Below are 57,671 nucleotides of genomic sequence, written 5' to 3' on the forward strand. Positions count from 1 at the left end.
GACAACTCTATTCTTTCTATACAAGGACCTCCAGGTACAGGGAAAAGCTATACTGCCAGTAAAATGATTATTGGCTTAGTAAGAGCCAATAAGAAAGTGGGAATTACGGCGTTATCACACAAGGTAATCACAGGCTTATTAGAAAAAGTTCAAAAAGAAGCCAATGAACTTGGGATGCAAATTAATATGGTACAAAAAGTATCTAGTGATAATAATGAACAATATCAATGGACCACTACTTCTGATAATGCAGCAATGATTGCAAATATGCCTGATGCGAATGTAATAGCTGGAACAAGTTTTATGTGGAGTGCTCCTAATTATACAAATACAGTTGACTATTTGTTTGTTGATGAAGCAGGCCAATTGGCTTTAATAGACACTCTTGCTATTTCTCAATCAACTAAAAATATCATACTCTTAGGAGATCCTCAGCAATTGCAGCAACCTCAACAAGGTGTGCATCCTGAAGGTTCCGAAGTATCAGCTTTGGAACATATTATTAATGGTAATCAAACTATTTCGAATAGCCAAGGTGTATTTTTGAAAATGACTTATCGAATGCATCCCTCAATTTGTGCATTTGATTCTGAATTGTTTTATGAAAGTAAACTCAATGCTGTTCCTGAATTAGAAAATCAGTCAATTCTTGGAAACTCAAAATTTGCTGGTACGGGATTGTATTATTTAAATGTTTCTCATAATGGAAATACTAACTCGTCCGATGAAGAAGTAGAGGTAATTGCTAAAATAGTAGCTGATTTAACCAAAGGTGATGTTATTTGGAATAATGCTAAAAACAAGCAATCTATAATTACAAAAGACGATATCAAAATAATTACTCCTTATAATGCACAGGTTCAAAAATTAATGGAGAAAGTTAATGGAGTCTCTATTGGAACAGTGGATAAATTTCAGGGACAAGAAGCTCCTGTGATTATTTATTCGGTTGCAACATCAAGCCCCGAAGATGCCCCTAAGGGTATGGACTTTTTATATTCTCCTAATCGATTTAATGTAGCTGTATCAAGGGCAAGAGGTATATTTATTATGGTAGCTAATCCAGCTATTTTTGAGCCAGAGTGTAAAAGTCCTGCACAAATTAAATTGGCTAACCCGTTTTGTCGTTTTGTTGAATTAGCTCAACAAGTAAGCATATAATATTGGCAGAAAGTATATCTAGATATGAATAGTAAAGATCATTCCATATTAACTCTTGAAATGGCAGAGTTTTATACTAAGTATCGCGAGATAATTTCCATTTTCAATGATTTTTATGTAGTAACGGATATAGAATTTGATGCGCTGAAATATTTAGTTGAAAGCAAGAGTCATATTGCTTTGCCAAATGTTAAGACCTTGTCTAAGGAGAAATTGGAGTATTTGAAAAACCATGAATATTATTTTTTACATGGTATTGATGAACTCAAAAAGTGATCAAAATGACACAGTCATTTTGATACAATCGCAAACCCTTCTTTAAATGGCAGAGCATCTTTGAATATTGGCGGAATTACTACTTCGGCATTTTGATTAATATAACCAGCCCCTTCATTCGAAAAGACAGGGGCTAATCCTTCATTAAAATGCCATGCATGTTGATATTTAAATGGAACTCGTGTTTTTCCGTTGGTATCTATGAAGCCAATTGATGCAACGTTGATCTGCGTATTGCTTTTTCTTTCTATCAATAAGCCTTCATCATTTATCGTACCTATTTCAGTATTTAATGAAACATAAGCGAGTCCATCTTTAAAGAAATATTCAAAGCAATCTCCTAAGAGACCAGACCTAAATACAAAAGGTGTGCGTGTGTTACCATTTAGATCAATCACTCCTATACTATTATTTTTTCTTACAAAGCACAAGTCTTCTTTAAAACCAGTTCCAATATTATCAAAAGTTGGTGAAATAACCGCTTCTCCATTCGTATTGATAAATCCCCATTTTCTTTTTATCCGAACACCAGCCAAGCCATTTTGGAAAGATTCTACAGATTGATATTGAGGTTCAATTACCCATTCACCTTTTGTGTTAATGAAGCCAAACTTATTTTTCACTCGAACTTTTGCTAAATCATTTTCAAAATGGTCTATTTGATCATACTTATTACGTATACTTATAAATCCACTGGCATTTATCATTCCCCATTTACCCTGGTACTTTACTACTGCACAACCATCTTTAAAATCTGAGCAATATGAAAATCCAATATCACAAATATTTTCTCCTTGTTTATTGATGAAATACCATTTGTGGTTTTTCAAAACTGCTGCTATTTCTTGATTAAAAGGATGTGCATCATCGTATATAAATGATAAAACCACATCACCCTTTTGATTGATATAACCATATTTATTTGAGCCTAATTTTTTAACTGCTGCTAAGCCATTCGAAAATCCAGCTGCAAAACTATACATAGGTGAAATAGCATAAATACCCATTTGATTAATGAATCCATAATTTTCGGTATCACTTGTTCTTATAACAGCTAGACCTTCTTTAAAATCTTCAATATGTAATAATGGCACTTTGTTAATTATCTCTCCTTGTTGATTGATGAAAAAATAGGCCATGTTTTACTTATTCTTTTGATTATTTGGGCTTCCTAAATCAAGATTAAATTGTGTATGGTAGACTTTTATTTTGTTTGAAATATGCTTTTCGATTTCCTTCATAGCTTTTGCCCCCATATCTAACTTGATATGCTGGCTATTAGTGAAAATGAAATCTGTTAATTTTTCAAGCCTGATTACTTTAATCTTAAGTGTAAAAGGGAAGTCAATGTTACATGCTTCTTTATTGGCCTTAATGTAACTTGTAAATAAGGTTGATTGATTTAATAGTTTAGCCTTTGCTACATGATTTAAATGTATGATGATATCATAGTGTTTTGAATCACCAACAGTAATATCCCCAAATACATCTATGAAGTAATCAGTTTTATCAGAACCGTCATGTTTTATTCTTCGCATATCTATAATATTACATGGCTCTCGAAGCTCTTGACTATTCACTATTTTTGCATGATAGATACTATTGATATAAATAGGGCATATATCTAGCTTGTCTAAATCTCTAGGGTCAATTGTGGGGTCTACAATATATGCATACAGAATTCCTTTCTCTGAATCAAAATAAACAGGTGATAGCATTTTTCTATCTGATATAACTACTTCCTTTTTGGTATATATACCAGACTTTTCCATTTTAATTCTTTCATAACATGCACCTTTTGCCTGCATCATCTTCTTTTTGGTAAAACATCTATTTATTACAGAAACAGTATCATGATAGCTCCAATATTCGGTAGCAGTAATTGAATTCTTTCTTTTTTGGATAACCTCATGTAGAGGCTTATATAAATACTGCGCCAACAAACTGATTAACTTAGTTTTGAGCTTTTCTTTCTCTTCACTTGAAAGGTGATCTATATTCACTATGTTACAAAGCTCATCAAATGATAAAGAGGGAAAAGAAGGAATAGTTGTATTGACTACTCTACAAAACCCTGTTGTAGAATCGTGTTGAATTACCTTTTGATATTTATCTGAAAACAGATCCCACCAATCTATATTTTCCTCATTTAAAGGATTTGCTTTTGATATTTTATTTAAATCTTCTTTATAGTGATGTAAATATTCAAGACAGGCTTGCGGGTTTACACCTAATAAACTAGCAACATGCTTAATCTGTGTATCATTCAACTTATTGATGATTGCCACAAATATTTCTTTACGAATTTCAAACTTTTCTTTCTTTAGGTTTTCCATGTAATTGATTGTAGCTCGAATGTACTACAAGGACTTATTATTTGCCTTTTTACATCGTTTAGAAACTAAATCTGTATTTTAATATATTGATTATCAATTTTATGTAAAATAAAATAATATAACAAAAGTAAGTTGGATTTGCTTAACCCTATTATTGCATCAGAACGAAATCAAATACATATCCAATTGTTGAACTATAAAATATCATCAACATGTTTAATGAAAATGATGCAGTACTAGAATATGAAACTAGTGTATTTCATAAAGAAACTTTCGAAGAAGTATATGCAAATATTGAAACTGGCGAGTTTGATTATTTACAGACCTATGATCCTGAATGGGGCTTATTTGTAGTATATGAAAGCTTGATCTATTTCCTTGTTCATGAAGAGTATGCAAAATGTGCGTTGTTGAGAAAGCATCTAAATGCGTTTTTAAAAACTAGGCCAAATATCCCATTTGTTGTTAGATCTCATTTTTGATTTGAACAAAAAGATTATAAAGAGCTGTTTTATCATTCTCAGCACATTTATATTCTCTTTATGTAATGCCCAGTCCATTAATGTAAAAGGTAGAGTACCTACGTTTTTAGTTACTGCTACAGTTCAAGAATTAGAAGAGACTTTTTTGGCACCAATCTTTTTTAGATTTTCCTCTACTAGGCAGGAAGGTGTTATTGTAGCTTATGAAAACGTTAGTGGGATAAAAATTGGCACATTGAATCAAATTATTATTCAAGTCAATGACGCATAAACTAAAATTATTGAATACCATATACGAAAAGCCCGAAATTGAATTTTTTGAATGGGCTGATTATATGGAGTGTACTGAGATATATCCCTGTGGTTTAGTTGCTGTTTTTAATAATAACATGCTATGTGAAGTCTGGATTGATTTTAAAAATGTTTCTGATAAAACCGAATAATTAATATTTGATCTGAAAAAATTTAAAAATGAAAAAAGATAAATTTTCCGTGCATGACATTAATAACAGACCAATTAATACTGGTATTCCTTGGATAATTGGGGTGTTGCACAATGTTTTTTTGTTGTTAACCTTTCCTATGCGTGTATTCTTTTTCTTTTTAAATCCTTTTCCTACAAAAGAAGGAACCCCACGACAGATTAAAATCAGAAAGTAGCTTTTATCGTCAGATAATAAATACAATTAAAACGTACAAACATGAAGTTAAAAACAGCACTTAAAAAGAAAGGTCAATTAATCAAAGAGTCGAACCACTTTGATATGCAGTTGCAAAAGTACAATTGTGTGCCTGTTGAGAATGCTGAAAATCGCGCTTATGAGCCGAAAGAATCACTAGCAAAGTGGTTAGAAAAGGTAGACGAATTAGTTGACCTAAAGACTAAAATTTACAAAGCGAATATGCCTGTATTTGGTAAAATCTTGCGAATGGCTGAATTAAAAGGTGTAGTTAAAAGTCTTAGTCGCTTAGATTGCCATTCAGGTATTTTAACTGATGAATCTTACCTTAAGGCTAATACTTACGTTAGTGTAATTTCTGTAAAGGAAAGGGATGCTCTGATTCAGAAGTTTGAGGAGGAAATTGCTCAGTTGCAGGATGAGTTAGATGAATATAATTCAAAAGCAGAACTAGAATGATGAACTGAACTAGCGGAAGAAGAGGATCTGAAAAGACCCTAAATGATGCTGGACATTCTTTCCAGCATTAAGCAAACTATATAGGGATATTGATATCGGCATGTCAAAATTCAAAAGTCAACCAATCAAGCCTTATGTATCAAAACTTAACACTCAATACAGGTTTTTTCTCTTCTTCTGACTCCGCTTTAATTCTAATGATTATGTAAGATTAAATGATATTGAGAATAGTAACAATCTAAAAAAATAATAATTAAATTGTAATAACAATGGAATACTTGAGTTCAATAAAAGAAGTAGTACTAGTTGGATTAAATCCAACCGAACAGGCATTAAAGCATAATGCTGTTTTTTGTCAAACAAATGGCTTGTGGGAAATTATTAAGCATTCTAATTTAATGCCAAATGGGATTATTTATGATGAGATTCACTTATCAACTGAAGTGGATGGCAAATATAAATACTTTGCTAATAAAATTTTTGGCATCAACACTAATTTGGGTTTTCTGGATTTGGCGCCAGATGTCTATGAAAAGAAAAGCAAGGATGTCAAAGTTAGTCAACAACAAAGAGATGCTTTATGGCTCAAATTGTCAATGACCAATGTTAAGAAAATCGGGCTACTTGGAAAACGAGTAACGAGAGAGCTATATCCAAATCTTAAAAAATCGAAGTTTAGTTATGGTAAAATTGATGTGAAGAATCAAATAGGAAAAAATCAAGTTGAAGTATATTGTATACCCTTTCCAGAAACAGTTCCTATAAAAAAGGAAGATAAGATAACGCTTTATAATACAGTAAAATAAATCATAATTTATGAATGCTATTATACCGCACAAGTTTTTTCATGGAACTAATTCATTCTTTATCGATTATATTTCTAGATATGGCTTCGGGGGATATAATCTTGCTAAAGAATCAAAAGCTCTAGAACTACTCTCAGTTCTAAATGAAATTGCAATACTCGAAATTCCAGAAAAATATAAAACAGCAGGTGCTGGACTGTTTCAATCCGTGGTTAATCAAATGTTACTGCAAGGAGGTGGAGATTCAATGAATTGGCAGCATGGAGCAGTATACATTACACCTAGCCGGAATCGTGCTCTAAGATATGCAGTAAAAAACAAGTTAGGATCAGAAATATGTACTACTATATTTCAGGTGTATGATTTACTTATAAAAGAAGGTATTGACAAGGCTAAAGATGTTATAGCTCATTACTCAATCATAAATGAACTTTTTGAGAAGAATGGTGAGCCTATTGTAATTGAGATTTCTGATTTAACTCAAGATGACCTATTAAGTGAGGGTGGCGCTTCACCAAAAACAGCACTGTGCCTCCTGGATGAGATTTCCTTAAAAGATGAAATTGAATTTGGCGATCTTACTTTAGACGATATAGGTTTTAGACTAAATAAGGTAATACCTTTTGAAGACTTAAAAATTTATCAGGTAAGAAAATGAAATCCTCAGTTAAGCTTACATAAAACAATTTAGTGAAGAACCAATCTGGCCAATCATACTTATGAACAGCAGTCAATACCCTCTTTAAATACTATACCGCATTCGTCTAAGAAGGCAGGAAAAAAATTAATCCTTAGCATTGATAAACCCCTATTTAGTTTTTTGTTTAAATGCGGAAAGAGCGTTAATGAATAAATCAATAGAATTATATATTTGGTTTTTAGCCATTGTAATTGCCCCTAAAATTTAGACAGTTTCTTAGAATTTACATTTTAAACTTTTGTTACACCTTCTAGTGTTCTTTAAATACGCCCCATAGAATTAGTTTCTCCTTTAATTGAGTGCTATTCTTATATCCTAAAGCTTTTTTTGTTTCAGTTAAGTTGTAATTATATTTCTCGTAGACTTTAATGCAATGACTTTTCATTACATTCTCATATGATTCATTTAATACTATTTCTTCATCTGAAAATCTTTTTGGGAGTAAGCTTTTATCAATAATATTTTTGTCGTATACGAATAAACTGTTGAGCGTATTATATATTTCTCTAAAATTACCAGGGAATGAATATGAGTTCAAAGTCAGTATTGCATCAGAATCAAATTCAATTTTCTTACCCCATTTTTTCTCTAATATTTTTTGATAATAACTTATAATATCTTTTCTTTCTTTTGTATTTCGATCTCTATAGGGCATTAATTCAATCTCCATACTACAAAGACGATAATACAAATCGAATCTAAATTTCCCTTCTTTACATTTTTGATAAAGGTTATTATTTGTTGCTGAAATTATTCTTACTTGGATATCTTTTTTTATTTCATTAGAACCCATTTTCTTGATTTCCTTATTTTCTAAGGCACGCAATAAACTTTGTTGCATATATGGTGAAATATCTCCGATTTCGTCTAAAAAAAGCACACCTCTATTACACTCTTCAAATAATCCAATCCTATCCTTTTCAGCACCCGTAAAAGATCCTTTTAAATGTCCAAATAATTCAGAGTATAATAATTCATCTGGAAGTGAAGCACAATTTATAGCTCTATATTTTGTTTTATCTAATCCTGAATTATTTACTATGAATTCTGCCATTCTATCTTTACCGCAACCTGTTTCGCCTAGTATTAATACATTGATATCTAAAGCTTTTGCAACCACTTCTGCTTTTTTATATTCTTCAATTACTATTGAATCTTTATAAATATCATCAGGTAATTCTAATTTAAAATGATTTTCTCTTAATACATTATCAAGCCATTCATTCCTAACTGGTTTTAATTCTATTAATGAGGATATTTTTTTTGATTTAGTATACTCTGGTTTTTGGAGTAAATAGAGTGAAAATCTATTTTGCATTGATATACTCAAATTAGACCAAGCCATAGCAACTGCAGTTGGTCCAGTACCAGCAATTACAGAAAGCTGATTATCTGCATCAAAGCTATTAATTAGGCTTCTTAAGCTTGATTCTATTGCGGTATAGCTTTGTAAGTCAGATTTGTCAATATTACTATCTACTAGTTCAAATTTATGTTTCTTGAAAAAAGTGTTTAAATGATCTTTTAACTCATATTTTCTTCTTTCAAGTTGCTTCTTGATTTCGCCTTCTCTATCTGAAGTGTACAAAATGATGTGATTATCATACTTATATTCCTCGTAAATATCCTTATGAACCGAACAGGTAAAGCCTGAAGGGTTAATGCTGATATTATCTCCTTTTTCAACGAAGTCCTCATTGTAGCCTAGCCAGGTTATTAGTGTTTTCATGGATCTAAATTATATAATCTAACATAAAATTATATAATATAACAAATGCAATAAAAGTATAATTAATAAAACATTAATAATCAATATTGAACTTCAAATTATCCCGTTGGCACGTAAATGGAATATTTACTGGAAACAGATGATATGAAACAGTTCAATATAATTTCTGAAACAGTTGATTCTATAATTAATGAGTTATACAATGGCAGCAATCATTCTTTAGTTGCTAAAATTGATGAAGCATTATTTGATAATAATCCAGATATTCTATACGAAGTCAATCGAGTTTTATCGGTACCAGCTAATTTAAACTTTTTATGTAATAAGATTTTAAACGATCGTCAATTCTACAGCAATGTTTTAAAATCTTCTTACTATCACGAAAACGGCTTTGATAAAATTGTTTTATTGAGTGGTAAAAACTTCAAGCTAAGACTACATCATTTTGGTAATGGACTAAAGATCCCAATGGAAAATGTACATGACCATCGATGGATGTTTGCATCAACAATACTTTTTGGTGATTTGCAAATGGATATGTTTCACGCTAGTATTATTCAAGACTCTTTATGTGAAGCTGAAATATTAAACCACTTTGTTTATGATTCAAATAAAACTAGTGGTTCTTACGAAGTAACGTATAGAGGAAAAGCAGCTCTCAATTTACTAGAAACTAGAAAATATGAATTTGGTCAGTCATATATAATGTGGCCACATGAGTTACACCGGATCAAAAATTCAAATCAAGAGGAGTCAATTACGCTGATATTGACTGGTAATCCCATATCTGAAAAATGTAATCTTTATTCCACTAGGGAATTCCTAGAAGAAGAAAAGTCACCTAAATATTATAATGATAGCATTCTTCGAAAAAAGATTGTGAACATTTTAGAAAAAATATACCCACAAAAAAATTAATTATATGTACGTAGCAATTGAAGGAATAAAAGGTTCTGGTAAATCAACTATGATTGACAGTATATACAGTGAACTAAGAGCTCAATATGATTTAGATGTTTTCTCTATTACTGCTCCATGTATTGAGGAGTCTTCTAATAAATTATTGAAGGGAATAAAGGAACAAGCACTGACTGATGATGTATGTAAAGAATATTTATTCTTTAAGAGGGCATGTCTAAATCAAAAGAGATTAAATCCTAATACCAGATTTATTCTTGGTGATCGATCGGTTTTAACATCTTATGTAACTCGATGGGAAAGATGGGAAGATCCTTTTTTCACAATGAAGAGAGTAGATGAGCAGTATAAATGTATAATGAAGCCCGATGTATTTATTTGGCTAAGATCTAATCCAAATATTGCACGTAATCAAATAAATAATCGCCAGGCTAAAATATTGGGAAGTTCTGATGAAATAATTTCCGCATTAGAAAAGTCTGATGAAATTTATCGCGAACTATTTTCTAATAATTTTTATGCTTCTGATTTGTCTGGAAAGCAAATAGTAATGATTGATCATGTAGAAGATAAACAGCTATTAAAGGAAAATCTAAAATCAATTATAAACTTTTATATCAATAAAAACAATTAAGAATGAAACAGCTAATTACACCGAAAGGGTTAGAGTTAATGCAACTAAAGTTAAATGATAAGATTGAGCGACTCAAATCTATTAGAAAAGAGAAGGCACACGCGTATACTGCTAGTGGAGATGGTTGGCATGATAATCCAGGTTGGACGCAGTTGGGCCAGTTGGAAGAGCAGTTAGCAAAAGAGATTAATGATCTTCAACAGACTATTTCTAAATGCCAGATAGTAGAATTTCAGGAGCAGGATATGGAAAAGGTTCAAATAGGATCTAGGGTTGACTATGCCATAACCTCTCAACTTGGTAAATCAATAAATCAAACAGTCTATATAGTTGGAGCAGGCGAAACAGATGTGAAAAATAAAAAGATAAGCTATAATTCACCTATTGGCGAAGCTCTTTGCAGTATGCGCCTCGGTGAAATTAAACAAGTTCATTTACCAGCTGGACCTGTTAAAATTAACATTTTAAAAATTAGTTATGAATAGTCATACAGTACTAAATCAATTATGCCAATCTAAGTGCTTGTTTAAACTTAGTTCTTTTGAAAATAGATTAAGGCAAGAAAATTATAGCTTAGATAAATTGCAATACAAGTGTGATTATTTATCACTTTATAATATTGCAATTAGATACCTTTTTATGCATTTGCTCAAACAAGGTTATGATATTCATCCGTCACGAGTGCATTATGTTTTTAAAGAGTACTTGCATTTTAATTATTCTATTGAGAAAGAGTATTTAGAAGAAATCGTAAAAACAAGAAATAATTTAAAGTATAAAAATATAAAGCCGTCAGCTCGGGTGATTAATAATCTATATTTTATAATTGATCAATTGCGGCCTAGTGATTAATAGAAACTTAAGGCTGTTTTTAATCTGCCTTGAATCTTCTTTTCAAGTTTTTTTGGCTTAATGATTTTAATTACATCTGCATAAGACAAAAGAAGCCTTTCAAATTCATAATTAATAATTAATTCTAAACTCATTTCAAGTGTTTGATTGTCAATCCATTTTGTTTTTTGGGAACCATGTAGAGGTTTTGTTTCCATATATTTCCCAGTTATTCCAGTAAATTGTAAAACCACTTTTTCTGGTTCTGAATCAACTGGTTTAGTAACACCAATGATATCTTCAAAATATTCTTGCCAGTCTATTTTATTGTTCTTGTGGTATTTTTCATTTGACTCTTTTATTGATATAATACGGTCTAATGCTAAATTCCAATCATATTTTTCTTTATCTGGATTAAAGCCAAATAAGAACCAGCGGTTATTATATTGTTTTAAAAAATAGGGATGTAGTTCAAGATCAAATGGAGCATCATTTTCGTAAGGCTGATACTTTATTGAAAGCGCCTTTTTATAGTATATCGCATTGTGTAGTGGTCCTAAATGTTCAATTCCTTTTAAATATTCATTGCTGTCAAATTCAATGATCGTTTCAGTCACTCTAGGTTTACTAATTCCTTGTTGTAATTTTGGAACTAATTCATTCACCCACTTGAATTGTGGCATACCTGTAAACTGAGAAAGTATATCAACTGCGGACTTTAATTGATCAATTTCAATCTCATTTAACGGCATATTATTAATAGAAAAGTTTTTATTTGAATACTGATAATAAACTTTTCTGCCATCCCTTAATTTGTCAAGTTCAATACTCCAACCTTCCTTGCTTTCCATAAAAGCTATATCAACAAAAATCTGTCGGCGACTAATCCCATCCGAATTTGGATCTATTTCTAATAAGACATTTTCACATTCTTCAATTAAATCATCAATAAAATATTTCTTACTATGATTCCGAAAGCAGTTATCAAGTACTTTATATCGTATAAGGGCATTTTTATTAGTAGACATAGGTTACTATTTTTTGGTTAAGTCAAAAGAACTTTTATTATATTGAGATAGTTTAAAATCACTTTTTCTAATTATTAAAATTAAGAAAAAAAGTGCTTTTATGCAGTTACACTGCACAGTTACCCAATTACTTTGCATATTGTTCTTTGATAGCCTGCTGCATGATATTGATTTGTGCCAACTGGAAGCCTCCGCAAGGCGGTTTCAGATCGGTTGGTGTTCCAGAGTAATCTGGGATGAATGTCTCTCGGTCATTTTTGGCTATATAGTTCTACGAACTATATATGCTTGTAGTATAAAGAGATATTATTTATTTATTATTATGAATTTAGTTGATTCATATACAAAGAATAAAGCAGCAGGCATCATTGAGCCTTTTTAAAATGAAATTAGAACAAAAACATATCGATCATATCAAATCTGCATTTGCTAAAATGCAGACCAAGGAAGATTTACTTAATCTTTTGAATGAAGTTAAGCCGCTAATTTATGGTGATAAAACTGTTCCATTTCAGTTGAAGCAACTTACCTGGTATGCAAATCCAAAGGTTTCTGGGGAAAGGTATAAAGAATTTAAAATTAAAAAGAAGTCTGGATTAGAGCGGAGTATTCATGCACCGGTTAAGGGATTGAAAGCTTTGCAAAAAACATTAGCTCTTATTCTTCAAGCAGTATATGAACCGCATAATGCTGCTATGGGCTTTGTAAGAGGACGATCTGTAGTCGATAATGCAAGACTGCATGTTGGTGCCAGATATGTCTATAATATTGATTTAAAAGATTTTTTTCCTAGTATAGATCAGGCTAGAGTATGGAAATGTTTGCAATTGCGACCTTTTAATCTTGTAGAAACTGGAATTAAAATTGAAATCCAAACTTTTTTTGATAAAATTGTTGATTTTGAGTTGTTTTCAAAGTATTATGTAGCACTGGAAATTAAAAATCAGAAAATATTAGAAATTACTTATACAAATATTAACCTGATTAAAGGATGGCATAATTTATTATTAAAGTCTGGGGAGTCTGTAATTTATTATATAAAAAAAGATGTTTTAAAACATAATGAAACATTATCACTTTATTTAGATAGAAGCAGTTATAAATCAGTTGTAGAGTTCATTGAAAAAAACACTCCAGAGAAGAAAGATGACAAAGTTCATCTTTATATGGTTCTTCTGCAGTTGATTTTTAACGATCAAGTTCGGAAATTAAATAAAAATAATCGTGCAGGAATTGTAAATATCATTGCAGCCATATGTTGCACAGATATGGAGGTAGAACGAAAAACAGAAACAGGAGAATGGGAAAAAGTAAAACGTAGTGTATTACCTCAGGGCGCTCCCACTTCACCGGTAATAACTAATATTGTTTGCCAAAGACTTGATTATTTATTATCTGGTGTAGCAAAACGTTTTGGCTTAAAATACAGTCGATATGCCGATGACATCACTTTTAGTTCTTTGCATAATGTATATCAAGCCGAGAGTGATTTTTTAAAAGAATTACATAGGATAATTACTGAGCAAAACTTTCATATAAAAGAGAGCAAAACTCGTTTGCAAAAAGATGGCTACCGTAAGGAAGTAACTGGGTTGTTGGTTAATGAAAAAGCCAATGTGCAGCAGCGATACATTAAGCAATTACGCATGTGGCTGTATTACTGGGAAAGGTATGGTTATGAAAGAGCCTCCCATTTCTTTTTAAAGCAATATATTTCTGATAGAGGTCATTGCAAAGATGCAAAGCCTGAGATGATTAATGTTATTTCTGGTAAATTGGATTATCTAAAAATGGTTAAGGGAAATAGTAGTTATGTATATTTAGAATTAAAAGAAAGGTTTTACAAACTGACTCAACAAAAACCCGAAGTAAAACCACGAAAAAGTCACTTATTAGATGTAATTGATTTGTTATTTAAAAAAGGCCTAGACGTTGCTATGAGTACTTATAAACCCACAAGTTAATGGACTACAAAAAAGAAAGCCTTATTAAACTATTAAAGCTGGTAGAAGAAATATCTAAACAACCAGGGTATGAATGGTTTCGAAATGAATTAGAACTAATATTTGTAAATAAAAGTACTAATATTAATAATTCCGTAATCGATGATATTTATGAGTACTGTATCAAGCTAATTATTAAAGACCATGCAGAAAAGTTTTACTCAGACTTTAAAATCTCTGGTATTAAGGAGAAGTTAGTTAATGATTTTATTAGGATGGAAAAATTTAGAAGAGAAGATAATTTTGAGGATTTTTGCCTTGCGGCTTACCAACAATTAGAATCTATTGTTAATATTTTAATAACTGACCCGAATCTTGTTGAATATATTCAAAATAACAAAGACTTTTCTGCTTTATTAAAGTACGATAGTGCTACAAACTCTTTTATTAGAAAAAGTTCTATGACAATAAGCAAACTAATTTTTTCACAAATTGATGAAGCTAAGATTTTTGGATATTTAAATCAACCATTCAGTAATTGGTTTTTTACTAATAAGTTCAAGGCAGTATTATTTTATTATTATTTTAATAAAGAAATTAAAACCAATACAGATCAATTTAATAGAATTTACAAAATTGGTAATTTTCTTTATCAAGGTAGAAATTTAAATCATAGAGGAGCACCGCAAAGCCAATTTCAACAAGATGTTATTGATGACTTACTGCCAAATCAACATAAATACTATTTCAAATTTTTAGGGTTTTTAGAAGATTTTATTACAACTGTAAATAAGCATATATAATAATTTACACAAGATTGATAATCTTGAAATGTGATTGTCTTTAGATATTTTTAGTTTCTATAATTTTCTGTGCAGATACATTGCATTCCATCATATTAAGTTTGTTAAAATTTTAAATTATGATAATTGTCGATATCTTAAAAAAGCAAATTGCTATTTCATATCCTAAAGCAAATACTAAAACCGAGAATGAACTTATAGGAATTGACATTGAAAGTTGTGGTCGTTTATATGTAAAAAAGAATCTTGAAATACATATATTATTTAATGAGCAATTACACACGGATGAGAGTATCGTGAATCTTTTTTTTACACCTAGAATATATTCTGAGTATATGCGTATTTATTTTTCTAAATCAAAATTTCAAGCTTATCGAAAGTCAATGGGAATAAAGCCTAAAGGAAAGCTTGAGATGGCTATGGAATATTTCTTAGTTTTTAAAAATATGCATGACGCATTACTTGAGTTTAATTCATATAAATAAAAGGAGTGAGGATATTCAACTACTTTAAACATTTAAACCTAAGTCAGGGACAGGAAACTGCTCTAACTAAACTGGAGGCTTTTTTAAACAGCTCAACGCAGGTGTTTATGCTAAAAGGATATGCTGGAAGCGGTAAAACAACAATCCTAAAAGGGTTGGTGGAATACCTCAATTCGATTAAAAAGGATTTTGCCCTGATGGCACCAACAGGCAGAGCAGCTAAAGTAATTAGAGAAAAAACAGGCCAAGAAGCTTATACCATTCACAAGACAATCTATAGTTATGAGGAAATGGTTGAGTTACAAGACGGAGATTCGTTCTATTATTATTATAAAATCCGCAATAATGCTGATGTAGTTGGAAAGATTTTCATAGTGGATGAAGCCTCCATGTTATCTGATGCCAAAAGCGAAGGGGAGTTTTTCCGTTTTGGTTCAAGCCACTTATTGTCTGATTTAATTACCTACACAAGAGTTGCCCATCCTAATGTAAATTCTAAAATTATCTTTGTTGGAGACCCTTGTCAGTTACCTCCGGTTGGTGATAATAGTTCAAAAGCTTTTGACACAAACTACCTTAAAAGCAAGTTTAATCTTACTTCCGAAGAAACTGAAATGAAGGAAGTTCAAAGGCAAGGCGGTGATAGCTGTATTTTGAGAGCAGCAGCAAAAATTCGCAAGAGTATCTCAGCTGGTTTCTTTAACGACTTTAATTTGCGTCCTAATGATAAGGATATTTTAAATCCAACTTTTGAATCTTTTCTTGACACTTGGCAAAAAGCAGCAAGCCCCAAAATTATCATTGCTAGTAAAAATAAAACTTGCCTTGACCTTAATTTAGAAATAAGAAAACTAAGATTTGGTAATGCCGATTTACCTGTTCAGAAAAGTGATATTGTTATTATGGGTGGTAACAATTATAGAAAAGGGGTTTTTAATGGTGAGTTTGCGGTTATAAATGAAGTAAGTAATTTGGTTACAGAAAGAACAATTGCATTAAGTGGACAAACGCCGGTAACACTTTACTGGCGTGATGTGGAGTTGATTTTCCCTGATGCAGAAAGCTATAATAAGATTGTAAAAGGAAAGGTTCTGGAAAATTTCCTTTATGGAGATAACTATTTAAGGCCAGAAGAAACGCAAGCTTTGTATGTAGACTTTACTACACGACATAAGGGATTGAAACCCCAAACACCAGCTTTTCAAGAAGCTATTATGAATGATGAATATTTCAATTGCTTGTTAATGAAATATGGTTATGCAGTAACTTGCCACAAGGCTCAAGGTGGCGAATGGGAAAATGTATTTACCGTATGGGATAATGATAATAAGGAAGATTTCGACTGCTTTACAGATAAACAAAGAAGAGCGGGTAAAACCAATCAAGATTTTTATCGTTGGGCTTATACAGCAATCACTAGGGCATCAAAAACTTTATATGCATTAAATCCACCTTTTTTCAATTCCTATTCATCAATGATATTCCTTGATGTAACAGTCTTGAATGCATTAAATGAATTAACTGGCAAACAGGTTCAAACAGAAGAAATCAGTACTGATGAAGAAATGCTACAGCAGCTTTCCACATTTAAACTTTTAGAAGTGCCAATACAATTACAAGATCACTTTATTAAAGTACGACATGCAGTAAGAAAACAATACATTGAAATTGTTGGTTGGGAAAGATTAGGATATGAGATAAGATACTCCTTTAAACGAGAGCAAGACAATGCTGTTTTCAGAACCCATATCAATGGTCAAAATGAATTTAGAAATCAATTTGTACCAATGACAAATCTTTCTCCAAACAGTACCTTTAATAATAAACTTACCGAAATACTAAATCATTTGCCAAATGTTTCCATCAAACGAAATACAGCAGAAACTATTATTAGCCAAATTGAATTTGACTTCGAGTTAGAAGAAGAGTTTCCTTTTATAAAGAGTTTGTTTGATGATTTAATATTATTGTTTAAAGAAACAGGTATTGTTATTGATAGTGTTGAACATAAAGAATGGAAAGAACGCTATATATTTAAGCGAAATAATGAAAAAGCCGTTTTAGATTTTGAATATAAAAAGAATGGTTTCTTTGGTAGGGTTGTTCCAATTCCAAACATGACCAACAGTCAGTCCTTACTCTCCAACATTCAAACGGCATTGCAAACTTTTAAACAAAACGAATATGCCAGCTAAAGAAATAAAAGAACTTCGGCAAGCAGGTAAATTGGAGGAGGCATTAATCCTTGCAAAAGCTGAATTGCAATTAGAGCCGGATAATATTTGGCCGAAGAGAAATATTAGTTGGGTTTATTATGATTATTTAAAACAGCATACTTCATCTGAGCAGTTTGATTCTTTTATAATATGGCTGAATGAAATAAAAACTTTACAATTACCTTTAGATGAAAAGATGTTATTTGAGCAACTTGCTTGGCAGGTTGGCAAAATGGCATTTGGTTTAATAAAAGTTATTCCAATTGACCATGATAAAGGGATTCGTTTATTTGAAGCAATTAATACATTTCATTTCCCGAAACCATCAGAAGGATATAGTTTCTTATTTAAAGCTCTTCATAAATTATTAAAAGAAACAAACTACTATATCAAATTTGCCGATTGGTGGAATTTTGAAAATTTTATGCCTGAAGATTTTCAAAAAGAGCAAATGCCCAATGGTAGAGAGGTAATGGCGATTGCTGAGCAAGCATATATTGCTTATGCCAAACATTTGTTACCAATACAAAATCAATTTGCTGAATCTAATTTTGATAGAGAAAAAGCACAGGCATTTGTTCTTGTACTTGAAAATATTGTAGATCAATATCCGCAATTCCAATATCCTCCATACTTTCTTGCTAAATTATTATTAGCTCTAGGAGATAAGGAACATATGTTGTCTGCATTGTTGCCATTTGCCAAAAAGAAACAAAATGATTTTTGGGTTTGGATGATTTTAGCTGAAGCTTTGGCTTTTTCGCCAGAACCAGATCAGGTATTTGCATGCTATTGTAAGGCTTTATCCTGCAAAAGTCCAGAAGAAATGTTAGTTAGTCTTAGACAGAAAATGGCAAGGCTATTTATTGATAGAAAACTTTATAATGAGGCAAGGTTAGAAATAGATTTATTAGTTCATGCAAGAAGAGCACACGGTTTTAAAATACCTGCCGAGGTCACTAATTGGCAAGCTATGGATTGGTATAAAGCGGCGCTATCCCTTAAATCAAATTTTGATTTTTATAAAACTTATTTTCCAATTGCAGAAGCAATACTTTTCTGTGATGTATCTGAGGAAACTGCAATTGTAGAATTTGTAAATACTGACAGGAAAATACTTAATTTCATTGCATCAGAAAATAAGTATGGATTTTTCAAATACGATCGTTTTTTCAAAAACATTGCTATTGGAGACACTATAAAAATTCGAATTCAGGGTGGGAGTAATGGCGGTTGTTTCCAGATATACACAGCCATTAAAGTTAAAGATGAAGATTTTCGAAATAATTTTTTAATAGATGTTTCAGGCGTAGTAAAAATTCCAACAGGAAAGTCATTTGGATTTTTAGATGATGTATTTATTCATCCGGCTTTAGTTAAAAAAAATATGCTAGCAGATGGCATGAAATTTTCAGGAAAGGCTATTCGAATTTATAATACTGATAAGCGTCAATGGGGATGGAAATTAATATGACATTAGTAAAAAAAATAATATTATGATTAAAAAAACAAATACCTCAATATTTTTAGTTCCTACTTTGAAAATACCTAAAAATACTCTTAAGGAAAATGGATTTATAAATGCGTTTATAAAAGATGAAACTATAGATATAGCCTTTGAGGGATCTATCTTTCTTTTGTTTAGGCCAGAGTATCCATCTAGATTTCGCAATTTTCTAAATATGGAATATAATCGGACAACATCAATAATTGCTGAGTTTGATAAAAAATTAGGATTAGTTGTGCTAGTTTATAAACTCAACCCGTTATTTGAGTCAGATTATTCGTTAATTAAAAAGGGGGAATATTCAAAAACATCAAAGGATTTTCAAAAAATCTTTTCAAATAGTATCGAAATAAAAGTTGATGGCATAACAAGGAAAGAATTGTCTCTTCAATATAGAGTATTTAATAAGACTCCTGATTTAATTGAATATTGGAAAAAAAATAACATTGGTTATCATTCTGATATGGAAATTTGGCATCCATTTGATGAAAAAAAAGAAAGCTTGACAAATGCTACTCTAAACGAAGCAGCACTAACATATTACTCAGAAATTGATTAAAAGGTTGCTGTTGTATTGACCCCTTAAATTTTTCGACAAGCTATTTCAGGGCAAGACATCCTTTCGTACAAAAAATAGATTAACAAGAATATCTATTATAAAACATCAATATTTTAAGAAAAAAAAGAAAATCAAGCTGTTGTAAGTGTCCCTAAAGTTCAGTCAGTTTTATTTTCATAAATATTTTGTCTTTAAATTAATTGTACTCTTTTTTTTGGAGTTTACCTTTGTTATTTTTTCAGCATCATCATTTGATAAATTTCCATGATTTAGTTTCAATAGTGCAAATAGACTGCACACTTTTATTTCAATTTTGAATTGAAATAAAAACTTATGAAATATTATAGCCTAAACACTAGCTTTGATTTCGGTAAATACAACCAGAAAACCCTTGCAGAGGTATTAAGTATAGACAAGTCTTATGTTGAGTGGTGTTTAATCAATTTAGATCATTTTTGTTTTAATACTTTTTTGGTTAATGACTACTTTTCTAACAATGTAAGTTTTTCACTTTCTAGTGAAGCATTAACTGCATTGAATAAAAAACTAGTACCTCCGAATAATTCTTCTATACATACTTCGGATGAAGATGATTATGAGGATTATGAATCAGATGGATATGAGGAAGATTATGGAAGTAGTGGAGAAAAATATGGCTGGTATAATGGATTTAGTGATGATGTGATTGATGACGCTTTTGAAGGTGACCCGTCAAATACGTGGAATGTAGATTAATTCCTAAACGCCCCATATTTATAAAAATCGGTCATTACTATTTTGGCGCTCTGGTATTCTTTCAATTCGTATGGTGGTGCAATGCGTTTTTCTCTTTGTTCCGACATTTCTTGTAGGCGTTTATAGTAGGCTTTGTTTACATCAGTTAAAGTAAAGGTTGGTTCATCATCTAGTTTTAGTAAATGGTAGCACTTTGAGAGTGGGCGTTTATCTAAATTAGAAGTTGGTTGTGGAATGCTAGTTGTTTTTTCAGCTTTGACGGGCTCTGGCTCCTTTGATAAAATATAGTTTGCCAAACGTATCAAAGCAAATACCCAAATAAATATCCAAATACCAGACATAAACCAATTATTTAGTTATACACAACCTTTCTTTTCGCCAACCTTTTTAATAATTTATTACAATGATAATTAATTCCCTTTCAAACATAGAAGCCTTACCTGAAATAATTCAGGAAAATAAAACCATTGCTCTTGAACAAGTAGATACAACTGGCCAAGTGATTCTACATTGTAGACATTATGGCTGTAATGCAGAATGTGGTAAATCTATCCGTTGCGAAATTAAATTGAATCCAGGAATTGCGTTGGTACCGGTTGAGGGAGGTAATCATTCCACCATATTACATACTTATAAAATTAATTTGCCTCCGAAGAAGAATTATAAAATAAATTATTGTACAGAGTTTACGTTGGTTTTTAGTGCCCTCCCTAAAGATTGTTCAGCCTTTCATTTTATTGAAACCGATGCACCTGGTGGGGAGGGTTGGGTTATTCGTAATATCAAAAGATCTGCTACGGATGTTTATAGACTCACTTTTAGCAATCAATTGTCTTACGAAGGCGAATTTGACTTTTAAGAAATTGTCAACGTCTAAAGAGGCATATTAAAGCTATCCATGAAACTAATTACAAAACAATAAAATATCATATAAATATGAGCAGCATAAAAATATTTGAAGAAAAAAAAGTGCGTAGCCAATACGATGCAGAGAAGGAGGGAAACGAGACGGTTACAAACTGTAACCAACTGAAACTACAGTCTGAAGATGGTAAATTTTATAAAACCGATGTGGGGAGTGTAGAAGATATTTAATACTAAAAAAAGAAATCCAAAAATAGATCTATACCAATACATGGCAAACACCCCCTTTAGTTTTACCTCCCTCAAATACATACTATGCAAACACTCAAAAACATTCTCGACGCCGAGTTAGATCGGTTGATTAGTATTCAACATTTTCAAGAACCTGCGGTGGGCGTGTCTTCTGGTTTTAAGTATTTGGATAGGGCCATAAATGGATTTAGGCCGCAACACTTGTACCTCTTGAGCGCTGCTCCAGAGTCGGGTAAAACGGCGTTTTTGCTCAACCTATTATTAAGCATTACCGTTAAAAAGAAAAATCCTGCTAAAGCCCTGTTTTATAGTTTAGACATTAGTGCGGCTGAAGTGGCGCAGCGTTTGTTGAGTTGTAATTCTGGGGTTACCATGGAGCATGTTTTTTATGGAACCACCAAGTCTGAAGTAATTGAAAAACTCTACATTGATGTTGATCAAATAAAAGACCTCTCTACTAATTTATTCATTGAAGATTATCCTTCTTGCTCTATCGAAACCATTCGTGCGCAATTAACCGAATTGAAAGCGCAAAATCAATTGCCTTCTATTGTGGTGATAGATAATATCAATCGCATTGCGGTGGAGAGTGATCCTACTCCTGAATCGGATGACTATGGAGTTATTCCCGCTTCTTTAATTGAGCAGTTAAAAAAGATTGCTATCGATTTTAATATTCCGCTCTTGATTTCTCCTGAAACCAGTCCCCTTGATCCTGATGTTGAAACCGATCGCATGCCTCGCTTATACGTATTGCGTCAAAAAAATTTCAACCTTCACTTAATTGATGTGGTCATGTTTTTGTTGATGCCGAATTATTATGCAGTTCCAACCGGGGAAGATGATATCAACCCCGGTCATGTTTCTAGAGCGGGATATCCTTTGCCCAAAGGCTTTAGTGAAATGCATCTTCGTATTCCGCTCAATCGTTGTGGTCCTATTACCACCGTTTATTTTACCGCCAATATGGAATGTCAACTGGTGTATGAGGATGGGGTGTAATTGATTAGGTCATTTCCCCCCTTCGTTTACCCTTATCCATACACGTTCAATAGCTATATCTACATCATTATTATTTTTTTGGAGCTTAACACTACAACCACGTTATCAGTAATTTTTAGAAGACACAATGATAACTAGGGGCTATTATTTATCAATCTATTAACTCACTATTAAATTAAGATTTAGTACTATAATTAAAAATAGATGCAATTTTATTTTGTTATAACAAATCACTAAAAGTTTAAATGGTAGAAATACGCCTATTAGCATCATTGTTTAAATCAGGTATATGAAAATCGTATTATTCTTAATTTTAAATTTATTTTTAGTAAACTCTTTAAGAGCACAAACTTTTAACCTTGACTCAATTCAAAAAGTGACAACTAACGATACAATTACATTCGTTTACATGACCGCTCTTTGGTGTTCGCCATGTTTAGAAAAAATACCTTATTTGGACGGCTATTTCTCTGCAACAAAAAAGCCATATAAATTAATCTACTTATTTGATAGAGAAGGTTATAGCGGAGAAAAACTGCGTAAAATCTTTTCATTTATTGACTTCCGAAATAAAGCCGTTTTTATGCCTTTAAGTTATTATTCAAATGCGGCAATTCAATTGAACTCCCATAAAAAAATTCTCAAGAAGTTTATTAGTGACCATAAAGCTTCTTCACCAGCGATAAAAAATATCGAGGAATTTAATTTGGCATCTTTACTTGCAATAGATTCAAAAGGTGGGGGTATAGTATTTGACCCACCGAATACAAAAGATTTATCCCTTAAAGAGATTGACGATTTATTTTATTCAAAGATTAACTCTTTATTCCTTGATCGTAAATAATAACCATCATCAAACGATTATGGAGGATGTGGGGTATAATTGATTAGGTATTAATACCTGATTCTTTGGCAACTGTTCGGTATTTCCGAACAACTGCCAAAAATGGAAAAACTAGGGTTCTAACAACAGTTTAAATTGTTTAAACAAACAAAAAATGTTAGAATAGATAGATTTGAATCTGCTTAAAATTACCTTTTTGCCTGCCTCCGTTTATGCGTATAATATTGGTGATATTACCCTGAAAATGAAAAATTAGGAAACTTTCGATTTAGCGTTTTTTACAAGATCTAATTCATATAGAGTTTGTAGGTTTTGCCAAATGGTTGGTTCCATGTCTAAACCTTTGCCTATTAAATCAGCGTATTCAATAGTAATTCCTCTTTTTCCTTCAATGATCTCGTTTAGTTGGTCTGGTTGAATCCCTGATTTAATGGCAAATTCTTTCTCGCTAATTTCTCTGGCTTCCAGTTCATCTAATAAAATCTCTCCAGGATGGATTGCTTTGGCAGGAGTTATATGTTTCGTTTTCATTTTTATAAAATTAATTAAAAAGTCCACTATTTATTAGAAATAATTATATATTTTTATAAATATTCCACTATTTAGTGAAATTTCCTATGAATTACCCACTAAAAAACCAATGAACATGAAACAAAGAATCGAATGTCCATATTGCGACGGTAGTGCTAACCTTCACAAGGAAGCAAAGGAAATAATCTATCGTAAAGAATCTTTTAAGATAGTGGCCCATTTTTTCAAATGCGAAAAATGCAGTGAGGAATTTACCACCACAGAAGCAGATACTATCAGTTTGATGCAAGCCTATAACCAATACAGGGAAAAAAATAATATTCCTTTTCCAGAAGAAATTGCAGGCATAAGATCAAAATATGATTTACCTGCTTCAAAAATGAGTGAGGTTCTTGGGTTGGGTGCCAATGGATATAGCAACTATGAAAATGGAGAGATACCTACTCCTGCATATGGTAATTTAATAAGTGCGGCCTCAGAACCTCAAACTTTTATGAATTTTCTTGATAAAGCGAAGGATCAATTTTCAGTTAATGCATTTAAAAAAGCAAAAGAAAAAGTTAGTTATCTTATTAATACAGAAGATGAAACCAATATTTTGTGCGAGTCTTTAAATGTTTACAATAAACCCAATAACTATACAGGTTATAAAAAACCTGAACTTTATAAAATTGCTAATCTTTTCACCTATTTTATTCAGTATTCAAAACCAGATTTTAATGATAAACTGAAGCTTAATAAGCTGCTTTTCTTTACCGACTTTACTCATTATAAAAATCATGGTTCTTCCATAAGTGGGTTAAGTTATAGAGCTATTCAATACGGGCCAGTACCTGCTAACTATGATAATATTTATGCTTACTTAGAAAACGAACAACTAATCAGTTCACAATTTTTAAAGCTTTCTAATGGCGGAGCAAGAGAAGTGTTTCTTTCTAATGCTGAGTTTGACAAATCCCTTTTTAGCGATGAAGAATTAGAAACACTTGCAAATATCAAAGTAAAATTCGCCAATATGTCTACCTGGGACATAGTAGACTTGAGTCATCTAGAAAAGGCTTGGAAAGAATTAGAAGCAAACCGAGAATTGATAGGTTATCAAGACTATGCATTTGAATTACTTTTTTGATAAATCCTAGTAAACTAACTTTCCTGAATTATTGTATGTGAATTTTCTTGATATGAACAGCGAAATTATTATATACCAAAATAATGATGGCAACATCAAAATTGATGTTCGCCTAGAAGATGAAACCGTTTGGTTATCACAGGCGCAAATTTGCGAGCTATTTCAAAAATCTAAAGCAACAATTAGCGAACATATAAAAAATGTGTTTGAGGAAAGGGAACTTGATTCTTTGGCAACTGTTCGGAATTTCCGAACAGTTCAAACTGAAGGTAATCGAACCGTTGAAAGAGATATAGACTACTACAATCTCGATGTCATCATTTCTGTAGGCTATCGTGTAAAATCGCCCCAAGGCACACAGTTCCGTATTTGGGCTACTCAACGCCTAAGAGAATACATTATCAAGGGGTTTGCTTTAAACGACGATCGATTTAAGACGGGCACTTCCATGAATTATTTCAACGAATTGCAAGAACGCATTCGGGAAATACGTTTATCTGAGCGGTTCTTCTATCAAAAAATAAAAGATATCTATACCACTAGTATCGATTACAATCCTAAGGATGAAAAGACCATTGAATTTTTCAAAATAGTGCAAAATAAACTTCTATGGGCAATAAGCGAACAAACCGCCGCAGAATTGGTCTATAGAAGAGTAGACGCAAGTTTGCCTTTGATGGGTATGCAATCTTATGATAAAGAAAAAGCTATTTCCATAAAAAAATCCGATATCAGTATAGCTAAGAATTATTTAAAAGAAGATGAAGTAAAGCTACTTGGCTTATTGGTTGAACAATATTTAGCTTTTGCAGAAACCATGGCGCAACAGCGTACCCCTATGTATATGGCAGATTGGATTCAGCGCTTGGATAGCATTTTACAACTCAACGGTAGAGAACTGCTAACCCATGCTGGAACAATTAGCCATGAAAAAGCTTTACAAAAATCAGAAGCAGAATTTGAGAAATTTAAAATTGCTCAAAAGGCTATTGAGAAAGAGCAAAGCTTAAAAGAAATTGAAGAAGACATTAAGAAATTAAAGAGGACAAAAAATAATAAACAATAAATTAGTTTAATAAACTCTAAAGCAACCTATCGGCACAATTGAAATTATAAAAAGTCATAACCATGGAAAATCAATATTTCCCCCAATCAGTTCCTCATCCTGGCGAAACCCTAAAGGAAAAGCTTGATGAAATGGGGATAGGCCCGAAAGAGTTTGCTCATCTAACAGGAACTCCAGAAAATATAATAATCGCAATTATAAAAGAGGAAAGCCCCATAATACCTGATATAGCAGTGCAGTTTGAGAATGTGACTAAAATCCCGGCAACCTTTTGGATGAATCATCAAAAGGGCTACGATGAATACATTGCCTCTATACCTGGCAAAAGAAAAATCGGCATTTTAGATGGCAAAGGTAAAGTCAATTTTAAAGACAACTTTTCCATGAACGAAGAAGATTTTTCGTAAATTGAATGCTACCTAAAGCATTCTCATGAAAAAATTCCTCCTTGCCATTGGCCTGTTTGCATGCACAGCCGGCGCAACTAATTTAAAAGCACAAGACACGGCGGCTATTTATCGCAAGCTCGATTCTATTGCCGTGATTGATCAAAAAGTAATGATGCCTATGCGCGATGGTATTCGCCTGGCTACCGACATCTATCGCCCAAAGGGCAATGGAAAATATCCGATTGTATTTTCTCGTACCCCGTATAATTTCAATACTTGGGTGGATGGAAAAATGACTACTCGCACATTGGAAGATGCGTATCAAGCAGTGAGTCGCGGTTATGCCTATGTGGTGCAGAACGAAAGAGGTCGTTTTTTCTCTGAAGGTGAATGGGATATTTTAGGTACGCCCATCACCGATGGTTACGATGCCTTAGAGTGGATGAGTAAACAATCTTGGAGCAATGGTAAAGTGGGTTTGATTGGTTGTTCTTCTACTGCCGAATGGCAGATGGCGGTGGCTTCTCAGAACCATCCTGCTTTGGCTGCTATGGTAGCACAAGGCTTTGGTGCGGGTGTGGGTCGTGTGGGTCAATTCATGGAACAGGGTAACTGGTATCGTGGTGGTGCGCAACAAATGTTGTTCACGTCTTGGTTATATAGTACCCAACATGATAAGCTTGCACCGAAATTACCTATCGGTATTCAGCAAAAAGATTTACAGCGTTTGCAAAAGTTTTATGATATGGGTCCTGAATATCCAAGAGTAGATTGGGCGCAGGGATTAAAAACGCTACCTATTATAGACATCATCAAAAAAGCACAAGGTCCGGATGGTATTTATGAACAAATGGCGGCTCGCAAACCCAATGACCCAGCATGGTTCAAGGGTGGTCTCTATCACGATAATATGCCTATGGAAGTGCCTGCTTATTGGTTCGTAAGTTGGTATGATGTTTCTTCTGCGCCAAATATTGCTTTGTTCAATCATGTGCGCAATGCAGCCAAAAATAAATCTGTTGCAGATAATCAATACTTAGTAATTGCTCCTGTGTTGCATTGCTCTTATAAGCGTGCTACCGAAAATACCATCGTGGGTGAGCGCAGTGTAGGTGATGCTCGTTTGAATTATGATGAGCTTACTTGGGGTTGGTTTGATATGTTGTTGAAAGGCCAACAAAATGATTTTAAATCGGCTCAACCTCGTGTTCGTTATTATACCATGGGTTCAAACAAATGGCAACAGGCCGAAAGCTTCCCTTTACCCAATACCGAAATGAAGCCTTTCTATTTATCTAGTGCGGGCAAAGCCAATACCCGCAATGGGGATGGCGCTTTAACCATGATGCCTCCTGCAAAAGATATTCCTGATGCTTTCACTTACGATCCTATGAATCCTGTGACTTCTTACGGTGGTAATGTTTGCTGTACTGGAAACGCCGTGCAAGGCGGCAGCTTTGATCAATCCCAAATGGAATTGCGCAATGATATCTTAGTGTACACTTCAGATGAATTAAAAGATGGGGTGGAAGTGACCGGGTTCATTGAGTCTACCCTCTATGTTTCTTCTACTGGCCTTGATACCGATGTAACCATTAAATTGATTGATGTTCATCCTGATGGCAAAGCCTATAATTTAGATGAAACCATTCAACGCTTGCGTTACAGAGAAGGTTACGACAAAGAAGTATTCATGGAAAAAGGCAAAGTGTACAAAGTCAATTTAACGCCAATGGTGACCAGTAACTATTTTGCGCCTGGTCATAAAATTCGCATTGAAGTATCTAGTAGTAACTTCCCTCGTTTCGATCGTAACTTAAATACAGGTGGTAACAACTATGATGAAGCTACTGGTGTGGTGGTAGAAAATAAAATTCACCACTCTAAGCAGTATCCTTCTGTAATTAAATTACCCATCATTAAAAAGTAAATTATTTCAACGCGGAAGCAGGTAAGGTAAAGCCCATGCTCTCTGCGCACCAAAATATATTTACAATATAAAAACGGTCCTGGTCCTTAAACAGTTGAATACTATTAATTCCTCTGTTGGTACTAGGACCGTTTTCTGTTTCTCTGGCTTCATAAGTGCTGAATGCATGATACACTGTGCCAAATGAAACGGTCTCTCTTTTCAATTCTTTTTCGAAGAACCCTGTTTTAATACGTGTACTAAACATCGTTATATATTCTTCGGGGGTCATGGTTCTGTAAACAAATTTTGCTTCAGTATTCTTACTGGTAGGAATTAATTTTGCATCTTTTCCAAACAAGTACTTAAATCTTTCCCAATCGCGGGCTTCGCCTGGTGCACCACAGATAACATTGTACAAAGCAGCAATAATATTGTCTACACTGCTTACGTCTTTAGCGTATTTCTCATTCGATTGCGCTTGTACTAAACTTGTACCTAAACCCATTAGTAAAATCAATAAAATGCGTTTCATATGATTGTTTGTTGATGGTTTAATTAATCTAATAATGTTTTGATTTGCTTGGTCAACTCGCGGGTACTAAAGGGTTTGGTAATATATAAAGATGCTCCTAGTGCCAATCCTTTTTTAATATCTGCTTCGCTCGATTTTGCACTTAAGAAAACCACTTTAGTTTCGATCAGTGCAGGGGTTGATTTAATATGTTTACAGATTTCGTATCCATCTACATCGGGCATCATAATATCGAGTATTACCAATGCAGGTAATTCTTTCAAGAGTTCCATCGCTTCTTGCCCATTGCGTGCTACCATTACCCCATAGCCGCTTTTCTTCATCAGAAATTCCAATGACATTAAAATATATGGGTCATCATCTACCACTAATACTTTCTTGCTCATATGGCAAAGTAAATACAAATTGGGCACCTTTTGTAAACCCTTTGTTCACCCAAATTTTACCTCCGTGTAATTCGATGATTTTTTTAGAAATGGCTAATCCCAATCCAGTGCCTTCTGGTTTTTTAAGGGTCTGGTTCTTGGCCTGAAAAAATTTATCAAATATCAGCTCTTCCATGCCTGCATCTATGCCCTTGCCATCGTCGGTAATTTCAATCTTATATTCCTTTTCACCCTTCGAAATACTAATCTGAATTGCACTTGTGGCAAACTTGATGGCATTGCCTAATAAATTCATGAATACCTGTTGTATTAAGTCGGCATCGGCCTGTATCATGGTGGGCCGCTGTGCCAATTGAATGGTTAAGCTTAACTGTTTAGCTTGTATGATTCCACTTAATGTGGCTGCCATATCATCTAATAATTTTCCTGCATTAATATCGGTGATGGTTAATTTTCTTCGGCCTGCTTCAAAATTTTCGAGGTTCAATACCTGGGTAATTAAATTACTCAATCGTACGGTTTCTTTAATAATAGCTTCTAAATACTGTTGTTGTTGCTCGGCTTCTAAATCGGGGTTGTCGAATAATATTTCGCTCAATGCCCTGATGGATGTGAGCGGGGTGCGAAGTTCATGTGTTACCGTGTATAAGAATTCATTCTTCTGTTCGTCTATACTCAACAATTGCGTATTCATATTTTGCAATTGTTGCGTTGCTTTGGATAGCTCTAAAGATTTTTTTCTGAGCTCTTTATTCATCTCCACCATTTGCTGGTTCTCATTCAAAATGGTTAAGACTTCTTCTATGCTAATCTCTTCTTCTTTTGCTACCGTTTGCACCAATATTCTGGCAGATGCAACACCTACTACTCCTCCTAATATTCTTTCGGTGAAGCCTACTATTCTTGCATCGGCCACTAATTTTTCTTGCAAATTTATTTTATGCCTTTTGGCATATGCGGTCAATAAGGTTTCTGCTCTTTCCGCTCCCACAAAGCTTTTCAGCAAGTTGCGGATATCTTGCATTTGTGCGGTTCCCTTCCATACCAATCCGTTTTCTTGTAGGGCTCCGTGCTTATTGATATTGGTAAATATCTCTGCTTGGTATTGTTCCTGTGCTCCTTGTTGCGTGTATACCGATATAAAAATATAGGCGCTGATATTCAGCAATAAACTCCAAAATACGGAGTGACTGATAGAATCAAATTCTTTTAATCCAAATAAATGTTGCGGGTGTAACCATTCAATTCCAAACAATCCATTTGCTAAAATGGATGCGGGTAAAAATCCATTGTTCACCATGCCAGGTAATACCAAGGTAAAAAACCAGATGATGAATCCTAAGATGATGCCAATGATGGCGCCTTGTTTATTGCCTTCTTTCCAATAAATGCCTCCAAATAATGCGGGTGCAAATTGTGCTACTGCGCAAAAGGAAATCAATCCTATGGATACCAAACTTTCTCCTTGTCCTAGGTTTAAATAATACAGCAAGGCTAATAGCAATACCGCGCCAATACTGAATCTTCGTATGTTTAGGATATTACTTTGCAGCGATACTTGTTTCCAGTTTTGGTTTTGTTGTGTGCGCAATAACAAGGGTATTACCAAATGATTGCTGATCATAATGCTCAGTGCAATTGTTTCTATAATGATCATTCCTGTTGCTGCTGATAAGCCTCCAATCCAAGTGGTCATGGCCAACCAGCCTTGGTTTTGCATCATCGGTATAGAGAGTACATAATAATCTGCATTGACCGTATTGCCTTGCAGTAATAATCCGCCCATGGCGATGGGTAATACAAAAATATTAATGAGGATTAAGTATAAAGGGAATAACCAGGTCGCCATTTTTAAATGTTGCTCCTGTACATTTTCTACGATGCTTACCTGAAATTGCCTCGGCAAAAAAACAATCGCTAACATGCCTAAAACGGTCATGCTCATCCAGCCTGAATAACCACTGCTTTCTTTTAAAGTCAATAATTTATTGTTTGCTGTTGCTGCTGTTTGCGAAAAAATATCGCCCATTCCATCAAATAAAAAATACGTGATGTACACACCTACCATTAAAAAGGCCAAGAGTTTTACCAACGATTCAAATGCCATGACGGTCATGAGTCCTGGATGTTTTTCTGCGGCGTCTACACTTCTTGCTCCATACAATACCGTAAACACAAATAAGATGATGGTAGAAAAGATGGCTATATAAACAGTGGATAAACTGGTGGGGCTATCTTGTTGCAACACGGCAATACTACTGGTAATCGCTTTAATTTGTAATGCGATATAGGGTATTACACCAAACACACAAAACAGGGTTACCACCATTCCGATGGAGAAATTTTTTCCGTAGCGCGTACTGATGAAATCGGCTATGGACGTGATTCTTAAGCTTTTGCTGATGGTTAATATTTTTCGCAAGACCGGCCAAAATAATACCGCCATAATGGTGGGTCCTAAGTAGATCGTGATGAAATCGATTCCCGAACTGGCGGCTCTTCCTACACTTCCATAATAGGTCCATGCGGTGCAATAAACCCCCATGCTTAATGCATAGATAAACGGATGGTTGACTAAATTTCTGCTGGTATTAATGGTCTTTTGTGCATATGATGCTATTGCAAATAACAAGACCAAATAGCCTAACCCGCAAATAATAATTAGGGTAGTGCTCATGATTTGTATTTACGATGTACGGTTATTGCGGCTAATAATACGATGCTTCCCCACCATATAAATACATACCAATACAATAAAGGGATGCCTCCAATCAATATGGGTTTGTTGGCTATGGAGAGCAATGGAAAATTCAGCACCACCATCATCAAGATGGCAATCATTAATAATTTAATGGGCTGTTTTTTTTGTTGAACTGCTATCATGCTATGAATATAAAAAAATCCCCTCATAAAATATATGAAGGGATTTGAAGCGTATCGGGGGGGGAATACAATAAACTAACTTATTCTTTAAAGTGTGCGTGCTCTGGATTATCGTCTATTAGATCGTATTCTCCTTGCAACGCGTATTTTCCAAATACCAATAGTCCACCTACCACTATCGGTAATAAAATGAAACAGATAATAATACCAAATACCAAGTCGTCTTGTTTACCGCTGGTTAGTTTAGGAATTCCTAAAATGGTTAATCCATAATATCCTACGGCTATACCCATTGCTAACCAAACGATGCCGAGTACTTTCTTAATTATATTCATAACAGTATTTTTTAAAAATGGTTTAATCGTTTATTTCTTTGTCTTTTCCGTTAATGTAAATAACCCCAATCACCAAACAGACTGCTGCTACACCTATTGGATACCAAAGCCCTTCTAAGTACCAATCTGCTTTACCAGACGTTTTTGCATTCGTTGCGAGGTAAGTGGCTACCGCCGGTAACAATCCCCCAAATACCCCATTACCAATATGGTAAGGTAAGCTCATTGAAGTATACCTGATTTTTGTTGGGAACATTTCTACTAAGAATGCTGCTATTGGGCCATACACCATCGTTACAAATAGTACTTGAATAAATACTAGTATGATCAATTTTTGCTTGTCGCTGCTATTGATACTTAGTTTAATGGTAGTGGTAATTGCACCGCTTTCTGGATTGGTTTTTTGTATTTCTTTTCTTACGGTACTATCCGAATAAACAGTGGTAACTGTGTTTACATTATTCACCATATTGTTGCTGGTACTTACTTCTACCTTATTGGCTACATTGGTGGTTTGATACATTTTTTCGTAGATAGGTCTGTACGATACAATGGCAATTAACATACCTGCCATCATAATCCATTTACGACCTATTTTATCGCTGAGCCATCCGAATACCAAGAAGAATGGCGTGCCCAACATTAATGCAATAAACATTAAACTATCTACTTGTTCTTTGTCTACACTCATGGTTTTTTCTATAAAACTCATGGCATAGAATTGGCCGGTGTACCAGATAACGCCTTGTCCCATTACGGCTCCAAATAGTGCGAGCAATACAAATTTGAAATTCAGTTTTTTCCCAAAGCTTTCTTTTAATGGATTGGTAGATGTTTTTCCAGATGCTTTTGCTTTTGCAAACACTGGAGACTCTTCCATATTTTTTCTAATTAAATAAGAAACTAATACCATTAAAATAGACACCCAAAATGGTACTCTCCATCCCCATGCATCAAAATCTTCTGTAGATAATGCTGCCCTGGTTCCCATGATTACGAGTAAGGAAACAAATAATCCTACTGTTGCCGTGGTTTGAATCCATGCGGTCATGAATCCTCTTTGTCCATTGGGTGAATGTTCTGCTACATAAGTGGCCGCGCCTCCATACTCTCCGCCCAAAGCCAAGCCCTGTAAGAGTCTTAGCAAGAGTATGAGTACCGGTGCCATAAAGCCAATCGTTTCATAAGAAGGAATACAGCCAATTAAAAAAGTGGCTCCTCCCATTAATAAAAGGGTTACCATGAACGTGTATTTACGTCCAATTAAATCGCCTAGTCTTCCAAAAAATAATGCCCCAAATGGTCTTACCACAAAGCCTGCGGCAAATGTGGCCAATGTGCTTAAGAATGCCGCAGTGGGGTTGTCTTGCGGAAAAAATTTAGTTGATATAACGGTGGCCAAACTTCCGAAAATATAGAAGTCGTACCATTCTATCATGGTGCCTACAGAGGATGCGCCAATGACGCTGGTGAGTGAGGTTTTTTTAGTGGTGTTCATATTATTTGTTTAGCAGATGAGCGTTATAAATATACTTGTAATTGTAGCATGAATTCTCCTAAGGATCCATCCCTTACCCTTTGTCCATTTCTTAAATAATACATGGGTCTTGTACTATACTGTGGAGTAATTTTTGCATGGTGTCCGTCTAAGAAAAAATTAGCGCCTATATCAAAGTAATTTCCTGTTTGATCTAGGTAATCAAATTTCTTGTAAGTGTACGCTGCAAAGGGTTGTATGCGAACCTTGGTGGTCTGGCTTGTTTTAGGCAATAATAATCCCGCTTGCGTGTACCAAATATCTCCTGTACCTACAAAAAAACGATTGTTGCCAAATCCATTGATACTGCGTTGGCTAGCCGCTACTGCGGGATCAAAGCCGCTGGCTGGATTCATGATCCCAACTGTTCGGATATAGTTGGGTCCAAAATTGTATTTGTAAAAAACACTGTACGCAGTTAACGCCATGTTTTTCTTTTTATCTCCAATCGGCAAATCGGCAAAAGCATCTATTCCAAATAAATTGATATCGTGTTGTGCAATGCTGCCATTGCCATTCACGCTTCTGGTGCCTTTGGCTTGATGATAAAACCCTGCCCCTAAATTGAATACTTTTTTAGTGCCTACATAGGTACCTACTCTAAAGGGCAACACATTGGATTCTTGGTCTAAGAATTGGTAATCAAAATATCCCTGTACCGCTGCTCTTGCATCTCCATTATTATCTACTGCAACTCGGTCTTTAATGGCGTCTACCGTTGGGTTAACATTGGTGGCAAAGGGCTTGTTTACACTTACACTATAATTGAGTTTACCCAATTTTCCTTTTGCATAAAACCCAAACTGTCTTACAAATTGATCACTTAATTCTACCAATGGCCAGTTAATCACTGGTGCGTCAATCGCTAAGAAATTCAAGGTGCTGGCACTACTCATTCTACTAATGCCCCACCAATAATGTAAGCCACCACCAATGTATACATTGTATTTATTGGCTTTCTTAGTGGTTGGGTTAACCGAAGGAACCAATGCATATTCATTCCATACATCGTGAAAGAAAATGCCTGGTTTTTTACCTGCACCATAAGCGCCTGTGCCTGTTGCACCAGCTGCTCCGCCTGTTGCAAATGTTTGGTTATTGATACCAAAATGGGCCAACACTAAATAACGTGGGGTAATTTGTGCATAGGTCAAAATACGTAAGCGCCTTGCGCCTACATCCCAAGTGTTGTTGCGGGCTTCTCCATTTACTAGTGTACCTGGATTGTTGTTGATAGACCTTGCCCAAATTTGATTCCATACAATGAAGCGAATGTATTTACTGCCCTCGGGGTTAAGGTTCAGCTTTAATCCTGAACCATACGCTTCACTGCCCTGGCCTTGTGCTATTTGCTGTACTAAAAGCAATCCTAGCACTGGAAGAAGTTTTTTAAATGACATAGCAATCGTGGTTTGTTAAGCAATGCTGATAGGTTAAAATTGGGCATTGCCAAATGCGATTGCAAATGATATATATATATCTGGTAAGTATATAGCTATTGAAACTTAGTACACCGATGTTTTTCTAAATCTTTCCCATCGAATCACCATGAATTTGTCTCCTAGTTCGGTTACCATAAAACCTGCTGATTTTAGCGCTTCTCTATCTGCCATCAAATCCTTTAATTCTGCATGATTCAGCACTTTGTAAGTGGGGTGGTATTCTAAATTTTCTGGTCTCTGTATTCCATACTGTCTTACCCAGTTCATTACACTCACATGGCTTACCCCTAAAATCCGCTCGATTTCTCTAAAGCTGATTCCCTCAATATAGAGCTGTAAGCTCTTGACCACATAGTATGGATCAATGTTTTTACCTTCTTTAAACACCGTAAAGTGATATCCGCAGGAACTGCATTTAAATCGCTGCCTTCCTTTAATAACGCCGCTTTTGACGTATTCACCACTTTTGCATTTAGGGCAATGAATCAGTTTCATACCCTTAATTTACGACTTATCTATATTCATTTAGCATTTATATATCAATTTAGCAACAATTTGATATGCCGTGAAAATCCAATGAACTACTTTAGTGTTCTCAAATCATTGCTATGTCATATCCTTATCAAATTAATTCTTTTGAAGAGTACCAACAAGTGTACAAAGAGAGTGTAGAGAACCCCGAAGCTTTCTGGGCTTCTGTTGCAGACAATTTTGTTTGGAGAAAAAAATGGGACAAAGTACTCGATTGGAATTTTACCGAACCCAAGAACGAATGGTTTAAAGGAGGTAAACTCAATATCACCGAAAACTGTTTAGACCGTCATTTGGCCGAGCGCGGCAATGTACCTGCTATTATTTGGGAGTCTAACGATCCCAACGAAAAACAACGCATTCTTACTTATAGCATGTTGCACAAGCGTGTTTGCCAGTTTGCGCAAGTGCTTATCAATAATGGTGTTCAAAAGGGTGATCGGGTTTGTGTATACATGGGCATGATTCCTGAATTGGCCATTGCTATTTTAGCTTGTGCAAGAATTGGAGCGATTCACTCGGTTATTTTTGGTGGATTCAGCGCACAGAGTATTGCAGATCGTTTATACGATGCACAAAGCGAATTCATCATTACCTGTGATGGTGCTTTCCGCGGAGGAAAAGATATTCCGTTGAAATCGGTGATTGATGATGCATTAATTGGCAATAGAACTGTAAGAAAAGTAATTGTTTATACGCGTACGCGCACACCTATTTCGATGCTGAAAGGAAGAGATGTTTGGTGGGAAGATGAAATGCGTCATGTAGAAGAAATGGGTATCAAAGAAATTGATGCGGTGGAAATGGATGCAGAAGACCCACTGTTTATTTTATATACTTCGGGTAGTACTGGTAAACCTAAAGGGGTAGTGCATGCCTGCGCGGGTTATATGGTGTACACCAATTATACTTTTGTAAACATCTTTAATTATCAACCTGGTCAAATACATTTTTGTACGGCTGATATTGGGTGGATTACAGGGCACTCTTATATTGTATATGGTCCTTTAAGCGCGGGTGCTACTTCTTTAATGTTCGAAGGAGTTCCTACTTGGCCAGATGCAGGCAGGTTCTGGGAAATTGTAGACAAATACAAAGTCAATATTTTATATACTGCGCCTACTGCTATTCGCTCTTTAATGAGCTTTGGCCTAGGACCCTTGCAGGGAAAGGATTTGAGCTCTTTAAAAGTATTGGGCACTGTGGGTGAACCCATTAACGAAGAAGCTTGGCATTGGTACAACGAAAATGTAGGAAAGAAAAAATGTCCCATCATTGATACTTGGTGGCAAACCGAAACAGGTGGTTGTTTAATTACCAACTTAGCGGGCATTACTCCTTCTAAGCCGGGTTGGGCAACTTTACCGATGCCGGGTGTTCAACCGATTTTAGTTGATGATAAAGGGGTTGAAATTACGGAGGCGGAAGACGGCATTTTCAAAGGTAATTTATGTATTAAGTTTCCTTGGCCTTCATTATTGCGCACTACCTATGGTGATCATGAACGTTGCAGAACCAATTATTTTGCTACTTATGAAAATTTATATTTCACGGGTGATGGTGCGTTAAAAGATGAGAATGGTTTTTATAGAATCACTGGTAGAGTTGATGATGTATTGAATGTAAGTGGCCACCGTATTGGTACTGCCGAAGTAGAAAATGCGATTAATATGCATGCGGGTGTAATTGAAAGTGCTGTAGTGGGTTATCCGCACGATGTAAAAGGACAGGGCATTTATGCTTATGTAATTTATAGCAATACCCATGGTGATGAAGAACTCACCCGTAAAGATATTTTACAAACCGTAACACGTATGATTGGGGCTATTGCTAAGCCTGATAAAATTCAGTTTGTAAATGGATTGCCTAAAACGCGTAGCGGTAAAATCATGCGTAGGATTTTGCGCAAGATTGCCGAGGGCGAAGTAGAAAACTTGGGCGATACTTCTACCTTGTTAGATCCAGGTATAGTAGAAGAGATTAAGAATGGGCATATTTAAGGGCCGCCGTATATCATGAAATCTTTGTCCTAATTATCATCATTCGATTATCTTTAGGATAAAGATTGCTGTTATGAAAAAATTTTCTTTTTTAGTTGCGCTTTCATTTTTTGGGAGTGCCACCGCTATTGCCCTGCCTGCAACTGTTGCTAAACCCGCTAATGCTTCCGCCGCAGAAAAATTTGCTGCTGCCGATAACGATATAATCGGTCGTTGGGATTTAACCGTGAATATGGATGGTCGCATGGCGCCCTCTTGGTTAGAAGTAAAACTCTCTGGTGTTAAAACCTTAGTAGGTTATTTTGTTGCTGATGGTGGTAGTGCTAGACCAATTAGTCATGTGCAAGTAAAAGACGGTAAAATTCATTTCAGTATTCCTTCTCAGTGGGATCGTTTAGATAAATACATGGACTTTGATGCCGTTTTAGAAAACGGAAAACTTACTGGTACCATCACACAGTCTTATGGTAAAGTGCATTCATTCACAGGTGAGCGTGCTCCTTCATTAAAAAGAGATAAAGCTCCGGTATGGGGCACTCCTATTAATTTGTTAAGTGGTAAGGGTATTGAAGGTTGGCATGCAGATAGAAATAATAATCAGTGGGTGAATATCAATGGCGTTTTAACCAGTCCTAAAAGTGGTGCCAATATTATTACCGATCAAAGTTTTGAAGATTTCAAATTACATATTGAATTCCGTTATCCCGCAGGAAGCAATAGTGGCGTGTATTTGAGAGGTCGCTACGAAGTGCAGGTAGAAGATAATATGGGTAAAGAACCTAGTTCTACTTTGTTTGGTGGCATCTATGGATTTTTAACACCCAATGAAATGGTGGCTAAAGCGCCAGGCGAATGGCAAACTTATGATATCACGTTAATTGGTCGCAGGGTTACTGTAGTAGCAAATGGTAAAGCCATTATTGTTGATCAAATTATTCCAGGTATTACTGGTGGCGCACTCAATAGCAAAGAAGGGGAGCCTGGTCCTATTATGTTACAAGGCGATCATGGTCCGGTTGAATACAGAAATATCATCATCACGCCTGCGAAAAATTAATCAGTATGCAAGCTGCTGAAATTTTCTCCATTTGTAATAAAGTCATTTTATTGGGATGGGTACTGTTGATATTTCTACCAAATTGGAAGTATACGCAAACAATTATTTTAAATGGATTGCTTGTTTTGTTTGCATGCATTTATGCATTCATGATTATAAAAGATATTGGCAATTTTAATCCAGAAAGTTTTAGCACTTTAGCCAACGTTAAAGCATTGTTTCAAAACGACGATGCAATAACTGCTGGTTGGATTCATTATTTGGCTTTTGATTTATTTGTTGGTACTTATATAGTGAAAAAATCTAGGGAAATAGGGCTTTCTAGAGTGCTCTATACCATTACCCTACCTTTTACTTTTATGTTTGGCCCAATGGGTTATTTATTGTTTTTCCTATTTAAGACCATCAAAATAAAAACACTGAATGAAACTAATTAAAGAGATTTTTCACAGAAATAAGCTCTTAGCTTATGCTGGACTAATTTGTTTGTTAGTTGCTATTCTACTAGGCATTTACGCCCCTTTTAATAGTAAAGAAGTCCTTGGTTTGAATTCCATGATAAAACCAATTAAATTCTGTTTGAGTATTTGGATTTATCAATGGACGATGGCCTATTTACTGTTTTATGTAAACAATCAACAAAGGGTAAAATGGTATGCTTATTTGTCTGTTTTTGTGATGACTTTTGAACTGAGCGTCATTATCGGTCAGGCTTTTATAGGGGGCCTCTCGCATTTTAATCAAACTTCTTCTTTAGGAGGAATTTTGTATGCGCTGATGGGGGTATTGATTGTTTGGGTTACATCCGCCACATTGGTTTTAACCATCCGTTTTATTTTTCAAAAAACGTATAGTATCCCTGCATCATTTGCTTTATCTATTAAAATTGGTTTGTTATTATTTGTAGTCTTTAGTTTTTTTGGTGGGTATATGAGCGTCTTAAACACGCATAATATCGGTGGAAAAATGGGTGAATCGGGTTTGCCTCTTTTAAATTGGAGTACCTTATATGGTGATTTACGGGTGGCTCATTTTTTTGGTATTCATGCTTTACAAATCATTCCTTTAGCTGGATATTTTATTACAGAAAAAATACAAGATGAGCGTAAAGCAAAAACCTTTGTTTGGATGAGCGCTTTAATATATTTCGCTTTCGTAACTACTTTAGTTGTTCAGTCTTTAATGGGAATTCCTTTCATTTTAAATTGATTGAATGAGAACAATTTTCATCATGAGAAAAATTTTAATCCTTCTAATTGGTTCTTTCTTGTTGCAAAATAATGCAGCAATTATTGCGCAATCTCCCAACCAAAAATTTGCAACAGTATCTGCTATTGCAAAAGGCAAACTCATTATTGTAGGCGGTGGCTCCATGCCCGATACCATGTATCAGTTGTTTGCGAAATCTATTGGAGGGAAAGACCAATCGGTGGTCGTAATCCCTACGGCAACCAATGACTCTGCTATTAATGCGGGCGCCCATTTAACTCGTTTTAAAAAAGAAGGGTTTACTAATTTAACAACGGTTCACGCACGTAACAAAGCAGCTGCCGATGCGCCTGAGTTTATAAAAGCAATTCAAAATGCAAAGGGTATTTATTTTTCCGGGGGCGATCAAAGCCGCATTGCTGATGCATTCTTAGGTACACAGGTACACGCTGCCATGTTAGATTTATTTATTAGAGGGGGTGTATTCATGGGTACTTCTGCGGGTGCTACCATTATGGGTTCGCTTTTAGTGGGCGGTGATGCAAGAAAAGATTTGACCAAACCTTTTACTTTTCCTGATGCATTAAATTTATTTAAGAACACAGCTATTGATCAACATGTATTGGCTAGAAATCGCCAATTCGATTTAATTCCAGTGATTGAACAGCATCCTCATTTATTGGGTATTGCCATTGATGAGTCTACGGCTATTGTAGTAGAGGGAAATCAGTTTTCTGTATTGGGTAAATCTTATGCAATGGTGTATGATGCCCAAAATTGGGAGGAACAAAAAAAGCAATGGGGGCGTGTATTGAAACCATTTATGATGATGGCTCAACCGCAACGCTATGATTTTGTTACTAGAAAAATCATTCGTGATTAATCTGTAATTGCCGATAAGTCCACTGCAATTGTTGCGCCTAATGCTGCATTGTTTTTAATCAATGCGATGTTGGCTTCTAAGCTTTCACCATTGGTATGGCTGGCAATGTACTTAAGTAAAAATGGGGTAATATCTTTTCCGGTTACTCCTGCTCTTTTTGCTGCATCCAATGCCAAAACAATATGCTCTTCCATGATATCCGATGGAATTTCTTGGTTGGCTGGTACTGGGTTAGCAATTAATACAGACCCATTCAACCCCATATCCCACTTCACTTTCAGCATGGCAGCGATGGCTTCCGGGCTTTCTAATGTGAGCGGACTTTTATATCCACTTGTTTGCGAATAAAAGCTGGGAAATGCTTCTTGGCCCATAGTTACAACGGGTATTCCCTTTGTTTCTAGGTATTCCAATGTGAGGCCAATATCCAATATAGATTTTACGCCTGCTGAAATAACCGCCACATTGGTATGTTCCATTTCGGTTAAATCCGCTGAAATATCCATGCTATTTTCTGCTCCTCTATGTACACCTCCTATGCCTCCTGTTACAAATATTTGTATACCTGCCATGGCGGCTATTCGCATGGTGGCTGCTACAGTGGTTGCTCCATATAATCCATTACTAATTACATAAGGTATATCGCGCAAACTCACTTTTAGAATGTCTTTTGCTTGTCCAAAATATTCCAACTCCTCATCGGTTAATCCTACCGTACATTTTCCTTTGATGATGGCAATGGTAGCTGGTATGGCTCCGTTGCTTCTCACTATTTCTTCTACAGCCCTTGCTGTTGCTACGTTTTGTGGGTAAGGCATGCCGTGTGCTATAATGGTACTTTCTAAAGCTACTACGGGTTCTCCGTCTCTTAAAGCGGCTGCAACAGTTGGGTGTATATGTAAGTGAGGGTGCATGTTTACTTTTGTATATTAAGCTGGATAATATTTATCTACCTTTTCTAACAACTGCTCTTGCGATAAATGTGTTACGATGGCTCCATTTACTTGCAGTATTTCTGCAGATAAGGTATGTGCCAATTTGATACATTCATCATCTGATTTTCCTAAAGTTTTTCCTAATAAGAATCCTGATAAGGATCCATCTCCTGCGCCCGTGCAATCTACTACTTCTATATCGGGTGCATGTAAGGTAATGGCTTTGTCTTTATTATAAAATGCAGAACCCTGCTTTCCGTTGTGTAACCAAATATTTTGAACGCCTCTTTTTAATAATTCTTCTATCTGTAATTGGGTTAAGAATGATTTTTCGCTGCACATCACGGGCAACTCATCTTCATTGGGTGTTACCATGTACAATCCATCTAAATCCATATTTTTTAGCTTGGTTGCAGGTGGAACGGATACTGGCTCTATGATAAAGGGTATTCCTGATTTTTTGCTAAATGCTAATAACCAGTTCATACTTTCTATACTGGTATTAGCATCGGCCATAATATATTGGGCACTTAATAAAAGTTCCTCTTGTTTTTCTAAATGGGCAGGGGTGACCATTTCTACTGCTGCATTAGATAAAAAAGCTGCATATAATGATCCATCTACATTTAATACCCCTGTGTACCGTCCTGAAATTCCCTCTTTGGTGATGCTGGCATCTATTTTAACACCTGCCGCTGAGCAGGATTGTTTTAACCAGTCTCCGTCACTATCATTTCCAAATACACTGATTAACTGTACATGTGCGCCTAATATACTTAACTGCTTCGCAATATTATGGGCCACGCCGCCCGCGGTCTTCGTAATTTTGGCATCTACGGTTGTAGCAGGAAGTATGGCGTGTCCTGCATGTATGAGCTCATCCACTAAAATGGCCCCTATACATATAATTGGTTTTTGCATGCGGCAAATGTACAAAGTGGATTGACCTTTTTATGTTATTTTCATTATTCAATTTTGATTTATGAACAGAAGAAAATTTTTGCGCAATGGTTCTTTGGCAGCTGCGGCTGCTGTAACAGTAGCAGGCACTGCTGCAACTGTTTTAACCGGATGTAGCGGAGGCGGTGATCAATCTAAACAAAATAAAAAAGACAGCGCTGAATTAGCTGCTGCTGAAGCAACTGGTAGAGATGATTTTGAATTTTCTGAATTCACCATTGCCGAATTACAAGCTGGGTTAAAAGCGGGTACTTTTTCTTCGGTAAAATTGACTGAACTGTATTTGCGTCGCATTAGTAATATTGATCAAGGCTATCACGATCTTTTATCGGTGATAGAGGTAAACCCAGAAGCTATGCAATTGGCCGAGCAAATGGATAAAGAACGTAAAGCGGGCAAATTGCGTGGTCCTTTGCACGGTATTCCTATCATGATTAAAGACAATATTGATACAGCCGATCAAATGCACACTACGGCTGGTTCTTTAGCTTTGGAAAACCATATTGCTGCTAAAGATGCTTTTGTGGTTTCGCAGTTGCGAAAAGCAGGTGCGCTTATTTTAGCAAAAACCAATTTAAGTGAATGGGCCAATTTTAGATCAACTCGTTCTAGTAGTGGATGGAGCAGCAGAGGCGGACAAACCAGAAATCCTTATGTAATCAATCGCTCTCCTTGTGGTTCTAGCGCTGGATCGGCGGTGGCTGTTTCTGCAAATTTATGTGCAGTGGCAGTGGGTACTGAAACCGACGGTTCTGTGGTTGCACCTGCTTCATTTTGTGGAATTGTTGGGCTAAAACCAACCGTTGGTTTAGTAAGTAGATCAGGCATTATTCCTATTTCTGCTACGCAAGATACGGCTGGTCCTATGACCCGTACCGTGGCTGATGCGGCGGTATTGTTGAATGCGATGGTGGGCGTAGATCCTGCGGATGCAGTAACGTTAAATGCAAAAGATAAAATTGCGAAAGACTACACTACTTTTTTAAATAAGGATGCTTTAAAAGGCAAACGGATTGGGGTTGAGCAATCTTTTTTAAGAGGCCGTCAAGAGGATGTGGTAGCATTGTATCAAAAAGCGATTGACCAATTGAAAAAGATGGGAGCTACCATTGTTCCTATTGAATTAGTAAAAGAAACAGGTCCTTTGGGCGACTCGGAGTTTCAGGTATTGCTTTATGAATTTAAAGATGGGCTCAATAAATATTTATCTACAGTAAAAAATGGGGTGAAGAGCATGAGCGAATTAATTGAGTACAATAAAAAGCATGCTGATAAAGTAATGCCTTATTTTAAACAAGAATTGGTTGAAATGAGCAATGCTAAAGGAAATTTAAATAGCGAAGAGTATAAAACAGCTTTAGCTAAATCTACTTCAGCCCGTGGTATTATTGATCGTACAATGCAGGCCAATCAATTGGATGCTATTGTAGGCACTAGTTATGGACCGGCGCATTGCATTGATTGGGTAAATGGAGATCAAGATCCTGGATTTTATTTTTGTCCTCCTGCTGCTATGGCTGGCTATCCACATATTACCGTTCCAATGGGAGATATTCATGGCTTACCCGTAGGACTTTCGTTTGTTGCTTCTGCTTACCAAGAAGGTGCAATTATTGGAATGGCTTATGCATATGAACAATCAACTAAACACAGAAAGATTCCTTATTTTAAACGTTCCATATAAGCGATAAAATAGCGTATATTCATTTCATTTAATAAGCTCAATAGTTAATAGTGTCTGAAATTACTACCAATAAAATTGCTCCACTTAACTGGATTTCCAGCACTTGGATTGCTTCGGGTATCCCATTTATAGCGCTGTCTAGCACAGCTGCCATCATGTATGATTCTTTAGGTTTGCCTGATGATGAAATTGCATTTTGGACTTCTTTTATCATGCTTCCTTGGGCACTTAAGTTTTTATGGGCCCCCTTGTTAGAAATGTTCATGACCAAACGCTATTTCGTTTATGTGTCTCAGTTTTTTTTAGGTGCTTTATTTGCATTGGTTTCGGTGAGTTTAATTGCGGATAGTTTTTTTGGGCTTTCAATTGGCTTATTTACTGCTATCGCTTTTGCTGCTGCTACTCAAGATTTAGCTGCAGACGGTATCTATATTAACGAGTTGAATCAAACTGAACAGCAACAATATATGGGTTGGCAAGTGGTCTTTAAAAATATAGCTAAAGTATTATTCGGCCCTGCTTTAGTTGCACTGGCTTTTGTTATTGAAGAAAGCTATGGGTTAAAAGCTGCTTGGATGACAATTATGATGATTTATGCTTTAGCAATGATGTTATTGGGTGTTATTAGCGCGTATAATTTGCCCGTTGGGGGTAAAGCGGTACACACTGTTGAATCTGCACCAGAAGCGGTAGTGATTTATTGGGATGTGGTTGTTCAATTTTTTAAGAAACAAAACCTTGCAATTGGTTTATTTTTTATTTTCTTTTATCGTTTAGCCGAAGCGCAAGCTATTAAAATTGCCCCTTTGTTCTTTACTGCTACCAGAATTGAAGGGGGGCTTGCTTTTGATCAAGAAGAAACCAACTTTACTTTTAATGTACTAGGAGTGATTGCGTTTGTGTTGGGTAGTTTTGTTTCTGGCTATTTTGTTGCAGCCCGTACTTTTAATAGAAAGACCCTACTTTTTTTATGCACCGCAATGAATCTTTCTCTAATTATTTATGCCTATCTAGCTTTGTTCCAGCCTGTTGATGAAATGCCGATCATGTTGATGGTGGCTTTCCAGCATTTCTGTTATGGCTTTGGCTTACTCGCTTTGGTATTTTTTATTTTACAAGAAATAACACCAGGTAAATATCGATTAGCCTACTTTAGTTTTGCTAGCGCAGTGATGTACCTGGCTTATATTATTCCAGCGATGTTCAGTGGTTTACTCAGTGAGTATATGGGTTTCTATGATTTTTATATTTGGATATTAATATGCACGCTACCAGCTTACTTTATGAGCGCAGTAGTCCCTTTAAAAAATATCCATCATGCTACTGCCAGCTAGGATTCCCCACTAAATGTAGTTTAGTCTGTCTTCCACTGATGTACTTGAAACCAGTTTGGTCAAAAAATCCATCTTGCTCTAACATGATGCGAATTGATTTTTTCCATTCTTTAATTTCTACTGCAGCATTTAATTCTATTGAATAGGCCGTATTATAAAACATTGGATAGTCGCCACTTCCAGGCACTCCATTTTGCTGATCCCACATCCCAATTGTAGGGCCTGCTGCATGTCCATGTGATCCTATTGGATGAGTATAAATAGTTGCATTGATTCCTTGTTTTTTTGCTTCTGCTAATGCGTCTGATAAAATTTTATTTCCTGTTTTATTCAATGCAAATTGATTGGTCAAAATATCCTGTAATCGATTACCTACTGCTAAAGCATTTTTTAAATATTCAGGTGCATCTGTTTCTTCGGGTTTTAGTACATAAGCATGCTCTTGAATATCCGAGTTCAATCTTAAATAGGTGATTCCAAAATCTACATGTAATAAGTCGCCGGGTTGTATAATATTTTTTGGATCATACCCTTTATTGCTAAATGCTTTTAAATGGTCAAATTCAACTTGGTCGTTGCGTTGAATTTCTACTGAAGGATGAAACCAAGTAGCCAGTCCTAAGCTGTTAATTTTTTGTCTGTACCACCACACTAAGTCTTCTGATGTAGTAACGCCTGGTGTAATTACCTTGCTGCTAAATCCTTCTGCAATAATGGCTTTGCTAATTTGCACTACCTGGGGATAGTATTGCATTTCTCTTGCTGTTCTTGTTTCTAACCAAGCTACTGCCAATGGTTCTGATGAAACCACTTTTGATTTATAAGCGGCGGGTAATTTTTGCATGAATTGCTCATACTCTGTATGATCTAAACCGTCTGCATGTCCGTAGCTTTTAGAGATATTAAGACCAATTTTTTTAGGTTGGTGTTTATTCACTAATGCCATTAATGCATCCCATTGATCGGGATATTTGGTCATATCCCAAGCTGCTTTAATTGAACTTCCCACATTATACCTAGCTACGGCAGATTTGGTGTATTCCTTTGTTTGTGGATTGTAATAGAACACCAACATGGTGGTTCTTCTAGCACTGATCCAGGTTGCTGGCAATAGGGTTTTTACTATTGGATCTTCATTGTATTCTCTCGTTATCATTACCCACATATCTATACCTGTACGCTCCATTAATTGTGGCAATAAGTTGTTCAATCGATCATCTACTACTTCGTCTATCAATTTTGCCTGCTCTTTTAATGGGAGTATTTGCGCATTAATTGTAAATGGAATAAAACCCAAAAAAAGTAGGCTCAGCGCTAATAGTAGGGTATGCTTGTTCATATTCTTGTCTTTATTGTACCTTTGTAATATACACGATTTATTTTGCCAACAAACCAAGCTTTTTGAAACAATTTTCTCTCTTTTTGCTGACTATTTTAGTGCAGTGTATATTTAATTCATCTTATGCTCAGAATGTAAAAGTTCCTGAGAAAGATATTATTGAGGTGATTTTTGGCACAAATAAAAACAATAAAAAGCCAGAGAATGATTCGCTGATTCCTAGAAAATTTTATACGAGTATCTTGCCTATTCCTGGTTATAATCCTGCATTGGGTTTTGTGATTGGTGCTGGAATCAGTACTAACTTTTTATCGGGTAGTGCTAATAAAACGCATTTATCCAATATATTGGCAAATGCTACCATTACCACTCGTAATCAGTTTAATTTGTATGCCCGAAATATGATCTTTTTAAAAGATGATGAATGGGTTTTACAGGGGGATTGGCGCTGGCTTATTTTTTCGCAGCCCACTTATGGTTTAGGAATTAATTTCAATGATCTGCCTAATACTACTGCAAAGGAAGAGCCCATGAAGTTTAATTATTTGCGTTTCTATCAAACTTTGTATAAAAAATTATGGGGAACATGGTATGCAGGAATTGGTGTTAATATAGATCGACATTATAGTGTAGTAGACCAACTTTTAGATACAACTAGTGCTAACCAGTATTTGACTGCTCATTATGATTATTCCAAACTAAATAATATAAGACAAGATCAATACGCTTCGGTAGGTATAAGCCTCAATCTTTTGTATGACACCAGAGACAATTCGGTTAATCCTAAAAGAGGGCAGTACGCAAAAATGACTTTTAGAATCAATAATGAAATTTTTGGAAGTACTCGTTCTCATAATACATTATATTATGAATATAGAACTTATTGGAACCCCACTAAAATGAGGGTAAGGCCGCATATTATTGGTTTCTGGACGATGGGAAGTTTGTTAATGAGCGGTAAACAGCCTTATTTAGAAATGCCTGCTATTGGTTGGGACATGTACAATCGAACAGGCAGAGGCTATATTCAAGGTAGAATTCGTGGCGAAAATATGTGGTATGGAGAAACGGAATATCGTTTCCCTATTTCTAAAAATGGATTACTGGGGGGCGTTGGTTTTTTTAATTTAACGACCGCTACTGATGAAGCTAAAAAACAAAAGTTAGGCAATGAGTTTGCTGCTGGTTTTGGGTTTGGCTTACGTATTAAAATGAGTAAGAAAACCAATACCAATATTGCAATTGACTACGGAATGGGTAGAAATGGCAGTAGCGGTGTTTTTGTAAACTTATTAGAAACTTTTTAGTTGATTCCTTGCGTTAGCCTATGAATAAATAATGTTGCTCTTTTCATTAATACCGGAAAGAGTTTACTATCTAATGTTTCTCCTGGTGCATGTGCTCCTTTTCCTGCTGCACCTAAACCGTCTAAGCAATCTGCATAAGCTGCCACATAAGAAATATCGCCGGCTCCTCTGCTGCCTGGATTCCCTGGCACTACTTTCCCTAATCCCATGTCTTCACTGGTTTTACTTAATATATTGGCCAATGCTTCATTTCCCTTTGTTGGAGCCATAGAAGGAATTCCATCTTGAAAATGAATGGATGCTTTAGCCCCTGGCAAACTTGCTGAAACAATTTTACGCATGGCATTACGTGCGTTCAATTTTTGTTCTTCTTTTAAAAAACGTAGGTCTCCATTAACATAAGTTTTGGGCGAAATGATATTGGTTTTGCCTGAAGCTTCACCACGTTGTTGTTCAAAGTTGGCACTTACTTCAGATCCCCCAATAAATATTCCTGGATTGAAAGTCAGATAAGGTTCTTTGCTTAAGGTTTCTCTAAAACTATTTACTATTCTAGCTGCTTCATAAATAGCACCATAGCCCGCTGTTCCAAATACACCTGATGAATGACCTTGCTTTCCTTCTACTATTAATTCCCATGAACTTGAACCTCTTCTTGCAGTTGCAATCGTATTAAGACCTGCAGCGCCTTCAAATGCCAATACTACATCGTGCTGTTTGGCTCTTTCTATAAAATCTCCTCTTGAAATAGTTCTAGGCTCTCCTGCATTTTCTTCGTCTCCTGTCATATAAATGGTGATGGTAGCATTGTTCAATAAGTTCAACTCATACATTGCTTTCATTGCTGCAATAATGATTACATCGCCCCCTTTCATGTCATTTATACCCTGACCTGTAATAGTACTATCGTTTAAAATAGTAAATGGGTTAGCGGGCATATCTGGTTCAAAAACAGTGTCTAAATGTCCTAATAGCAACAGTTTTTTTCCTTTATTACCTTTTCTGGTGGCTACCAAGTGTCCAGCACGTTTCATTGAGTCGGGCATATTGATCCACTCAATGGTAAAGCCTAATTTTTCTAATTCTTTGGCGTATAATTGACCTACTGCTTTTACTCCTGCAACGTTGAAAGTTCCACTATTAATATTTACTGAATTTTTAAGGAGATCCATCATCGAAGGATAGTTCGCTTCTATTTTATTTATTAACTTTTGTTCAATGGGTTGAATATTTTGTGCACTACTGAAAATGCCAAAAAAGGTGAAAATGCAAGCAACAATATATTTTCTCATAGAAATCAAATTTGAATGCCAATTTAAGCATTCATCCATATTTAAAATTTGATACCTAAAGACGTTTATTTGATATTATTGAAATTAATTGTTGAACTCTTAATTAATATGGCTCCTAATTGATATTTTTAACTGAATCAATTCCTGAAAATGCCCACTAATTCCTATAGTTCAAAATATGAAACCCTTTTAGCTGTTGGCCAATTGGGTGGATGGGAATACAATGTGCTTACTCAAGAGCTTTGGTGTAATGGATATTATTTTGAAATGCTGGGCCGTCCTGAATATATTGTCTCCGACTGGGCAAAATATTCAATTAAAGAAGTTTGGGAAAGTTGGTTGCATCCTGCTGACTTGCAAAAAGCCAAAGAATATTTTTCTGACTATATATTAAATCCGGAGAAAGAATACAAGCAACAGTTTCGGATGTTGCATGCCAATGGTGAATATTTAACCATTTTAAGTAGAGCGATGGCTATGCGCAATGAGGCAGGTGATCTAACAGGTATGATTATTGGCACCCACTTCGACATCACTCAAACACAAGCACTTACCGAAAACTTTATTACAACACAAAAGGAATATGAGAAAACCAAAAAGCAGGTTATTAAAGACAATGCTTTTTTAAAAGCCATCATCAATAGCCCCAAAGATTTATTTGTAATTGCAATAGACAAAAACTATCGTTTTTTAGGATTCTCTGATGCGTATGTTGAATTTGCTAAAACTGCCCTTAAAAAAGAGGTAGCAGTGGGCATGAGTGCTTTTGATGTAATACCTGCAGATTTAGTGCCCTTTGCTAAGGCTAATTATGATAAAGCTATTGCTGGAGAAAGTTTTGTAATTACGAATAATTTTATATTTCCAGATGGGAAAAGAAGGTTTTATGAAAACAAGTACAGTCCAATTATTGATCAACATGGCAAAATATTAGGGCTTACTCTTTTTAGTAATGATATTACGATTCTTAAGGAACAACAGGAAGAAACTAGAATAGTAGACCTAAGGTATGCTGCTCTATTTGATGGTGCTGAAGATGCCATTTTAATTGCAGATGCGACCAGTGGTTTTTTGGTTGATGTAAATGATAGAGCCACTCAATTATTTGGCTATACAAAAGCTGAGTTAGTCGGAATGCATCAAACTAAATTACATCCACCTGAAGAATTGGAAACTGTTGCGTCGCTCTTTCAAAAATTCACTAAAAATAATGGGTATCAATTTGTTGATACCCATATAATTGACCAAAAAGGAAAAATTAAACCTGTTCGTATTACAGCTGGTGCACCTTTTAGAGCGGGTAAATACTTATTTCTAGCTGCATACTTTAGAGACTTAAGTTCAGAAAGAGCAGTTATTGAGAAGGCATTAACCATTCAAGAAATGCTCTCTAAAGCTGAAGGAATTGCACATGTAGGCAGTTTTGAAGTAGTGCTTCCAGATGGGCATGCCGTTTGGAGCGATGAAATGTTTAGAATTTTGGATTTCTCTCCTAATGAAGTGCTGGCGCATAAAGACCGTTTTACCCAATTGGTGATTGAAGAGGATCAAGATGCTTATAGTAAATGGATGGTAAAAGCATCTACCATCGAAGGGGAAGCAGAGGCAATTCAGGTTAAAATTCAGACCTCAAAAGGGAAGTTAAAGCATGTTATTGTTAATGGGGTGTCTTATAAAAATGCACAAGGCGAAATTTACAAGTTTATTGGAGTGGTAAAAGATATAACCACTAGGGTAGCTACACTTGAAAACCTACGTTTACAGAACCTACGGTTAAGAGAAATAGCCTGGGCTCAATCGCATTTAGTAAGGGGTCCGCTATCTGATATTTTAGGAATTACTAAAATAATCAAGGAAAAAATAGTAGACGACGAAGAAAAAGAGGCCCTGATTTCCCAATTACATATTGCTGCTGAAACCCTTGATAAGGCTGTAAAAGAAGTGGTAAATAACGCTGCCTCTTTTGACGAATCTATCCAATTCGTAAAAAATACCTAATACTAGGTATTAAAAAACCACAAATTTTCAACATATTGCAACAGGAATTCGTCCTAAAATCGGGGTACATTCATATCGGGGGGTGTGATTGTCCCCGATTTATTTTACACTACGATATACTATTTCCCCCGCCCCGTTTTAAAATTCATTAATCAAAGTGGCTGTTTTTGCTGGATCTTCTTCCATAGGAACATGCCCTATATTAGGTAAAATAGCCAGTTTGCTCCCTTTGATATCCTTATTAAATAAATAAGCATTTTGAACAGGTATTAAACCATCCTTGTCTCCCCATATAATTAGGGTGGGTTTTTGAATGGTCTTAATCTTGTTTGGCTCCTGCTCTAATCCCTTTTTAAATATGGCCAATAAGGCTTTTCTATTTCCTTTTGCAATGGCCATATCATGAAACCGATCAATCTGTTCTTGATTAATAATAGTCGGATCTTGATAAATGCCCTTTAAACTTGCACTTACTAAAGCTTTTGGGGTAATGAATAACATCACATTGTTGATTACTGGGGTTGAAGCTATTTTAAAGCCAATAGATCCTTTTACATTCATCACAGGATAACCTGTTGCATCAATTAAAATCAACTTTCTTACTTTCTCTGGAAAATAAGTGGTGAATTGCCATGCTATACCACCACCTAATGAGTTTCCTCCTATATCGCAGAGGGGTATATTTAATTTCATTAAAAAAGAATCTAAGAATTGACTGTAATACTTAAAACTATATTCATTGTTGGCATTGGGTCCTGTTAATCCAAATGCGGGCATATCTAAAGTAATTACCCTTCTGTTTTTATCAATACGCTTTACTACTTCTTCAAAAGTGTGCAAAGAAGAGCTGGTACCATGAATTAAAATTAGCGGTACTGAATCACTAGGGTTGCCTTGGTCTCTATAATGCACATTCATACCCATTAATGGCATAAACTCCGACTCGTTGTTTACATACAATGGTTTTAATTCATCTAAACTTCTGTCTGGTTGAAAATAAATGATGAACAAGAGAACCAATAATGCAAGGATAGCACCAAAAAAATAACCAATATACCGTAAGAACTTTTTCATTTAGCATGATTTAGTCTTACAAATATATTGGTCAGTTGTATAGGGCTATATTAATTTGTTCGAATGGCGCCTATTCCTTCACTAAATAACTGCTTATTCAGTGCTGGAATTTCAACTTTATTTAAGTTTTCTCCTCTTTCTTTTAAGGTTTTCCACTGCGCATTATATTGTTTTAGTAAATCTATATTTGGTTGATTTAGTCTTGGAATATCACTCTCTGTTTGATTCATCAAGAACATATAGTTCGCAGTAAATTTATTTAAGAAATTTTCTGCGTCATCGTAAGCGGTAGACTTACGCTGTATCATGTCTTCGTCCCATGCTTGTATTTTTTTAGCCAAAGCCTCTGTGTTGGTTTTGGTGGCACCATTGGGTAGTGTTTTAATCAGTTGATCCAATTGTTGCTTCTTCACAAATAATTCGTTCACCATCGTATGCATTTCTTTTACAGTAGTTTCCATACCTGTCATAAACTCATCAAATGCTGCATACTCAGCTGCTGTAGTAGGATAAGTTGGATTAGCTAAAATGGTTGCGGGGGTACTAACCGTTTTTCCCTCAGCTTCTATGCTAATGGTATAAGTTCCTGGTATTGCTTTATGTCCGCGGAAGCTACTTTCAATATATGTATTGGGTATACCTGGCATAGTAGCATGTCGCAGATTCCAAACAAATCTATTCAACCCTTTATTGGTAGATAATTGTGGATCTCTTGGTGGCGCACCGTCATATCTTTTATAAGTCGGGTCTGCTTTTGAACTAAAGGTTCTGATGATTTTACCTGTAGCATCTTTAATGGTCATCGTTACTACTGCTTTTTCTTTTAATTCAGGTAAATCATAATAGACTACTATTCCTGTAGCTGGATTAACACCTCTGTATGGATTAGTACCATCAAAGTCTGCGCTATTGCCGTCAAGTTCAGAACTTCCTGTAGCTAAAATTGCAGGGGATGGTTGATACACCGTTAAAGAATTAGGAGCCGACTTGAACTGACGCACTGTTGTTAAATCATCTAAAATCCAAAATGATCTACCTGATGTTGCCGCTATTAAATTGTTTTGGTGTACGCGTAAATCGGTGATGGGTGTATTAGGTAGATTCAGTTGAAATGAAGTCCAATTCTTTCCGCCATTGTAAGAAATATACACTCCGTTTTCTGTTCCTGCGTAAAGCAAATCTTTTCTTTTGTCGTCTTCCCTTACTACGCGTGTGAAAGATCCTACTGGTATACCATTACTGATATTCATCCATGTTTTTCCATAGTCTGTACTCTTGTATAAGCCAGGAGTATGGTCATTAAATTTATAACGCGTGGTTGCAATATAAACAGTTGCTTTATCAAAAGGAGATACTTCTATTGCATTGATTAAACACTCTGCCAATCCTGCTGGCGTAATATTTTTCCAATTCGCTCCTCCATCTTTTGTAACGTATACCAAACCGTCATCACTACCTGTATAAATCACCCCTTTTTCTAAAGGTGATTCAATCACATAACTTAATGTGCCATAGTTTTCTGCACCTACTGATTCATTGGTGAATGGAACCCCTGGTTTTACTTGTTTTTCTTTTTCATTTCTAGTTAAATCGGGTGATACTTCGTCCCATGTTTTTCCCATATCCCTCGTTCTTAATAATACATGTGCTCCATGATAGTAAGTTCCTGGCTCATGTTGACTGTGAATGATTGGGGCATTCCAATTGTAACGATATTTCATGTCTTTTGCATCCATTGCTAAGTACTGTATGGGTGCTGCCATGATATTGGTACTGGCATTGGTTTTGGTATCTAATACTTCAATGGTTCCCTGATATGAACCTCCCAAAACATACCTTGGATTGTTCGGATCAAATGCTAAGAATGCACTTTCTCCTCCTGCTGATGCAGACCAATCGGCGGCTGTAATCCCACCGGAAAAAGATCGACTTGCAATTTTTACTGATGAATTATCTTGCTGCCCTCCATAAATATTATACGGAAATAAATTGTCTACATTAATGCGATACATCTGAGCAGTTGGCATATTGCTCTGGCTACTCCAAGTTTGTCCTCCATTAAAACTGATGGTTACGCCACCATCATCGGCCATCACTAAATTTTTTGAATCACTTGGGTTAATCCAAAGATTATGGTAGTCTCCATGAACACCTTGAATATTTTCCCAGGTTTTTCCTCCATCTATTGATTTTAATGCGGGTGCACTTAATACATACACAGTATTTTCATTATTCGGATCGGGAAATACTTCTATATAATACCATGCACGCTGAATTAATTTATGTTCTGCTGACACTTGACTAAAACTTTTTCCTGCATTGTTTGAAACATATAATCCTCCTGCATTTTTATCAAAATCGCTTTCAATTAATGCATACACTTTATCTGAATTTGCTCCGCTTACTGCAATAGCCATCTTACCCATTTCTTTTGGCAAGCCTGTGCTTAGTTTTTCCCAATTAGCTCCACCATCAGTAGACTTATATAAGCCACTTCCTGCACCACCGCTGATTACTTTCCATGGTAATCTACCATGTTCCCACATGGCTGCATACAATATGCTTGGGTTTTTTGCATCCATTGATAATTCAGCGCAGCCTGTTTTATCGTTGATGTATAATATCTTTTTCCATGTTGTTCCTCCGTCGGTGCTCTTGTAAATGCCTCTTTCAGTTGAGTTGCTATATAGTGCGCCTTGTGCTGCAACATATACGATGTCTGGATTGCTTGGGTCTATGATCACACGGGCTATATGCTGCGTTGCATCTAGTCCAATTTTTTTCCAGGTGTTTCCTGCATCTGTACTTTTATACATGCCATCTCCATGATGCGTCATTACTCCGCGCATCGCATGTTCTCCCATTCCTACATAAACTATATTAGGATTGCTCTCTGATACAGCTATTGCTCCTACTGATCCTGTTTTAAATTGCCCATCTGAAATATTTTTCCAGGTAATGCCTCTGTCATTGGTTTTCCATAATCCTCCTCCAGTGGTCCCCATATAATAGGTATGGATATCCCCTTTAACTCCCGTGCCCGTATTAGACCTGCCTCCTCTGAAAGGCCCAATACTGCGCCATTTCATGGGTTTGAAATAATCATTTACATTTTCTGTATTGGGTTCTTTGCTGGCTTGAGCATTTGAATAGTTTGCACCAGTGATGAGGAGCAAACCTAAAAGCAGTTTATGCATATTGGCTGAATTTAATTCAGAAATATACGCCATAAAAAATTATGTTGCTTCATTTGGAAGCAGAACAGTGAATTGACTTCCTTTTTCATTTCGTTGGCTGATTAATAATTCTCCTCCGTGTTTGGCTATAAATTCTTTGCAAATTAATAGCCCTAAGCCTGTTCCTCTTTCTTTTGCAGTTCCTCTCCTTGAATTGCTTAAACTGGCTTTTTGCAATTGCTCAATAGTTTGATCACTCATTCCTATCCCTTCATCCATTACATGTATTAAAATATGCTGTTCTTTTTGCTCTGTGCTTAATAGTATTACACTATTCTTATGGCTAAACTTAATGGCATTGCTTAATAAATTTCGAATTATAAAATCAAGCATTTCTTTATCGGCATATATAAAATGTTCTTCTGGTATTAAGTGCTCAATTTGTACTTGCTTCATATGTGCTTGTAAGTATAAAAGCCGAATATTTTTTTCTAATGCATTTTTTGCTTGTAGTTGCTCTGGTTTGAATGCTAATAAGTGCATTTGACTTTTGCTCCATTGCAATACATTATACAATAGTTCATTTAAGTAGTCCAATGAGTCTTGGGCTTCTTTAATCATTTTCTTTTTCTCGTCTTCATTCAATTTTTCATGATGCTGTGTTATCAACTTAAGAAATGATTGCATGGTTGCCAATGGATTTCTAAGATCATGTGAAATGATAGAAAATAATTTATCCTTTACACTATTTAATTGTGATAATTGTTCTTTTGACTCCTCAAGTAATTTAACTGTCACCCTTGTTCTATTGTATCTACTTGCCAATCCTAATGCAAAAATGATTACCTGAATTACAAAGCCAATTTGTAAAATATATCTAGTGTAAAAATTGTCTTCTACCAAAGACATTTCTCTCAAAATAAATAAAATAGCTCCAATAACAAGAAGCGCATTGGCTGCTATAAAGTACTTTGCTGGCTCATATTGATCTTTATAATAAGCTATTAAGCCCGCCACCAACATAAATATTAAAACCAGTGTTCCTATTATTCCAACTCCTGTTACCAAAGGTTCAAATAAGTCTATATCGTAAATAAAACTGATTATGCCAGACACAAGCAATAAGCTGCATGCTAATATTAATAACTGTATAATTCTATTTGTTGCCGGCATATACTTGCCCGTACTTAAATAAGTTTTCGTAAACAACAATCGAGCAATATTAGTTAAGGGAACAATTATTGAATAGCAGAAGGTATCCCATCTTGGCGAGTTAGGCCATAGGTACTCAATTCCAAAACCATAATAAAAAGCAAGATATAGCCCTAAGCCAATGATGCTGAAAACATAATAGAGATAGCTTTCATCTCTCACCCCATAAAAAATAAATAAATTATAAAGCGCCATCACTAGTATGGTTCCTAAAAACATGCCCTGCCAGAACAATCTTCCTGTATCCTGCTGCTCAAAAAAAGTGGTAGGCTCTATTGTCAATTTAAA

The 57,671-nt window shown here is 35.2% G+C and carries 57 protein-coding genes (2 of these 57 running past the window's edge); 36 read left to right on the forward strand and 21 right to left on the reverse strand.

Going from position 1 to position 57,671, the window contains the following annotated elements:
• Positions 1-1,161 carry the final stretch of a TM0106 family RecB-like putative nuclease gene (locus tag ACTIEI_RS03435; RefSeq protein WP_439504880.1) on the forward strand. It extends 2,205 nt beyond the left edge of the window, so 1,161 of the gene's 3,366 nt are visible here — the last part of the coding sequence; its start codon lies beyond the left edge, outside the window; its stop codon occupies positions 1,159-1,161.
• Positions 1,162-1,185: 24 nt separating this feature from the next.
• Positions 1,186-1,437, forward strand: coding sequence for a hypothetical protein (locus ACTIEI_RS03440; protein ID WP_439504881.1), 252 nt, complete (start codon positions 1,186-1,188; stop codon positions 1,435-1,437).
• Between the two features lie 14 nt (positions 1,438-1,451).
• Here the strand turns inward: ACTIEI_RS03440 and ACTIEI_RS03445 are convergent, their stop codons facing one another.
• Both ACTIEI_RS03445 and ACTIEI_RS03450 read right to left on the reverse strand, forming a co-directional pair.
• A complete protein-coding gene (locus tag ACTIEI_RS03445) occupies positions 1,452-2,576 on the reverse strand; it encodes a WG repeat-containing protein (protein ID WP_439504882.1) in 1,125 nt (374 codons plus the stop codon).
• Between the two features lie 3 nt (positions 2,577-2,579).
• On the reverse strand, positions 2,580-3,773 hold the full coding sequence (locus tag ACTIEI_RS03450; RefSeq protein ID WP_439504883.1) for a hypothetical protein: 1,194 nt from the start codon (positions 3,771-3,773) through the stop codon (positions 2,580-2,582).
• Between the two features lie 212 nt (positions 3,774-3,985).
• Here ACTIEI_RS03450 and ACTIEI_RS03455 point away from each other — a divergent pair, with 212 nt between their 5' ends.
• The 6 genes from ACTIEI_RS03455 (at position 3,986) to ACTIEI_RS03480 (ending at position 6,858) form a co-directional block, all read left to right on the forward strand.
• Positions 3,986-4,255, forward strand: coding sequence for a hypothetical protein (locus ACTIEI_RS03455; protein WP_439504884.1), 270 nt, complete (start codon positions 3,986-3,988; stop codon positions 4,253-4,255).
• A gap of 260 nt (positions 4,256-4,515) precedes the next feature.
• Positions 4,516-4,698, forward strand: coding sequence for a hypothetical protein (locus ACTIEI_RS03460; protein WP_439504885.1), 183 nt, complete (start codon positions 4,516-4,518; stop codon positions 4,696-4,698).
• A gap of 28 nt (positions 4,699-4,726) precedes the next feature.
• Positions 4,727-4,915 (forward strand): hypothetical protein, encoded by a 189-nt coding sequence (locus ACTIEI_RS03465; protein WP_439504886.1) that lies wholly within the window; start codon positions 4,727-4,729, stop codon positions 4,913-4,915.
• 41 nt (positions 4,916-4,956) lie between these two features.
• Positions 4,957-5,394, forward strand: coding sequence for a hypothetical protein (locus tag ACTIEI_RS03470; protein ID WP_439504887.1), 438 nt, complete (start codon positions 4,957-4,959; stop codon positions 5,392-5,394).
• Positions 5,395-5,663: 269 nt separating this feature from the next.
• Entirely contained in the window at positions 5,664-6,200 is a 537-nt protein-coding gene (locus tag ACTIEI_RS03475) for a hypothetical protein (protein WP_439504888.1), read from the forward strand.
• Between the two features lie 10 nt (positions 6,201-6,210).
• Positions 6,211-6,858: a hypothetical protein gene (locus tag ACTIEI_RS03480; protein ID WP_439504889.1), complete on the forward strand. Its 648-nt coding sequence runs from the start codon at positions 6,211-6,213 to the stop codon at positions 6,856-6,858.
• A gap of 292 nt (positions 6,859-7,150) precedes the next feature.
• On the opposite strand, the gene ACTIEI_RS03485 is transcribed toward ACTIEI_RS03480, so the two are convergent.
• Positions 7,151-8,629: a sigma 54-interacting transcriptional regulator gene (locus ACTIEI_RS03485; RefSeq protein ID WP_439504890.1), complete on the reverse strand. Its 1,479-nt coding sequence runs from the start codon at positions 8,627-8,629 to the stop codon at positions 7,151-7,153.
• A gap of 144 nt (positions 8,630-8,773) precedes the next feature.
• Here ACTIEI_RS03485 and ACTIEI_RS03490 point away from each other — a divergent pair, with 144 nt between their 5' ends.
• From ACTIEI_RS03490 to ACTIEI_RS03505, 4 genes are read left to right on the forward strand one after another with little or no spacing between them, the layout of a single operon-like run.
• Complete coding sequence (locus tag ACTIEI_RS03490) at positions 8,774-9,547, forward strand: hypothetical protein (protein ID WP_439504891.1); 774 nt, start codon at positions 8,774-8,776, stop codon at positions 9,545-9,547.
• 4 nt (positions 9,548-9,551) lie between these two features.
• A complete protein-coding gene (locus tag ACTIEI_RS03495; RefSeq protein WP_439504892.1) occupies positions 9,552-10,181 on the forward strand; it encodes a hypothetical protein in 630 nt (209 codons plus the stop codon).
• A 2-nt stretch (positions 10,182-10,183) separates the two neighbouring features.
• Positions 10,184-10,666, forward strand: coding sequence for a GreA/GreB family elongation factor (locus tag ACTIEI_RS03500; RefSeq protein WP_439504893.1), 483 nt, complete (start codon positions 10,184-10,186; stop codon positions 10,664-10,666).
• Positions 10,659-11,033 carry a hypothetical protein gene (locus ACTIEI_RS03505; RefSeq protein WP_439504894.1) on the forward strand — a complete coding sequence of 125 codons (375 nt, stop codon included), beginning with the start codon at positions 10,659-10,661 and terminating at the stop codon, positions 11,031-11,033. Before ACTIEI_RS03500 ends, ACTIEI_RS03505 begins: the two co-directional genes overlap by 8 nt.
• On the opposite strand, the gene ACTIEI_RS03510 is transcribed toward ACTIEI_RS03505, so the two are convergent.
• The gene (locus ACTIEI_RS03510) at positions 11,030-12,040 is read right to left on the reverse strand and encodes a helix-turn-helix transcriptional regulator (RefSeq protein WP_439504895.1); all 1,011 of its coding nucleotides are present in this window, start codon (positions 12,038-12,040) and stop codon (positions 11,030-11,032) included. The two genes, ACTIEI_RS03505 and ACTIEI_RS03510, sit on opposite strands and share 4 nt — an antisense overlap.
• A 383-nt stretch (positions 12,041-12,423) precedes the next feature.
• Between ACTIEI_RS03510 and ACTIEI_RS03515 the strand changes: the two genes are divergently transcribed.
• The 7 genes from ACTIEI_RS03515 to ACTIEI_RS03545 all read left to right on the forward strand — a co-directional run bounded on the left by ACTIEI_RS03515 (position 12,424) and on the right by ACTIEI_RS03545 (position 20,288).
• A complete protein-coding gene (locus tag ACTIEI_RS03515) occupies positions 12,424-14,004 on the forward strand; it encodes a reverse transcriptase family protein (protein ID WP_439504896.1) in 1,581 nt (526 codons plus the stop codon).
• A complete protein-coding gene (locus tag ACTIEI_RS03520) occupies positions 14,004-14,786 on the forward strand; it encodes a hypothetical protein (protein WP_439504897.1) in 783 nt (260 codons plus the stop codon). Before ACTIEI_RS03515 ends, ACTIEI_RS03520 begins: the two co-directional genes overlap by 1 nt.
• 119 nt (positions 14,787-14,905) lie before the next feature.
• Positions 14,906-15,271, forward strand: coding sequence for a hypothetical protein (locus ACTIEI_RS03525; RefSeq protein WP_439504898.1), 366 nt, complete (start codon positions 14,906-14,908; stop codon positions 15,269-15,271).
• A gap of 5 nt (positions 15,272-15,276) precedes the next feature.
• The gene (locus ACTIEI_RS03530) at positions 15,277-17,466 is read left to right on the forward strand and encodes an ATP-dependent DNA helicase (protein WP_439504899.1); all 2,190 of its coding nucleotides are present in this window, start codon (positions 15,277-15,279) and stop codon (positions 17,464-17,466) included.
• Positions 17,456-18,961, forward strand: coding sequence for a DUF7017 domain-containing protein (locus ACTIEI_RS03535; protein WP_439504900.1), 1,506 nt, complete (start codon positions 17,456-17,458; stop codon positions 18,959-18,961). Before ACTIEI_RS03530 ends, ACTIEI_RS03535 begins: the two co-directional genes overlap by 11 nt.
• 22 nt (positions 18,962-18,983) lie before the next feature.
• Entirely contained in the window at positions 18,984-19,553 is a 570-nt protein-coding gene (locus ACTIEI_RS03540; protein WP_439504901.1) for a hypothetical protein, read from the forward strand.
• 333 nt (positions 19,554-19,886) lie between these two features.
• A complete protein-coding gene (locus tag ACTIEI_RS03545; protein WP_439504902.1) occupies positions 19,887-20,288 on the forward strand; it encodes a hypothetical protein in 402 nt (133 codons plus the stop codon).
• Here ACTIEI_RS03545 and ACTIEI_RS03550 read toward each other — a convergent pair.
• Positions 20,285-20,629 carry a hypothetical protein gene (locus ACTIEI_RS03550; protein ID WP_439504903.1) on the reverse strand — a complete coding sequence of 115 codons (345 nt, stop codon included), beginning with the start codon at positions 20,627-20,629 and terminating at the stop codon, positions 20,285-20,287. The two genes, ACTIEI_RS03545 and ACTIEI_RS03550, sit on opposite strands and share 4 nt — an antisense overlap.
• A gap of 62 nt (positions 20,630-20,691) precedes the next feature.
• Here ACTIEI_RS03550 and ACTIEI_RS03555 point away from each other — a divergent pair, with 62 nt between their 5' ends.
• The 4 genes from ACTIEI_RS03555 to ACTIEI_RS03570 all read left to right on the forward strand — a co-directional run bounded on the left by ACTIEI_RS03555 (position 20,692) and on the right by ACTIEI_RS03570 (position 23,250).
• Positions 20,692-21,147 (forward strand): hypothetical protein, encoded by a 456-nt coding sequence (locus tag ACTIEI_RS03555; RefSeq protein WP_439504904.1) that lies wholly within the window; start codon positions 20,692-20,694, stop codon positions 21,145-21,147.
• Between the two features lie 77 nt (positions 21,148-21,224).
• A complete protein-coding gene (locus tag ACTIEI_RS03560; RefSeq protein WP_439504905.1) occupies positions 21,225-21,383 on the forward strand; it encodes a hypothetical protein in 159 nt (52 codons plus the stop codon).
• 84 nt (positions 21,384-21,467) lie between these two features.
• Positions 21,468-22,406, forward strand: a complete 939-nt coding sequence (locus ACTIEI_RS03565; protein WP_439504906.1) for a DnaB-like helicase C-terminal domain-containing protein — start codon at positions 21,468-21,470, stop codon at positions 22,404-22,406.
• A gap of 289 nt (positions 22,407-22,695) precedes the next feature.
• A complete protein-coding gene (locus tag ACTIEI_RS03570; RefSeq protein WP_439504907.1) occupies positions 22,696-23,250 on the forward strand; it encodes a hypothetical protein in 555 nt (184 codons plus the stop codon).
• Positions 23,251-23,502: 252 nt separating this feature from the next.
• Here the strand turns inward: ACTIEI_RS03570 and ACTIEI_RS03575 are convergent, their stop codons facing one another.
• Entirely contained in the window at positions 23,503-23,781 is a 279-nt protein-coding gene (locus ACTIEI_RS03575; RefSeq protein ID WP_439504908.1) for a HigA family addiction module antitoxin, read from the reverse strand.
• A 115-nt stretch (positions 23,782-23,896) separates the two neighbouring features.
• Here ACTIEI_RS03575 and ACTIEI_RS03580 point away from each other — a divergent pair, with 115 nt between their 5' ends.
• The 4 genes from ACTIEI_RS03580 (at position 23,897) to ACTIEI_RS03595 (ending at position 28,295) form a co-directional block, all read left to right on the forward strand.
• Positions 23,897-24,910 carry a type II TA system antitoxin MqsA family protein gene (locus ACTIEI_RS03580; protein ID WP_439504909.1) on the forward strand — a complete coding sequence of 338 codons (1,014 nt, stop codon included), beginning with the start codon at positions 23,897-23,899 and terminating at the stop codon, positions 24,908-24,910.
• 37 nt (positions 24,911-24,947) lie between these two features.
• On the forward strand, positions 24,948-25,976 hold the full coding sequence (locus ACTIEI_RS03585; RefSeq protein ID WP_439504910.1) for a virulence RhuM family protein: 1,029 nt from the start codon (positions 24,948-24,950) through the stop codon (positions 25,974-25,976).
• Positions 25,977-26,038: 62 nt separating this feature from the next.
• Complete coding sequence (locus ACTIEI_RS03590; RefSeq protein WP_439504911.1) at positions 26,039-26,383, forward strand: helix-turn-helix transcriptional regulator; 345 nt, start codon at positions 26,039-26,041, stop codon at positions 26,381-26,383.
• Between the two features lie 25 nt (positions 26,384-26,408).
• Positions 26,409-28,295: a CocE/NonD family hydrolase gene (locus tag ACTIEI_RS03595; RefSeq protein WP_439504912.1), complete on the forward strand. Its 1,887-nt coding sequence runs from the start codon at positions 26,409-26,411 to the stop codon at positions 28,293-28,295.
• 1 nt (position 28,296) lies between these two features.
• Here the strand turns inward: ACTIEI_RS03595 and ACTIEI_RS03600 are convergent, their stop codons facing one another.
• The 8 genes from ACTIEI_RS03600 to ACTIEI_RS03635 all read right to left on the reverse strand — a co-directional run bounded on the left by ACTIEI_RS03600 (position 28,297) and on the right by ACTIEI_RS03635 (position 35,887).
• Positions 28,297-28,809 (reverse strand): hypothetical protein, encoded by a 513-nt coding sequence (locus ACTIEI_RS03600; RefSeq protein WP_439504913.1) that lies wholly within the window; start codon positions 28,807-28,809, stop codon positions 28,297-28,299.
• Positions 28,810-28,832: 23 nt separating this feature from the next.
• The gene (locus tag ACTIEI_RS03605; protein ID WP_439504914.1) at positions 28,833-29,195 is read right to left on the reverse strand and encodes a response regulator transcription factor; all 363 of its coding nucleotides are present in this window, start codon (positions 29,193-29,195) and stop codon (positions 28,833-28,835) included.
• A complete protein-coding gene (locus ACTIEI_RS03610; protein WP_439504915.1) occupies positions 29,167-31,872 on the reverse strand; it encodes an ATP-binding protein in 2,706 nt (901 codons plus the stop codon). The genes ACTIEI_RS03605 and ACTIEI_RS03610 overlap by 29 nt, the downstream gene beginning before the upstream one ends.
• Positions 31,869-32,078: a hypothetical protein gene (locus tag ACTIEI_RS03615; protein WP_439504916.1), complete on the reverse strand. Its 210-nt coding sequence runs from the start codon at positions 32,076-32,078 to the stop codon at positions 31,869-31,871. Before ACTIEI_RS03615 ends, ACTIEI_RS03610 begins: the two co-directional genes overlap by 4 nt.
• An 80-nt stretch (positions 32,079-32,158) precedes the next feature.
• On the reverse strand, positions 32,159-32,413 hold the full coding sequence (locus ACTIEI_RS03620; RefSeq protein ID WP_439504917.1) for a DUF6814 family protein: 255 nt from the start codon (positions 32,411-32,413) through the stop codon (positions 32,159-32,161).
• Positions 32,414-32,435: 22 nt separating this feature from the next.
• A complete protein-coding gene (locus ACTIEI_RS03625; protein ID WP_439504918.1) occupies positions 32,436-33,911 on the reverse strand; it encodes an MFS transporter in 1,476 nt (491 codons plus the stop codon).
• Positions 33,912-33,934: 23 nt separating this feature from the next.
• Positions 33,935-35,350 (reverse strand): hypothetical protein, encoded by a 1,416-nt coding sequence (locus tag ACTIEI_RS03630; protein ID WP_439504919.1) that lies wholly within the window; start codon positions 35,348-35,350, stop codon positions 33,935-33,937.
• Positions 35,351-35,455: 105 nt separating this feature from the next.
• Positions 35,456-35,887 carry an IS1/IS1595 family N-terminal zinc-binding domain-containing protein gene (locus ACTIEI_RS03635; protein ID WP_439504920.1) on the reverse strand — a complete coding sequence of 144 codons (432 nt, stop codon included), beginning with the start codon at positions 35,885-35,887 and terminating at the stop codon, positions 35,456-35,458.
• Positions 35,888-36,000: 113 nt separating this feature from the next.
• Here ACTIEI_RS03635 and acs point away from each other — a divergent pair, with 113 nt between their 5' ends.
• The 5 genes from acs to ACTIEI_RS03660 all read left to right on the forward strand — a co-directional run bounded on the left by acs (position 36,001) and on the right by ACTIEI_RS03660 (position 41,072).
• Positions 36,001-37,923, forward strand: a complete 1,923-nt coding sequence (gene acs, locus ACTIEI_RS03640; protein WP_439504921.1) for an acetate--CoA ligase — start codon at positions 36,001-36,003, stop codon at positions 37,921-37,923.
• A 73-nt stretch (positions 37,924-37,996) separates the two neighbouring features.
• Positions 37,997-38,980: a 3-keto-disaccharide hydrolase gene (locus ACTIEI_RS03645; RefSeq protein WP_439504922.1), complete on the forward strand. Its 984-nt coding sequence runs from the start codon at positions 37,997-37,999 to the stop codon at positions 38,978-38,980.
• A 5-nt stretch (positions 38,981-38,985) separates the two neighbouring features.
• Positions 38,986-39,417 (forward strand): ABA4-like family protein, encoded by a 432-nt coding sequence (locus ACTIEI_RS03650; RefSeq protein WP_439504923.1) that lies wholly within the window; start codon positions 38,986-38,988, stop codon positions 39,415-39,417.
• Complete coding sequence (locus ACTIEI_RS03655; protein WP_439504924.1) at positions 39,404-40,189, forward strand: hypothetical protein; 786 nt, start codon at positions 39,404-39,406, stop codon at positions 40,187-40,189. The genes ACTIEI_RS03650 and ACTIEI_RS03655 overlap by 14 nt, the downstream gene beginning before the upstream one ends.
• Before the next feature lie 22 nt (positions 40,190-40,211).
• Positions 40,212-41,072 (forward strand): cyanophycinase, encoded by an 861-nt coding sequence (locus tag ACTIEI_RS03660; RefSeq protein ID WP_439504925.1) that lies wholly within the window; start codon positions 40,212-40,214, stop codon positions 41,070-41,072.
• Here ACTIEI_RS03660 and ACTIEI_RS03665 read toward each other — a convergent pair.
• Together ACTIEI_RS03665 and ACTIEI_RS03670 are read right to left on the reverse strand one after the other, a co-directional pair.
• Positions 41,069-41,986 (reverse strand): pseudouridine-5'-phosphate glycosidase, encoded by a 918-nt coding sequence (locus tag ACTIEI_RS03665; protein WP_439504926.1) that lies wholly within the window; start codon positions 41,984-41,986, stop codon positions 41,069-41,071. The two genes, ACTIEI_RS03660 and ACTIEI_RS03665, sit on opposite strands and share 4 nt — an antisense overlap.
• A 15-nt stretch (positions 41,987-42,001) precedes the next feature.
• Positions 42,002-42,928, reverse strand: coding sequence for a PfkB family carbohydrate kinase (locus ACTIEI_RS03670; protein WP_439504927.1), 927 nt, complete (start codon positions 42,926-42,928; stop codon positions 42,002-42,004).
• Between the two features lie 61 nt (positions 42,929-42,989).
• Between ACTIEI_RS03670 and ACTIEI_RS03675 the strand changes: the two genes are divergently transcribed.
• Positions 42,990-44,651, forward strand: coding sequence for an amidase (locus ACTIEI_RS03675; RefSeq protein ID WP_439504928.1), 1,662 nt, complete (start codon positions 42,990-42,992; stop codon positions 44,649-44,651).
• A 50-nt stretch (positions 44,652-44,701) separates the two neighbouring features.
• Positions 44,702-45,985: a hypothetical protein gene (locus ACTIEI_RS03680; protein WP_439504929.1), complete on the forward strand. Its 1,284-nt coding sequence runs from the start codon at positions 44,702-44,704 to the stop codon at positions 45,983-45,985.
• Here ACTIEI_RS03680 and ACTIEI_RS03685 read toward each other — a convergent pair.
• A complete protein-coding gene (locus ACTIEI_RS03685) occupies positions 45,972-47,324 on the reverse strand; it encodes a M24 family metallopeptidase (protein WP_439504930.1) in 1,353 nt (450 codons plus the stop codon). The two genes, ACTIEI_RS03680 and ACTIEI_RS03685, sit on opposite strands and share 14 nt — an antisense overlap.
• 62 nt (positions 47,325-47,386) lie before the next feature.
• On the opposite strand from ACTIEI_RS03685, the gene ACTIEI_RS03690 reads away from it, so the two are divergent.
• Positions 47,387-48,631 (forward strand): BamA/TamA family outer membrane protein, encoded by a 1,245-nt coding sequence (locus tag ACTIEI_RS03690; RefSeq protein ID WP_439504931.1) that lies wholly within the window; start codon positions 47,387-47,389, stop codon positions 48,629-48,631.
• Here ACTIEI_RS03690 and ACTIEI_RS03695 read toward each other — a convergent pair.
• Entirely contained in the window at positions 48,628-49,923 is a 1,296-nt protein-coding gene (locus ACTIEI_RS03695) for a M20/M25/M40 family metallo-hydrolase (protein ID WP_439504932.1), read from the reverse strand. The two genes, ACTIEI_RS03690 and ACTIEI_RS03695, sit on opposite strands and share 4 nt — an antisense overlap.
• A 150-nt stretch (positions 49,924-50,073) precedes the next feature.
• On the opposite strand from ACTIEI_RS03695, the gene ACTIEI_RS03700 reads away from it, so the two are divergent.
• Entirely contained in the window at positions 50,074-51,921 is a 1,848-nt protein-coding gene (locus tag ACTIEI_RS03700; RefSeq protein ID WP_439504933.1) for a PAS domain S-box protein, read from the forward strand.
• Between the two features lie 138 nt (positions 51,922-52,059).
• On the opposite strand, the gene ACTIEI_RS03705 is transcribed toward ACTIEI_RS03700, so the two are convergent.
• The 3 genes in view from ACTIEI_RS03705 to ACTIEI_RS03715 are tightly spaced (at most 50 nt apart) and all read right to left on the reverse strand, a layout consistent with a single transcriptional unit that may run on beyond the window.
• Entirely contained in the window at positions 52,060-52,995 is a 936-nt protein-coding gene (locus tag ACTIEI_RS03705; RefSeq protein ID WP_439504934.1) for an alpha/beta fold hydrolase, read from the reverse strand.
• 50 nt (positions 52,996-53,045) lie between these two features.
• Entirely contained in the window at positions 53,046-56,225 is a 3,180-nt protein-coding gene (locus tag ACTIEI_RS03710) for a VPS10 domain-containing protein (protein WP_439504935.1), read from the reverse strand.
• A 6-nt stretch (positions 56,226-56,231) separates the two neighbouring features.
• Positions 56,232-57,671: the 3' portion of a sensor histidine kinase gene (locus tag ACTIEI_RS03715; RefSeq protein ID WP_439504936.1), read on the reverse strand. The gene runs 381 nt beyond the window's last position; 1,440 of the gene's 1,821 nt are visible here — the last part of the coding sequence; the start codon falls outside the window, past its right edge; it ends in the stop codon at positions 56,232-56,234.

The organism is Sediminibacterium sp. (assembly GCF_051860225.1).
Classification (GTDB): Bacteria; Bacteroidota; Bacteroidia; order Chitinophagales; family Chitinophagaceae; genus Sediminibacterium.

What these genes read in the sequence shown, in the direction of transcription:
- ACTIEI_RS03440 (WP_439504881.1), top strand. Translation starts at nt 1,186, where the DNA reads ATGAATAGTAAAGATCATTCCATATTAACTCTTGAAATGGCAGAGTTT.
- ACTIEI_RS03445 (WP_439504882.1), bottom strand. Translation starts at nt 2,576, where the DNA reads ATGGCCTATTTTTTCATCAATCAACAAGGAGAGATAATTAACAAAGTG.
- ACTIEI_RS03450 (WP_439504883.1), bottom strand. Translation starts at nt 3,773, where the DNA reads ATGGAAAACCTAAAGAAAGAAAAGTTTGAAATTCGTAAAGAAATATTT.
- ACTIEI_RS03455 (WP_439504884.1), top strand. Translation starts at nt 3,986, where the DNA reads ATGTTTAATGAAAATGATGCAGTACTAGAATATGAAACTAGTGTATTT.
- ACTIEI_RS03460 (WP_439504885.1), top strand. Translation starts at nt 4,516, where the DNA reads ATGACGCATAAACTAAAATTATTGAATACCATATACGAAAAGCCCGAA.
- ACTIEI_RS03465 (WP_439504886.1), top strand. Translation starts at nt 4,727, where the DNA reads ATGAAAAAAGATAAATTTTCCGTGCATGACATTAATAACAGACCAATT.
- ACTIEI_RS03470 (WP_439504887.1), top strand. Translation starts at nt 4,957, where the DNA reads ATGAAGTTAAAAACAGCACTTAAAAAGAAAGGTCAATTAATCAAAGAG.
- ACTIEI_RS03475 (WP_439504888.1), top strand. Translation starts at nt 5,664, where the DNA reads ATGGAATACTTGAGTTCAATAAAAGAAGTAGTACTAGTTGGATTAAAT.
- ACTIEI_RS03480 (WP_439504889.1), top strand. Translation starts at nt 6,211, where the DNA reads ATGAATGCTATTATACCGCACAAGTTTTTTCATGGAACTAATTCATTC.
- ACTIEI_RS03485 (WP_439504890.1), bottom strand. Translation starts at nt 8,629, where the DNA reads ATGAAAACACTAATAACCTGGCTAGGCTACAATGAGGACTTCGTTGAA.
- ACTIEI_RS03490 (WP_439504891.1), top strand. Translation starts at nt 8,774, where the DNA reads ATGAAACAGTTCAATATAATTTCTGAAACAGTTGATTCTATAATTAAT.
- ACTIEI_RS03495 (WP_439504892.1), top strand. Translation starts at nt 9,552, where the DNA reads ATGTACGTAGCAATTGAAGGAATAAAAGGTTCTGGTAAATCAACTATG.
- ACTIEI_RS03500 (WP_439504893.1), top strand. Translation starts at nt 10,184, where the DNA reads ATGAAACAGCTAATTACACCGAAAGGGTTAGAGTTAATGCAACTAAAG.
- ACTIEI_RS03505 (WP_439504894.1), top strand. Translation starts at nt 10,659, where the DNA reads ATGAATAGTCATACAGTACTAAATCAATTATGCCAATCTAAGTGCTTG.
- ACTIEI_RS03510 (WP_439504895.1), bottom strand. Translation starts at nt 12,040, where the DNA reads ATGTCTACTAATAAAAATGCCCTTATACGATATAAAGTACTTGATAAC.
- ACTIEI_RS03515 (WP_439504896.1), top strand. Translation starts at nt 12,424, where the DNA reads ATGAAATTAGAACAAAAACATATCGATCATATCAAATCTGCATTTGCT.
- ACTIEI_RS03520 (WP_439504897.1), top strand. Translation starts at nt 14,004, where the DNA reads ATGGACTACAAAAAAGAAAGCCTTATTAAACTATTAAAGCTGGTAGAA.
- ACTIEI_RS03525 (WP_439504898.1), top strand. Translation starts at nt 14,906, where the DNA reads ATGATAATTGTCGATATCTTAAAAAAGCAAATTGCTATTTCATATCCT.
- ACTIEI_RS03535 (WP_439504900.1), top strand. Translation starts at nt 17,456, where the DNA reads ATGCCAGCTAAAGAAATAAAAGAACTTCGGCAAGCAGGTAAATTGGAG.
- ACTIEI_RS03540 (WP_439504901.1), top strand. Translation starts at nt 18,984, where the DNA reads ATGATTAAAAAAACAAATACCTCAATATTTTTAGTTCCTACTTTGAAA.
- ACTIEI_RS03545 (WP_439504902.1), top strand. Translation starts at nt 19,887, where the DNA reads ATGAAATATTATAGCCTAAACACTAGCTTTGATTTCGGTAAATACAAC.
- ACTIEI_RS03550 (WP_439504903.1), bottom strand. Translation starts at nt 20,629, where the DNA reads ATGTCTGGTATTTGGATATTTATTTGGGTATTTGCTTTGATACGTTTG.
- ACTIEI_RS03555 (WP_439504904.1), top strand. Translation starts at nt 20,692, where the DNA reads ATGATAATTAATTCCCTTTCAAACATAGAAGCCTTACCTGAAATAATT.
- ACTIEI_RS03560 (WP_439504905.1), top strand. Translation starts at nt 21,225, where the DNA reads ATGAGCAGCATAAAAATATTTGAAGAAAAAAAAGTGCGTAGCCAATAC.
- ACTIEI_RS03565 (WP_439504906.1), top strand. Translation starts at nt 21,468, where the DNA reads ATGCAAACACTCAAAAACATTCTCGACGCCGAGTTAGATCGGTTGATT.
- ACTIEI_RS03570 (WP_439504907.1), top strand. Translation starts at nt 22,696, where the DNA reads ATGAAAATCGTATTATTCTTAATTTTAAATTTATTTTTAGTAAACTCT.
- ACTIEI_RS03575 (WP_439504908.1), bottom strand. Translation starts at nt 23,781, where the DNA reads ATGAAAACGAAACATATAACTCCTGCCAAAGCAATCCATCCTGGAGAG.
- ACTIEI_RS03580 (WP_439504909.1), top strand. Translation starts at nt 23,897, where the DNA reads ATGAAACAAAGAATCGAATGTCCATATTGCGACGGTAGTGCTAACCTT.
- ACTIEI_RS03590 (WP_439504911.1), top strand. Translation starts at nt 26,039, where the DNA reads ATGGAAAATCAATATTTCCCCCAATCAGTTCCTCATCCTGGCGAAACC.
- ACTIEI_RS03595 (WP_439504912.1), top strand. Translation starts at nt 26,409, where the DNA reads ATGAAAAAATTCCTCCTTGCCATTGGCCTGTTTGCATGCACAGCCGGC.
- ACTIEI_RS03600 (WP_439504913.1), bottom strand. Translation starts at nt 28,809, where the DNA reads ATGAAACGCATTTTATTGATTTTACTAATGGGTTTAGGTACAAGTTTA.
- ACTIEI_RS03605 (WP_439504914.1), bottom strand. Translation starts at nt 29,195, where the DNA reads ATGAGCAAGAAAGTATTAGTGGTAGATGATGACCCATATATTTTAATG.
- ACTIEI_RS03610 (WP_439504915.1), bottom strand. Translation starts at nt 31,872, where the DNA reads ATGAGCACTACCCTAATTATTATTTGCGGGTTAGGCTATTTGGTCTTG.
- ACTIEI_RS03615 (WP_439504916.1), bottom strand. Translation starts at nt 32,078, where the DNA reads ATGATAGCAGTTCAACAAAAAAAACAGCCCATTAAATTATTAATGATT.
- ACTIEI_RS03620 (WP_439504917.1), bottom strand. Translation starts at nt 32,413, where the DNA reads ATGAATATAATTAAGAAAGTACTCGGCATCGTTTGGTTAGCAATGGGT.
- ACTIEI_RS03625 (WP_439504918.1), bottom strand. Translation starts at nt 33,911, where the DNA reads ATGAACACCACTAAAAAAACCTCACTCACCAGCGTCATTGGCGCATCC.
- ACTIEI_RS03630 (WP_439504919.1), bottom strand. Translation starts at nt 35,350, where the DNA reads ATGTCATTTAAAAAACTTCTTCCAGTGCTAGGATTGCTTTTAGTACAG.
- ACTIEI_RS03635 (WP_439504920.1), bottom strand. Translation starts at nt 35,887, where the DNA reads ATGAAACTGATTCATTGCCCTAAATGCAAAAGTGGTGAATACGTCAAA.
- acs (WP_439504921.1), top strand. Translation starts at nt 36,001, where the DNA reads ATGTCATATCCTTATCAAATTAATTCTTTTGAAGAGTACCAACAAGTG.
- ACTIEI_RS03645 (WP_439504922.1), top strand. Translation starts at nt 37,997, where the DNA reads ATGAAAAAATTTTCTTTTTTAGTTGCGCTTTCATTTTTTGGGAGTGCC.
- ACTIEI_RS03650 (WP_439504923.1), top strand. Translation starts at nt 38,986, where the DNA reads ATGCAAGCTGCTGAAATTTTCTCCATTTGTAATAAAGTCATTTTATTG.
- ACTIEI_RS03655 (WP_439504924.1), top strand. Translation starts at nt 39,404, where the DNA reads ATGAAACTAATTAAAGAGATTTTTCACAGAAATAAGCTCTTAGCTTAT.
- ACTIEI_RS03660 (WP_439504925.1), top strand. Translation starts at nt 40,212, where the DNA reads ATGAGAAAAATTTTAATCCTTCTAATTGGTTCTTTCTTGTTGCAAAAT.
- ACTIEI_RS03665 (WP_439504926.1), bottom strand. Translation starts at nt 41,986, where the DNA reads ATGCACCCTCACTTACATATACACCCAACTGTTGCAGCCGCTTTAAGA.
- ACTIEI_RS03670 (WP_439504927.1), bottom strand. Translation starts at nt 42,928, where the DNA reads ATGCAAAAACCAATTATATGTATAGGGGCCATTTTAGTGGATGAGCTC.
- ACTIEI_RS03675 (WP_439504928.1), top strand. Translation starts at nt 42,990, where the DNA reads ATGAACAGAAGAAAATTTTTGCGCAATGGTTCTTTGGCAGCTGCGGCT.
- ACTIEI_RS03685 (WP_439504930.1), bottom strand. Translation starts at nt 47,324, where the DNA reads ATGAACAAGCATACCCTACTATTAGCGCTGAGCCTACTTTTTTTGGGT.
- ACTIEI_RS03695 (WP_439504932.1), bottom strand. Translation starts at nt 49,923, where the DNA reads ATGAGAAAATATATTGTTGCTTGCATTTTCACCTTTTTTGGCATTTTC.
- ACTIEI_RS03700 (WP_439504933.1), top strand. Translation starts at nt 50,074, where the DNA reads ATGCCCACTAATTCCTATAGTTCAAAATATGAAACCCTTTTAGCTGTT.
- ACTIEI_RS03705 (WP_439504934.1), bottom strand. Translation starts at nt 52,995, where the DNA reads ATGAAAAAGTTCTTACGGTATATTGGTTATTTTTTTGGTGCTATCCTT.
- ACTIEI_RS03710 (WP_439504935.1), bottom strand. Translation starts at nt 56,225, where the DNA reads ATGGCGTATATTTCTGAATTAAATTCAGCCAATATGCATAAACTGCTT.